The organism is Erwinia sp. PPS120, assembly GCF_047918655.1.
Classification (GTDB): Bacteria; Pseudomonadota; Gammaproteobacteria; order Enterobacterales; family Enterobacteriaceae; genus Erwinia; species Erwinia tasmaniensis_A.
This window is the reverse complement of sequence record NZ_JBLREF010000013.1, coordinates 1-55,750: the sequence shown is the minus strand read 5'-3', so window position 1 is coordinate 55,750 and position 55,750 is coordinate 1. Positions and strand designations below refer to the sequence as shown.

Genomic DNA, 55,750 nt, shown 5'->3' with positions numbered 1-55,750 from the left:
AACCAGGCTGAAAATACCGCGACGCATCAGCAGTCAGCGGATACTGATTTAGCCAACTGGTTCCAGGGCGTTATTCAGCGCAATCAGTCAACGCTTCAGGCTGCTGACCTTGATGCACTGAAAAACATTATTAAAGCGCGTACAGGCAAAAGCGATCAGGAAGTCGATCAGATCGTTGCCCAGACGCAGCAGAGTTATCAGCAGGCGTATCAGAAATATGAAGAATTAAAGAAACAGGCTGAACAGAAAGCGCGTGAAGCCGGTGATAAAGCAGCCTCTGCTACTGCTAAAGCCAGCTGGGTGACACTTATCATTCTGCTGATTGAAGCCGTAATCGCAGGCTTCCTGGGCAAGGCCGGTCGTAAAAGCCAGCCGCATCAGGTGAATCAGGTAAATGTACATTAATTAATATCGTTATCCGCATTACCCGAAGGGCCAGCCAGCGAGCTGGCCCTTTTTGCATTTGAAGCAGGCTGAGGGAATTATGGCGCGATAAGGTAGTAAGGATCGCCTACGGGTAGGGTCAGGCGCGGGAAGGTTGTAGGGGTCGCCTACGGGTGACGGGCATTCCGCAGCGCTGCGGCGCAGACGGAGGGCCAGGCGAGGGCAGCAGGGATGCTGCTCTCAGGGAGCGGCGGGCAGGACGCCCGCTCGCGACCGGGCCGTCCGGCCTGGAGTCGGAGCCAAAGGCACCACGCGGAGCGTGGCGTGAGGACGCCCGGCGAACGCTGGGATTGTCCACCGGCTTCGCAGGTATTGCAGCCCAAACAACTAACCGGCAAACGCTGGGATTGCCCGCCGAAACAGCGGGTATGCAACTTGCGCGTCCAGGAGTTAAGCCCGGTCAACGCCGGGATTGTCCACCGACACAGCGTCTACCGCTATGCCTGTGCCTGCGACAGGGTACGTCCCTGCTCGTTATTACGGCTCAACCAAAGTGACAAAGCTTTTAAAGAATCATCAGTAAACTCGTCGCAGCGGGCGGTTATCTCTTCCGGCGTCATCCAGAAAACTTCATCGACTTCCTCTTCCTGCATCGCAAAAGGCCCATGCGATACGCAGCTGAACAGTCCTCCCCAAACCCGGCAGTGCTGATCCTCAAAGTAAAACAGACCATGCTCGGCGAAAGGAACAGCGGCAATACCCAGCTCCTCTTCGGCTTCGCGTCTGGCCGACTCAAGCATCTCCTCCCCGCTCTGCACCACCCCACCGGCAGTTGCATCAAGCATACCCGGCATAAAATCTTTGCTCTCGGTACGACGCTGCACCAGAATTTTTCCCATCCCATCGTGTACCACAATATAGGTTGCGCGATGGCGCAAACACTGTGCCCGCATCTGCGCACGGCTGGACTGTGCAATAACCTCGTTATCTTCGTTAACGATATCTACCCATTCCGTGCCGCGATCTTGCTCGACCATCCGTAACCCTTATTCGTTCTGGCGCTTTGCGCTCGTTGATTCGTGCCCGCGCAGTTTGCCACGAGCGACCAAAAATTAATAATCCTTCGATGTCCTTAACCGGCGTTTTTTAATGATTGTGACAGCCAGATCACCGTGAAGCGCCAGACGATTAATCATCACAGCCACATCCGTATCCACAATTGACCATTCCCCAAACAGATTCTGCTGACCTGCTACCAGTAAACGTCCGACGCCTGAAAAAAGCCTGTTGGCCGACATTAACGTTACGTTAGGGTAATTCATTCCCGGCTCCGGAAAAGATCGCGTGTGCATTCTGTTTACCCATTTTTTTACTGGAAGGCAATCGTGATCGGTGGGAATACCACGCAGAAAAAAAGAGAAATTCAAACCTGTGACGCTCTCTGCTCAAAAAGGATGTGCTTTACTGCACCCTGTGTCAGATTCACCTAAGCTAATAGCAGGCTGTTAGATGATTAACACCACTCTAAAAGGACACTCAGCATGCACATTTTACTGACGGGCGGTACCGGCCTGATTGGCAGCCATCTTATCCCCCGCCTGTTACAGCGCGGCGACAGCGTCAGCGTGGTCACCCGTGATGTGGCCAGTGCACGCAGCAAGCTGGACGGGCGGGTAAACCTGTGGTCAGGGCTGGAGCAGCAGCGCGATCTTAACGCCGTTGACGCCGTTATCAATCTGGCGGGCGAACCCATCGCCGATAAGCGCTGGAGCGACACGCAGAAGCAGCGGCTGTGTGAAAGCCGCTGGCAGATAACCGAGCGCCTTACCGCCCTGATACATGCCAGCAGTACACCTCCCTCGGTATTTATCTCCGGTTCCGCCACCGGCTACTACGGTGATGCTGGCGATGTGGTACTGACCGAAGATGATCCCGGCCACGACGAATTTACACATCAGCTCTGCTCGCGCTGGGAGTCGCTGGCGCTGGCGGCAGAGAGTGACCAGACGCGCGTCTGCCTGCTACGTACCGGCGTGGTACTGGCGAAAGAGGGCGGCGCCCTGAGCAAAATGAAGCTGCCCTTTAAGCTGGGTATTGGCGGGCCGATCGGCACCGGTAAGCAGTATATGCCGTGGATCCACCTTGAGGATATGCTAAGCGCTATTCTCTGGCTGCTGGATAGCAGCAGCCTGCGCGGCCCGTTCAATATGGTTGCGCCCTACGCGGTACGCAACGAACAGTTTGCCGCTACCCTGGGAGAAGCAATGCACCGCCCGGCCTTTATGCGTACCCCGGCCAGCGCGATAAAGCTGATGATGGGGGAGTCATCGGTATTGGTACTCGGTGGTCAGCACGTGCTACCGAAGCGGCTGGAGGAGTCGGGATTTGATTTCCGCTGGTATCAGCTGGATGAGGCACTTAAGAATGTGGTCTGAACCACAGGGACCACGACCTGAACGGTAACACCGTATCAGCCGACATACGCACACATACTGGCCCCAGGCGTCAGGATGCCTGTTTTCGTCGCTATGCGATAACTGCGCCGCATTCCGTATCATCCCGGAGCGCGGCGCGGAGGATCCTGTTAACTTTCAGCTAAAACCCTTACCTCAGAGCCAAACCCGTCTACTTCAGCACCCCGGAGAGAAACTGCTGCAGGCGCGGGCTTTTGGGATTATTGAACAGCTCGTCCGGTGGCCCCTCCTCCTCTATTTTTCCCTGATGCAGAAAAATCACATGGCTTGAGACGTGACGGGCGAACTCCATTTCGTGGGTGACAACCACCATGGTTTTGCCCTCCTCCGCCAGCTTCTGCATAATCCGCAGCACCTCGCCCACCAGCTCCGGGTCGAGCGCCGAAGTCGGCTCATCGAACAGTAGCACCTCTGGCTCCATCGCCAGCGCACGCGCAATGGACACGCGCTGCTGCTGACCGCCCGACAGGTGGACCGGATATTTTGCCCGGGCGCGCTCGTCAATCCCCACCTTCTCCAGATAACGGATGGCGCGATCGTGCGCGTCGGCTTTGCTCAGCCCGAGAACCTGCATCGGCGCTTCCATCACGTTTTGCAGCACCGTCATGTGACTCCACAGGTTAAAGTGCTGAAACACCATGGTCAGACTAGTGCGCAGCGCCCGCAGCTGCTCCTTATTGGACACTTTAAGCTGACCGTCGGTATCGCGCACCAGGTTAATGGTCTGGTTATTAACAGAAAGCGTCCCTTCGCTGGGTTTCTCCAGAAAATTAATACAGCGCAGGAAGGTACTTTTTCCCGACCCCGATGAACCGATAATACTGATCACATCACCGGCGTCAGCCCGCAGTGATACGCCCTTCAGCACCTCATGCTCACCGTAGCGCTTATGCAGTTCAGTTACGTTTAATTTATTTTCAGCCATAATTTTGCTCAATGAGTCGATGAGGGTTTAACGTGCGCCAGCCAGCGTTTCTCCGCCATGCGGAACAGACTAATCAACACATACGAGATAATCAGGTAGAGGATGGCGGCAATGCCAAACGCCACGAACGGCTGATAGGTCGCTGAGTTAATATCCCGCGCCACCTTCAGCAGGTCCGGTACGGTAGCGGTAAAAGCCAGCGCCGTGGAGTGGAGCATCAGGATCACTTCATTACTGTAGGCCGGCAGCGCGGTGCGCAGTGCGGAGGGCAGAATAATGCAGCGATAAAGTTTAAAAGGAGAAAAACCGTAAGCGCGGGCCGCTTCAATTTCACCATAAGGGACAGCACGGATCGCACCGGCGAAAATCTCGGTGGTATAGGCACAGGTGTTCAGGGTGAGTGCCAGCAGCGTACAGTTCAGCCCGCTGCGGAAGAACGCGTTAAGCAATTCGTTGCCCTTCACCACTTCCAGCGTGTACATACCGGAATAGAAGATCAGCAGTTGAACATAGAGCGGCGTGCCACGAAAAATATAGGTAAACAACCAGACCGGAAAACGCACCGCCCTGATGGGGGAAACACGGGCAATGGCCAGCAGTACGGCCAGGCATCCGCCCAGCACAACGGAAATAATCAGCAGCCACAGCGTGATCGCCACGCCGGAAAAGCGATAACCGTCCGTCCACAACAGGGCTTTCCAGTATTCCTGAATAATATCGATCATAAGTCAGCCCTTTTTACACCCACCGAATACCGGCGTTCCAGCCACCACAACACACCGTTAGAGAGCGTGGTAAATATCAGATAGATAATGCCGGCGACGATGGCAAACCAAAACGGCTGCCAGGTGCTTTTTCCCGCCAGCTGCGTTGCCTTAACCACATCTTCCAGCCCCAGTAATGAAACCAGTGCCGTTGCTTTCAGGATTACCTGCCAGTTATTACCGATACCGGGCAGCGCATAACGCATCATCGCCGGAAACAAAATGCGGCGGAAAGTTTGTGAAGAGGAGAAGCCGAACGCCGTCGCTGCTTCCACCTGCCCTTTTGGCACCGCCATCCAGGCCCCGCGAAAGGTCTCGGTAAAGTAAGCGCCATAAATGAAACCGAGCGTGATAATACCGGCCACCATCGGGTCGATATCAAACTGGCTAAGCCCCAGCAGGTCGGTAAGCTGGTTAAGGGCAATTTGCAGGCCGTAAAAAATCAGCAGCATCAGAACCAGATCGGGCACACCGCGAATGAGAGTGGTGTAGCCTTCAAAGATTATCCGCAGTGGACGATTAGAGGAGAGTTTGGCACCCGCGCCAACCAAACCGAGGATGACTGAAAGCAGCACCGAGCTGAGAGCCAGCTCAAGCGTAACCAGCGCGCCCCTGAAAATGACATCAGAATATCCATACAGCATAAGCATGTCCTGTCTTAAAATTCACTACGCGTTTTACCGACAGCAGGCCGGTAAAACAGGGGCCGCCATTTTCGGCAAGCCCCCCTGACAGGTTTTCTTAACCGCCGTACACGTCAAAGTCGAAATATTTTTTAGCCAGCTTGTCGTAGGTGCCATCTTTGCGCATCGATTCAAAAGCTTTGTCGATGGCCGCTTTCAGATCGGTTTCATCTTTGCGCATGCCGATACCGGTCCCCACGCCAAAGATCTTCTCATCCTTCACCGCCGGACCGGCAAAAGCAAAGTTTTTACCCGCAGGCTGTTTCAGGAACCCTTCGCTGGCGGCAACCTCATCCTGGAAAGCCGCATCAATTCGACCCGCCGTCAGATCCTGATACACCTGGTCCTGGTTAGCATAAGGCGTGATGGTTACCCCTTTTGGACGCCACTCCTGGTTTGCATAGGTTTCCTGGGTGGTCCCCTGAAGCAATCCGATGGTTTTGCCCTTCAGCGAGTCCACGGTTGGCAACAGTCTGGAGCCTTTTGGCGCAATCAGACGGGCATTGGCCGCAAACAATTTTTCAGAGAAGGCGATCTCCTGCTGACGTTTTTCGGTAATCGAGAGTGAAGAGATAATGGCATCAATCTTCTTCGCCTTAAGCGAGGGGATCAGCGCGTCAAAATCGCTCTCTACATACGTACATTTGGTCTCCATACGTTTGCAGATCTCGTTAGCGAGATCGATATCAAAACCGACCAGCTGCCCCTGGGCATTCTTTGATTCAAAAGGGGCATAGGTAGGATCGGTACCAATCCGCAGCGTCTTCGGTGCGGCAGCCAATGCGCTACCTGTGGAAGAGAGAGCCAGCAGCAGAGAAAGAGCCAGGACCTGCTTTTTCATAGATTACCCTCAGGATGAACTTTTATTATGGCGTTACGATCTGTACGCGCCGTTATGGCCAATTTTATTTGCAGGTTTCATGCCACTTTTACATGGGTGTGCCCCATGGATGCGCAACCCGGTCGCAACGCCCTGTAGCAGCGTAAGCGCCCGGATTCTGAGGAAATATATAGCAGATTTGTTGAGACGGAGCGGCGACAATGTTGCATTTTGGTGCATCAGATGCACGAAATGCGATTCAGCGCCCGCTATTGCACCACTATCGGGCAGCGACGCGGAAGTTATGCACCCTGCCAGCGCGTGAACAGATCCTTATCAAGTTCGATATCAAACTGATCGATTACCCGGTTTACCGTCTGATCGACAATATCCATAATCTGCTGTGGGCGGTGATAGAAGGCAGGAACGGGGGGCATGATGATTGCGCCTAACTCGGCTGCGCTGGTCATCATACGCAGGTGCCCAAGGTGCAGCGGCGTTTCCCGTACGCAAAGTACCAGCCGACGACGCTCCTTCAGCACCACATCTGCCGCGCGGGTCAGCAGCCCGTCGGTATAGCTGTGAACGATACCCGAAAGGGTTTTCATTGAGCACGGCAGGATAGCCATCCCTTCGGTCTTGAACGAACCGGAGGAGATGCTGGCAGCAATATCGCGCGCATCGTGAACCACATCGGCCATCGCCTGAACCTCGCGCAGCGAATAATCGCTCTCCAGCGCCAGGGTTTGTCGCGCCGCCTGACTCATTACCAGGTGCGTTTCCACCCCGCTGACCTGCTGCAATATTTGCAGCGTGCGAACGCCATAAATCACGCCGCTGGCGCCTGAAATGCCAATAATGAGTCGTTTCATGGTTAACCTGCTTTATTGATTGAAAGGCCAGCTTACGCCCGCCAAAAAAACAAATGGGCTGGAATCGCTTCCAGCCCATCAACTCTGTTGCACTGTCGCTAAGGGTATTAGCCTTCGTTGTGCATTTCCAGGTTTTCTACTTCATTCTGACGCGCCATCGCTTTGGCATCGTCATTGCGTAACGACTGGAGATACTCAAGATAACGCTGATCGACATCTTTGGTCACGTAGATACCGTTAAAGACCGAGCACTCAAACTGAACGATATCCGGGTTTTCTTCGCGCACGGCTTCAATCAGGTCATCCAGATCCTGGAACACCAGCGCATCCGCACCAATCAGCTGGCGGATCTCTTCCACTTCACGTCCGTGCGCAATCAGTTCCGTCGCGCTGGGCATATCAATGCCATAGACGTTAGGGAAACGCACTTCCGGAGCCGCTGAGGCAAGGTAGACTTTTTTCGCGCCTGCCTCACGGGCCATCTCGATAATCTGCTCAGAAGTGGTTCCACGTACGATGGAGTCATCAACCAGCAGGACGTTCTTGCCGCGAAACTCCGCGCGGTTAGCGTTCAGCTTACGGCGCACGGCGCTGCGGCGCTGGTGCTGGCCCGGCATGATAAAGGTGCGGCCAACATAGCGATTTTTAACAAACCCCTGACGATACGGCTTGTCGAGGATACGGGCGATCTCCAGCGCGATATCGCAGGAGGTTTCCGGAATGGGGATCACCACATCAATATCCAGATCTTCCCACTCACGGGCAATTTTCGCGCCCAGTTTGGTGCCCATACGCACCCGCGCACTGTAGACGGAAATTTTATCCAGGAACGAGTCCGGGCGGGCAAAATAGACGTACTCAAACAGGCAGGGATTGAATTTCGGGTTTTCCGCGCACTGGCGCGTGAAAAGCTGCCCCTTCTCGGTCACATAGACCGCTTCGCCCGGCGCAACATCGCGCAGGAATTCAAAGCCCAGAGTATCCAGCGCCACGCTTTCAGAGGCCACCATATATTCACAGCGACCGTCCTGCATGCCGCGCTTGCCGATAACCAGCGGGCGAATGCCGTTAGGATCGCGGAAAGCGACCAGGCCATGGCCAATAATCATTGCCACGCAGGCATAAGCGCCGCGAACGTGCTGATGCACGGCCGCAACCGCCGAAAATATATTCTCTGCTTCCAGCGGATAGTGCTGAAAACGATCCAGCTCCTGCGCAAAGATATTCAGCAGGATTTCAGAATCGGAGGTGGTATTCACATGACGACGACCACTTTCAAACAGCGCGCGGCGCAGTTCGTGGGCATTGGTCAGGTTACCATTATGCGCAAGTGTGATGCCGAAAGGCGAGTTGACGTAGAAGGGCTGCGCTTCAGAAGCACTTGAGCTTCCGGCAGTGGGATAGCGTACGTGGCCAATCCCCATATTCCCCTGCAAACGCTGCATATGGCGGGCTTCAAATACATCGCTAACCAGGCCATTTGCTTTACGCAGGCGGAAGCAATTGAGTGCATCGATGGTGACAATACCAGCGGCATCCTGCCCACGGTGCTGTAGCACCGTTAACGCGTCATAAATCGACTGGTTGACCGGCATAAAACCGGCGATTCCGACAATACCGCACATAGGGTCATTTCCTCATAAGCCGCAACCCCGGCTCAATTACCGGGGCAAAAAACTCGACGTGCTTTTCAGATAGTCAAAAAACCACCTGATGATGTAGCTGAACTGGGGGACCAGCTGGGACTGTTGCCAGTCCGGGCTTTTAGAAAAGCCGGTGAATGTATCAAGGAAGAACAGCATTGCCGATACGATCAGCACGCCGCGCAACGCCCCGAAACAGACGCCGAGTACCCGGTCAGTACCCGACAGCCCGGTTTTTTCAACCAGTGAACCAATAACGTAGTTGACGATGGCCCCGACTAACAGCGTGGCAACGAACAACACCGCAATAGCGATCCCATTTCTGACCAGTTCATCGTTGAATCCAGTGAGCCAGACGGCCAGGAAGGCGTAATAATGACTGGCGACAAAAAATGCGCATCCCCAGGTGACGAGGGATAAAGCTTCCCGAACGAACCCGCGGATCAGGCTGACCAGTGCCGAAAAACCGACAACCGCAATAATGACGTAATCTATCCAGACCATGAACTCTTCCAGCGACTGTGCCCCTGCCTCAGATCCCGCCTCTTGTTGCCTGTGAGAAACGTGCTTCACTATGCAGAAAAAGAGGACGTAACCGGAGTTCGGGGCGAATTCTAACAGAAAAAGAAAACGTTTGCGTACGGTTTTCCTTTGCCAGTTTAATTAAAATGTTGCGTAAAAATAATACGCACTTATGTCGTCTCTCATCCGCTCATGAGGATGCTGCACTCTGTTGAAGTAATCATTTGATTCATAATAAATAATGGGGCAACTGGAAGTGATAATGTAAGGGACTCAGGCGCGCGATTAACTGCTTTGTAAGGCTGAGGCTTTTATATTAACAGGTACAGACTAACAGTCCGCGGCGCTGAACAACCCTGCGCAATTCACAGGAGCCCTCAATGTTTCCTGTACCCTAATACCCACGTTGCTAACACTGTTCTTTCATCGCGAATACCAACGCGCTTAAGCTATTCCTTCATACCACGAGCATTTAAGCTGACCCGCAGCCCCCGGGATTATCCCTGATCCGGAGGTCTGCGAGGCGGGTTATCAGTGCGCGCTGTACGGCTTAACGACGCCGCCCAGACCCGAAATTCCCTGTAGCTCACCCACGGCGGCCTGCATTTTCGCTTTGGAGGCGTCGGGGCCGACATAAAGGCGGGTGATTTGCCCCTGGACCGGCGTTGACGGCTGAGTAAAGGCCCGATAGCCGGACAGACGCAGTTTCGCAACGATCTCATTCACCTTAGCCGCATTTTTCAGGGCGCCCAGCTGTACCACCCAGGCCTGGCCCGACGGCGCGGCTTCCGGCTGCGCTTTCTGGCGCGACTCCGCTACCCTGGTGGATTCATCCTCTGCGGCGGGCCGCGGCTTTTCAATCGGCTTAGGTGCGGGCTTTTCAGCCGGTTTCGGTTTTTCCACCGGTTTGGTTTTTTCGACAGGCTTCGGCTTTTCCACCGGTTTTGGCTGCGCTGCAGGTTCAGATGGCTGGACCGAAGGCGGCGCGACCACATCCGGCTCATTTACCGACTGCGGCGCCGTTGAACCGCTCTCAGCCTGTGAGCTGTTCTCACTGGTGCTGCCCATGGTCGCGGCACCTTCTGGCGGCTGGGCAGGCAGCGGCTGCGTCACCGACGGAACCATATCGGTTTCCTGCTGATCGCCCGGTTTTGGCACCAGCGGGATAGCCGCAAACTCTTCTTTATAGTGCTTCTTTTTACCGTCCAGCAGCCCTGGCAGCACGATCACCCCCAGCGCCACAATGATGATGGTTCCGACTAAACGGTTCTGAAACTTACTTGCCACTGCCGTTCTCCGCTTCTATCGTTTCCATTACCTGCGCAACGGTATGGAATGAGCCACATACCAGTACAATATCCTGCTTCGCTGCCTGCTTCAGTGCCTGGCGATAAGCGTCAGCCACGCTGAAAAACGCCTGCGCTCCTGGCAGATATGCCATCAGCTGTTCAGCCGTGGCACCACGCGGCCCATCAAGAGGCGCGCAGTACCAGTTATCAATCACCGGGCTGAGGCAGGCCAGCGTACCGGCAATGTCTTTGTCGTGCAGCATACCGACCACTGCGTGGATCCTGCCAACGTCAGGCAGCTCACCTAACCGTTCGGCGAGATAAGCCGCCGCATGAGGATTATGCGCTACGTCAAGGATCACCCGTGGCCCCTGCGCGACGGTCTGAAAGCGCCCCGGCAACACGGCCTTAGCCACCCATTCGCGCAGGGTAGCCTCATCCACTTTCAGCGGCGATGCACGCAGCGCAGCCAGCGCCGTCGCCGCATTGGGTAAAGGCACCTGCGGCAGCGGCAGCCCGCTCAGCGTTCCCTGTGCATCGCTGAACGACCAGCAGTGGGCCTGGGCGGTATATGACCAGTCATGACCCCGCCGGAATAAATGCGCCCCCAGTGAATCAGCCACTTCTGCGATAGTGTCCGGCATATCGGGCTCGCCCACGATGGCGGGTTTGCCGGCACGGAACACGCCCGCCTTTTCACGACCAATACTTTCCCGATCCGGCCCAAGCCAGTCGGTATGGTCGAGCGCGATGCTGGTGATCACGGCCACATCCGAATCGACAATATTGGTCGCATCAAGACGGCCACCCAGCCCGACCTCAAGGATCACCACGTCAAGTGCCGCACGTTTAAACAGCCACAGGGCGGAAAGCGTGCCGTACTCAAACCAGGTCAGCGAGGTTTCACCGCGCCCTGCCTCGATATCGACAAAGGATGCAATGTGCTCAGATTCGCCCAGCTCTTCGCCCTGAATGCGTACGCGCTCGGTATAGCGGACCAGATGGGGCGAACTGAAGACGCCGACGCGATAGCCGGCTGCTATCAGCAGCGTTTCCAGCATACGGCAGGTTGTGCCTTTGCCATTGGTTCCCGCGACGGTGAAAACAAAGGGGGCGGGGGTAAGCAGGTCGAGCGAGGTAGCCACGCGCTGAACGCGTGCCAGCCCGAGTTCGATAGCCTGAGAATGTAAATTCTCAAGATAATGAAGCCACGTGGCCAGGGGCGACGTGGCTTGAGGAAGATTATCCATGTGTCCCGTTCACAACGTTACGGTGCATTAGGGAAAGGGCTTGCGCCCTTTCGGAAATCAATCAGGCCTCGTGGCTCTGAGGTGCATCTTCTACCACCTCTTGCGGAGCATCTTCATGCGGCTCTGGCAGATTCATCATCTTGGCCAGAATCGTCGCCAGCTTAAAGCGCATCACCGGGCGGCGCACGATCATATCAATCGCGCCTTTTTCGATTAAGAACTCGCTGCGCTGGAAGCCAGGCGGCAGCTTCTCGCGAACGGTTTGTTCAATAACGCGCGGGCCGGCAAAACCGATCAGCGCTTTTGGTTCAGCAATATTCAGATCGCCCAGCATGGCGAAACTGGCAGAGACGCCACCCATGGTCGGGTCGGTCAGCACGGAGATATAAGGAAGCCCGCGCGCCTGCATTTTTGCCAGCGCGGCGCTGGTTTTCGCCATTTGCATCAGCGACATCAGCGCTTCCTGCATACGGGCACCGCCTGATGCGGAAAAGCAGATCATCGGGCAGTTGTCTTCCAACGCCTGCTCAACCGCACGTACGAAACGCGCGCCGACCACCGAGCCCATCGATCCCCCCATAAAGGAGAACTCAAAGGCAGCAGCGACCACCGGCATATCGTACAGCGTGCCTTTCATGACGATCAGAGCATCTTTTTCACCGGTATCTTTCTGAGCCGCTGAAAGACGATCTTTGTACTTTTTAGAATCCCTGAACTTGAGCAAATCTTTCGGCTCCAGCTCGCTGCCCAGCTCAACCATCGAGCCTTCATCCAACACGCTGTGCAGACGATCGCGACCATGCATACGCATGTGGTGATCGCATTTCGGGCAAACTTCAAGATTACGTTCCAGCTCGGCGCGGTAGAGAACCTGGCCGCAGCTGTCACACTTGGTCCAGACACCTTCCGGAATACTGGATTTGCGCGTTGGGGAGATTGTGCTCTTATTGAGAATTCGTTCAATCCAGCTCATTGATGACCTTTCTGTTTGAACCTGGCTAAACCAGTTTTCTTTTTCCACGCCGCCGCGGCAGCGCAGACCGTAAATGTCGCTCATTAAACCATAACCGCCCGACGCTGTGGATAAAAATCTGGCCGTCGGGCGCGAGTTTAATCCGTTACGACTGCGATTTAGGCGGCTTTGCTGCACGCCGGTGACGCAGAACCTCGATGACGCCTGGCAGAATAGAGACCAGGATTATCGCCACAATCAGATAATGAATATTCTTCTGCACCGCTGGCAGGTTACCAAAGAAGTAGCCCGCATAGGAAAACAGCAGCACCCAAAGCAGTCCGCCCGTCACATTAAACAGCGCGAAGTGGCGGTAGGACATTTTACCCATGCCGGCCACAAAGGGGGCAAAAGTACGAACAATTGGAACAAAGCGCGCAAGAATAATCGTTTTCCCGCCGTGGCGCTCGTAAAACTGATGCGTTTTATCCAGATAGCTGCGACGGAAGATTTTCGACGAAGGGTTACTGAACAGCCTGTCGCCAAATAAACGCCCGATGGTGTAGTTCACCGCGTCTCCCAGAATGGCGGCAATGCACAACAGCAGTGCCATCATATGCACATTCAGCGCACTGTCAGGTATTGCCGCCAGCGCGCCCGCCACGAACAACAGCGAGTCGCCCGGCAGGAATGGCGTAACCACCAGGCCGGTTTCACAAAACAGGATAAGGAACAGAATGGCGTAGATCCAGATGCCGTACTGCGCAACCATAGCCTGTAGATGAACATCAATGTGCAGAATAAAATCAATCAGGGTGTGAATCATTTCCATACTTGTTTCCCTAATACTTCGGACCAGGATTAATCCACGAGGAACAGCGGTCCCATCGGCGGACGAGGTAAATCATAGCGTTCGGGATAATCGACCGCCACCAGGTAGAGCCCTTCCGCCCTGCCGGTTGCGGCAGCCAGCTTGCGATCTTTTGCCGCCAGCAGTTCTGCCATCCAGCTTTCCGGCTGATTCCCACAGCCTACTTCCATCAGGCTGCCGACGATGTTGCGTACCATATGATGCACAAAGGCGTTCGCCTTGATATCTACCACCACGTAGGCTCCGTAGCGGCTGACGGTGAGGTGCATCAGGTTGCGCCAGGGCGTACGCGACTGGCACTGTACCGCGCGAAATGACGTGAAGTCATTCTCACCCAGCAGGCACTGGCCGGCACGCTGCATTTTTTCAACATCCAGAGGATGATAAAAGTGGGTCACGCCGCCGTGCAGGATCGCCGGGCGCAGACGCCGGTTATAGATAACATAGCGATAGCGGCGCGCCGTGGCGCTGAAGCGGGCGTGAAAATCATCCGGCACCGCTTTGACCCAGCGAACGGCAATGTCAGGCGGCAGGTTAGCATTCACGCCCAGCGTCCAGGCCGCATCCTTGCGCACCGACGTGGTTTCAAAATGTACCACCTGGCCGGTGCCGTGAACGCCCGCATCGGTGCGGCCCGCGCAGAAAACGCTGACCGGATGATTCGCCACCGCCGCCAGCGCTTTTTCCAGCTTTTCCTGGACGCTTCTCACTTCCTGCTGCCGCTGCCAGCCATAATAGCGGCTACCGTCATATTCAATGCCGAGCGCCACTTTATGTGACGGCTGCGGCAGTCCCGCGTCTGACATCAGTACAGATACTCCTGCACCAGCTTCTCGGCGGTTTTAATCGCCATCAGCGCACCACCAAAACGCACGTTGTCTGACACGGACCAGAACTGCACCATTTCAGGTATGCCGTAATCATTACGTACGCATCCCAGATTGAGCTGAGCACTCCCGGAGGCATCGCCGACCTGGGTGGGGTAATCGTCCTCGTCAGACAGCAGGATATCCTCCGCCTGCGCAAGCGCGTCTCGTGCTTCCTCAGCCGACATGGGCCGCAGATTTTCGATATGGACTACCTGTGCGTTGCCGTAAAAAACCGGCGCCTGAACCGTGGAAACGGTGATCGGCAGGCCTTCATCCTGAAGGACTTTCCGCACCTGATCGACCAGACGACGCTCCTGCACTACGCTGCCCTCGGCATCAGGCAGCAGCGGCAGCATGTTGAATGCCAGCTGGCGATCGAAAAACGTTTCCTCCGTCGGCAGGCCGTTGAGCAGGCGGGCGCTTTCTCCCGCCAGCGAATCTACGGCGGCTTTGCCGTGCGCCGAGGCGGCAATCAGGCTGGTGACCTGTAAACGACCAAGGCCAGCAACATCAAGCAGCGGTTTGATTGCGCACAGCAGCTGACTGGTGACGCTATCGGCAACGCTGATGATATTGCGGTTGCGGTAGTCGGCCAGCACCTGCGGGTTGACGTCCGGCACCACCAGCGGTACGTCCGGCTCAAGCGCGAACAGATCGCTGGAGTCAATCACCAGGCAGCCGCTGTTCGCCGCCTCATCCGCATAACGTGCCGAGGCCTCACGACCGGCGACGAAAAAGGCCAGCTGCACCTGCGACCAGTCAAATTCATTCGCATCCGTGACCAGCAGTGATTTGCCCTCGTAGCGCAGCGTTTCGCCCGCGCTGCGCTCGCTTGCCAGCGCATACAGCTCACCAACCGGGAACTGACGTTCAGCCAGTAATTCCAGTAAAGCTCTCCCTACTGCGCCTGTCGCGCCCAGTAGCGCGATATTCCAGCCGTCAGACATGTTGGTTTACTCCAGAAATGACATAAAAAATTAAGGGCGGTGCAGTACCGCCCGGAGAAGCATTCTATTCCGTCCGGCCAGCGTTCAGCCTGCGGAAAGCGGATGAAAAACCGCATTAAAACCCAGTTTTTTCAGCAAAAGCGCCGTCTCTTCCACATCGCAGCTTACCCGCAGTGAAGACCACTCACGACGCTCAGGATAATTTTTGCGTAGCCGGTCAAACTCTCCCGGTATAGCCGCCACCTTCCGCAGCGGCGCATCATCGCGGCGCACATCATACACCAGATGCACCACTCTTTTTAGCGTTGCCTGATCCAGCCTGCCGTTAAGGGTAATATGGGTAAATTCAGGCGCGGGCAGCAGCGTATCCAGCGCCACCTGCTGCGGCTGGCCGAGCCAGGCCGTCCAGGCTTCAAAGACCTGGGTGGTGCCGCGCGCTTTACCTTCCAGGGTGTATCCGGCTATATGCGCGGTGGCAATATCAACTTTTTCCAGCAGCGGCAGGGAAAGTTCGGGTTCGGGTTCCCACACGTCCAGCACCACGCTGAGATCGCTGCGCTGATGCAAAACCTTAAGCAGTGCGGCGTTATCCACCACCGGACCGCGGCAGGCGTTGATCAGGATACTGCCGGGCTTTAGCGCCAGCAGCAAGGCCTCGTCGGCCAGGTGCAGCGTTTTGTACTCACCCTGCTTATTGAGCGGCGTATGGAAGGTGATAATGTCTGCCTGGGCGACCAGCGCATCGAGCGGCAGGAAAGCCTCCGGGTCGCCACGATCGGCACGCGGCGGGTCGCATAGCAGGGTACGAATGCCCAGCGCCTCAAGACGTGCCTGGAGGCGGCGGCCAACGTTACCCACGCCGACGATACCCACCGTGCGGTCTGCCAGCTGAAAGCCGTCGCGTTCGGCCAACAGCAGCAGCGAAGAGAAGACATACTCGACCACGGCAATAGCGTTACAGCCAGGGGCAGCCGAAAAGGTAATCCCCTGCTCTTTCAGAAAAGCCTCATCAATGTGATCGGTGCCAGCGGTGGCGGTCCCCACAAATTTTACCGGCTTGCCGCTCAGCAGTTCGGCATTCACTTTCGTAACCGAACGCACCATCAGTCCATCCGCATCGTCAAGCTCTGCCTGAGGGACGGGGCGCCCCGGCACCGCCACGACATGGCCGGTGCGACTGAAGAGCTCCCGGGCATAAGGCATATTTTCATCAACGAGGATTTTCACAATCGGTTTCCTGCATAAGCCAGTGAGGGCAGTCATTCTGCCACAAACCCGCTAAAGGGATAAGCCTTCGGTGCGGCGGCCCTTTGCGGTAAAGGCCGTCAGATTATCAGTATCTGTCCTGTCTCTGTGAAGGTTACACTGTTCACCATGATAAAATGATCCGGGACTGCCTGTGAATTTCCTGTTCCCCCTGCTGGCCGTATTGATCTGGTCGGTTAACGCCATTGTCAGCAAAGTTTCTGCCGGTGCAATCGATCCCGCCGCCATCTCTTTTTACCGCTGGCTGCTGGCCCTGCTGGTGCTCACGCCGTTTGTATTACCCGGCGCCTGGCGCAATCGTCAGCAGATTAAGCCGCAGTGGTGGAAGCTGCTGGTTCTTGGACTGCTGGGCATGGTGCTGTATCAAAGCCTGGCCTATTACGCTGCGCACAGCGTTAGCGCACTGTTTATGGGGATACTGAACGCGCTAATCCCCCTGCTTACCGTGCTGATTGGAATTGTACTGCTGCGCCTGGCACCCACAATGGGGATCGTCATCGGTAGCCTGCTCTCGTTTGGCGGGCTGGTGTGGCTGGTCAGCGAGGGGCATCCTCACCGGCTGCTGGCGCAGGGGATGGGTAAAGGTGAGCTGATGATGTTCGCGGCCTCCTCCTCGTACGCCCTTTACGGCGTACTGACGAAGCGCTGGGCGATAGCCCTGCCGGGCTGGCAAAGCCTGTACGTACAGGTATTGTTCGGGGTGCTGATGCTGCTGCCCAATTTTCTGCTGGCGCAGGACGTCTCCTTAACTGTACATAATATCCCGCTGGTGCTGTTTGCCGGGATCCCGGCCTCAATTGTGGCACCTTTCCTGTGGATCCAGGGCATGGTGCGTATGGGTGCCAGTACGGCCTCTGTTTTTATGAATCTGGCCCCTATTTTTACCGCCATTATTGCCGTGCTTTTTCTGCACGAACAGTTACATAGCTATCACTATATTGGCGGCGGGATAACCCTGCTGGGGGTGATTCTGGCACAGCGGCTGCGCACACCGCTGATGTTCAGGAAGGCACGGGCAGATGGGAATAACCCGCCCCCGCCCTGACGGTGCGTGTCTGCTTGCCGCTGGCAGACACACCCCATACTTCGCGGTGCTGAAAATAATTGCCCTGTCAGCCCCTCACCTCTACCTATCGCAGGGCGGGATTGTTATCATGGTGAATCAACCTTTCCGGCGCGCCCCGGACACAGACCTTTAGTGAAGGATTTTTGCCATGCAACCTCTCAGTGGCCCCGGTGCGCCGATACCCGGCGATCGCTCGGCGATCGATGCCAGAACGGATGCCAGTCGCACTGGCCCGGGCGATCAGCCACTGTCCCCCGCCCAGCGCACTACGCTTGAAAGACTGATTGTAAAAATCATGTCGCTCAGCGCGCTGAAATCGCCTGAGCTGTGGGCGGGAATGCGCCATGAAGTCGGAGTAAAGAATGATGCAGGGCTGCTGGCGCGCCACTTTCCCGCGGCAGAACAGTTTCTTAATGCACGTCTGTCGCAGGTGCAAAACACTCACGCCACGCGCCAGCTGTTTCAACAGCTTACCGACCTGCTGCCCGCAGGTAACAATCGCCAGGCCGTCAGCGACTTTATTCGTCAGCAATTTGGTCATACCGTACTCAGCTCGCTGAATCCCGATCAGCTGCGCCAGGTGCTGACTATGTTGCAAAATGGGCAGATGGCCATTCCTCAGCCGCAGCAAAACCGCATTACCGATCGGTCGCTGCTGCCTGCGGAACACCATACGCTTAACCAACAGATTGCCCGACTGGCGGCGGCGACCGGCGAGCAGCCCGTTAAGCTGTGGGCATCGGTACTCAAAGTCGTCAATCTGCACAGCGGCGATCCGATCCCTTCGCGTCTCTTTCCGCTGCTGACCCAGTATTTGCAGGTTAGCCAAACGCTGAGTCAACACGCCGCGCCAACGCTGCCGGTGCTGCTGGCCTCGCTGAAAGTGCCCTCTGACCATGCAGAACAGCGGCTGCTGGAAGATGCCAGTCAGCAGCGCTTCCAGCTACCGCCTCAGGCAGTCTTAACGCCTTACCAGGCGCAGGATCTGATGAATCTGCTGTTTGCGCGTCGAGCCGAACGGCTGAGAGAACAGCCGCTGGCGGACAGTGAGATCCATCCCCAGCCGATTGCGGCACCGCTGTTTGGCTATGTGCCGCAGGTACTGCAACCGATCGTCAATCGTCCGGTATTCACGGCCTTCGCGGTACTGGTGCTGGTTGGCTTTCTGCTGTGGGTCCTTCTCTGAGTTAACCGCTGACCGTTAGCAGCCGCAGTCCCGCGCCCGGGACTGCGTGGGCCAGCGCCCTGCCTCCTCCCCCTGTACCAGCGGATGACCGTCGCGCAGCCAGAAATCCAGTCCGCCAATTAACTCTTTTACCCGCAAACCCGCTGACGCCAGCTTCCAGGCCCCTTTGGTTGAACCATTGCAACCAATCCCATCACAATAGGTCACATAGACTTTGTCACGATCCAGCGGTAGCAATGATTCATGCGTCATCGTCCGGTGCGGGAAACTTATCGCACCGCAGATATGCCCGGCCAGATATTGTTCGGTGGATCGTACATCAAGCACAATAATTTCCCGGATCCCATTGGCTAAATCCTGGGCGAGATCCCAGGCGTCGGTATAATGGGAAAGCTTTTCATGCAGCCAGCGTGCACCTTGAGAGGCAGAGGGCGGCGGGAATTGCAGAACGGCAGATCCAGACATAGTGACTTCCTTTATTGAAGGTATCAGGTAATGATACGGGGATATGGCCTTAATACTGATACCCATTTATTGTATCTGGGGACATTCTCGAAAGTCATGTTCCCCTCGTTAAGGCTGGCGTATCTGGTTGTTCCCTCTTCGCTTGTCGATCCGCTTTGCCGACTGCGCAGCCTGATGGACGGTCACAGCGCGCAATTGATGCAGGCCGTCACCGCCGAATTTATTTGTAGCGGTCATTTGCAGGCGCATCTGCGATTAATGCGCAGGCTTTACGCCAGCCGCCGCAATCTGCTGCTGGATGAGATCCAGTATAGACTGGGCGAAAAGCTGCAGATCATGAGCCGGGGTAACGGGTTACAGCTGGCCGTAACCCTGACAGGCGGGGAAGAAGAAAAATTAACGCAGCAGGCGCGCGCCGATGGGCTATTGCTACCGCGTCTGTCGCCTCTTTATGCCTCAGCGTCGCCGCCACAGGGCTGGCTACTCGGTTTCTCCGCCCTGACGCGGGCGGAGATTATTCATGCCGTCGATAAGCTGGCGCGGCTGCGCTACTGACGGCCGACGGACATAACTACGGCAATACCCAGCAGCGCGCAGGCAGCGCCAGCGAGATAAACCGAGCCGTAGCCCAGAGATGTTGCGAGGATCCCGGTTAACGGCCCGCTGGCACCGTAGGCGATATCCTGAAAGGCGGAGAAACCGCCCAGCGCCGTGCCGCGCACCTGGGGAGCGACGCGCCTCACCACTTCCACCCCCATCGCCGGGAATACCAGCGAACAGCCACAGCCGGTCAGCGCAGCGCCCGCCAGCGCCATCGTTCCGCTACTGGCGAATCCCAGGATCAGCAGCCCAATGGCTTCAATCAACAGCGAAAACAGCGCCACGCGCACGCCGCCGAAGCGATCCGGCAATCCGCCAAACAGGACGCGGACCAGAACAAAAGCCAGGCCAAACGCGGTAAGCGCCAGCCCGGCATTGCCCCAGTGCCGACTGGTGAAATAGAGCGAGGTAAAGGTGCCAATAACGGCAAACCCCGTTCCCTGGAGCGCCAGCGCGCAGCCCGGCGACAGAATTTGCCCTATCACTTTCCTCAGCGGCGGACGCTCGCCCCCGTGCGTGGGCACAGGTTTAACCCAGACGTTAAACAGCAGAGCGACCAGCGGCAGAAAAATCGTTGCAAGGCCCATCGCCATAAAGCCCCACTGGCTGTGAAGCCATAATCCCAGCGGCGCACCGGCCGCTAGCGCGCCGTAGATTGCCATACCGTTCCATGACATCACCTGCCCCGAACGCTTTGGCCCGACCAGACCCATGCCCCAGGTGAGATTCCCGGTCAGCAACTGGCTTTCGCCAAAGCCCAGCAGCAGCCTGCCCACCACCAGCAGCGCAAACTTTGCCATCACCGGCACCGGCAGTAGCGCCGCCAGGACGTAGGCGACGCCAACCAGCGCACAGGCCAGCATACCCTGTAGCGTCGATCGCTTTGCGCCACGCTGATCGGCCAGCCTGCCCGCGTAGCCGCGCGTCAGCAGCGTGGCGAAAAACTGAATGCCGACGGCTACGCCGACCATCACGTTATTCAGCCCGAGCTGCTGATGAACAAATAAGGGAATTACCGGCAGCGCCAGCCCGGCGGTAAGGTAAGTTAAGAATACAGCGAATGAAATGCTGCCCAGCGAAACCGTTGCGCTGGCAGGGGATGTGATAGTAACCGCAGACATAGTGTCACGTCTCTCCTTGTTGATAACGTAAGGGTGCGTCAACCACGCGCACCCGTGTTGCCAATGCCGAAGCAGTGGAACGGATGCGTTGGTTAACGTTAAACGCTTACGCAACATCGTGACGACGTTGAAGGCGTTAACTTAAATAAAAAGCGTCTGACTGGCAATAAAAAAAGGGAGAGCCTTTACGGACTCTCCCTTTTTCCAACCTCCGGTGATTACAGCTTGCGCATCACCAGCGTGGCGTTGGTGCCACCAAAGCCGAAGCTGTTAGACATCACGGTCTTCAGGCTCTGCTCGGTCGGTTTGGTCACGATATTCAGCCCCTCAGCAGCGGGATCCAGCTCGTCAATGTTGATGCTTGGCGCAATAAATCCGTGCTCCAGCATCAGCAGCGAGTAGATTGCTTCCTGAACGCCTGCCGCACCCAGTGAGTGACCGGTCATCGCTTTTGTCGCAGACATCGCAGGCATCGCATCGCTGAACACTTCACGGATTGCGCCCAGCTCTTTCACGTCACCCACTGGCGTGGACGTACCGTGCGTATTCAGATAGTCGATTGGGGTATCCACGCCCTGCATCGCCAGTCGCATACAGCGCATTGCGCCTTCGCCAGATGGCGCAACCATGTCCGCGCCATCGGAGGTTGCGCCGTAGCCAACCACTTCTGCATAGATATGAGCGCCACGTGCCAGCGCATGCTCCAGCTCTTCAACCACGACCATGCCGCCGCCGCCTGCAATAACAAAACCATCGCGGCTGGTGTCGTAAGTACGGGATGCCAGCTCAGGCGTTTCGTTGTAACGGGTTGAGAGCGCGCCCATCGCGTCGAATTCGCAGGACATTTCCCAGCACAGCTCTTCGCCGCCGCCGGCAAATACCACATCCTGTTTGCCGAGCTGGATCTGCTCAACGGCATTACCGATACAGTGCGCAGAGGTCGCACAGGCCGAGCTGATGGAGTAGTTGACGCCGTGAATTTTGAACGGGGTTGCCAGGCAGGCGGAAACGCCGGAGGCCATCGCCTTGGTAACCATATAAGGACCCACGCCGCGCAGGCCTTTAGCGCGCATGCCGTCAACGCTGGCTGCCTGGTTGTAAGGTGAACCGCCGCCGGAACCGGCAACCAGCCCCACCCGCGGGTTGTTCTGGTACTGTTCGTTGGTCAGGCCAGAGTCTTTGACCGCTTCCAGCATAGAGATATAAGCATAAATGGACGCGTCACTCATAAAACGCAGACTTTTGCGATCGATGAGGCTGGCGATTTCGTCTTTAGAGAGTTTGACGTTACCCCAGATGTGACTACGCATGCCGGAATCTTTTAGCTCCTGAGAGAAGGTAATGCCGGAGCGACCTTCACGCAGGGACGTCAGAACTTCCTCCTGGTTATTACCAATGCTGGAGACGATTCCCAGGCCTGTAATCACTGCACGTTTCATTCAATACCTCATAACTTCTATAGTAGGATTCGAGGAGCACTTTAGCTTACAGTTGTACGCCGAACAAGTCCGATCAGCATTTTACTTTTGTAAATTTGCGCGAGCTGGCTCACACCGTTACAATCGCGGCACTGCCTGATAACTGAGCTTTTGCCGTGAAAAATGCCCCCATCGAGCACGCCGAACTGAGCTGGAATGAAGAAGGTACACCTGTATCCCGAGCATTTGGCGATGTCTATTTTTCTAACGAAAGCGGCCTTGAAGAAACCCGTCACGTTTTCCTTGGCGGCAACCGCATACCCGACCGTTTTGAACACCATCCCAGAGCACTGTTTATTACCGCGGAAACGGGGTTTGGCACCGGACTGAACTTTTTAGCCCTCTGGCAGGCGTTCGATCAATTCAGGCAGCAACATCCGGACTCAAGATTACAGCGTTTACACTTTGTCAGCTGTGAGAAATATCCGCTTAATCTGGCCGATCTGACCAGTGCGCAGGCCCGCTGGCCGACGCTGGCGAAGTATGCCGCCGCGCTGCAGGCGCAGTGGCCCGTTGCCCTGCCCGGCTGCCACCGCCTGCTGCTGGACGAGGGCCGCGTTACGCTCGATCTGTGGTTTGGCGATATTAATCAGCTGATCCACACTTTTGATGACAGCCTGATGCAGCAGGTTGATGCCTGGTTTCTGGATGGTTTTGCGCCATCGAAAAACCCGGATATGTGGACGCCGGAGCTGTTCGCCTGCATGGCAAAGCTGGCGCGTCAGGGCTGTACGCTGGCGACCTTTACCGCCGCGGGTTTTGTCCGACGCGGGCTGGCCGATGCCGGTTTTGAAACTGGAAAGCGTAAGGGTTTTGGCCCCAAGCGCGAGATGATCTGCGGTGAGATGACGGCGCCCTCCCCCGTGGGTAAACAGCAGCCCTGGTACGCCCGCCCGGCGGCAGAAGGCGACGACATTGCGCTGATTGGCGGCGGCGTAGCCAGCGCCCTGCTCGCCCTGGCGCTGCTGCGACGCGGCAAAAACGTCACGCTATACAGCGCCGCTGCGCAGCCCGCCGCAGGTGCTTCCGGCAACCGTCAGGGCGCGCTCTACCCGCTGCTTAATCATCACGACCCGGCGCTGGCGACCTTTTTCCCCACCGCCTTCACCTTTGCCCGACGCCTTTATGACGCACTTGCGCTGACGTTCGATCACGACTGGTGCGGCGTCACGCAGCTGGCCTGGGATGAGAAGAGTGCGGAAAAAATCGCTAAAATGCTGACCCTGGCGCTGCCGGAAGAGATAGCCCGCAGAGTTGAGACTCAGGAGGCCGAAGCGCTATGCGGGGTTGAGACAGGATGCGGTGGCATAACCTATCCGCTGGGCGGCTGGCTTTCCCCCGCTCAGCTTACGGCGCAGCTGCTTGAACGGGCAAAACAGCGCGGACTCAGGCTACACTGGAATCACCGTCTGAGCGCGCTGACCGCGCATGATGGCCGCTGGACGCTCGATTTTTCCGACCTGCCGAGCCAGCAAGCTCCGACCGTCGTGCTGGCGACCGGATACGAACTCGCCGCTTTTCCGCAAAGTGATAGACTGCCCGCCTACCCGGTCGGCGGCCAGGTGAGCCATATCCCCACCACGCCCACGCTGGCGCAGCTAAAGCAGGTGCTGTGCTACGATGGTTATCTCACCCCGGCTAATCCGCAAAATCAGCATCACTGCATCGGTGCCAGCTACCATCGCGCCGACAGCTCAACGGCCTACCGCGAGGCCGATCAGCAGGAAAATCGCCAGCGGCTGATCCGCTGCCTCCCCCATCTGGCATGGCCTGAGGAAGTGGATGTGAGCGCAGGCCTGGCCCGAAGCAGCGTGCGCTGCGCCACCCGCGACCATATGCCGATGAGCGGCCCGCTGCCGGACTATGCGCGTACGCTCGCAGAGTACGCCACTCTGGCGCAGCATAAGGACCAGGCAGCAAATGCCCCGCTGCATAACGGCCTGTTCGTGCTGGGTGCGTTGGGATCGCGGGGATTATGCAGCGGCCCGCTCGCCGCCGAGGTGCTGGCCGCCGAACTATGCGGCGAACCGATCCCGCTGGATCGCGATACGCTGGCCGCGATGCATCCCAACCGTTACTGGGTCAGGAAGCTTCTGAAGGGAAAAGCGGTGAAATCGTTCGCCTAAAACGAATTCTGGTTCATTTTTCTCTTTCGCATCCTTCCCGGTGACGCATTCTGGTCTGGACACTCTCTCACGGCGCGACTTACTGAACCGCCCCGGTTTCCTGGGGAGTCTTTTGTCTGGAAACTCAGGCGGCCAGCACCTTATTCCCGATGGAAGCATAATATGCCTGTTCCGCTTTTGACCAGGTTTTCAGGATGCCGACACAGTTGCTGTTGCCGGTAATATGTTGACGGGGCGATATCCAGATCGTGGCATACCGGTCCGAGCCCATGTTTATCGCGCAGGGTATCCACCAGGGCCGCTATGTTTTCCACAGGCGGTCGAACTCTGCCTTCGCAAAATACGCTGAGCCGCCCCCACCCTTCGCATCGCGCTCATACTGACGCAGCCAGATACGCAGGGTCGCTGGTGGACAGCCAATTTTCGGGGCGATGGAGCTGAGGGCCGTCCACTGTGAGTCGTAACCGGACTGTCCTTTGATGACCATACGGACGGCTCGCTGACGAACTTCGGGGGAAAACGTATATTTTAGTCATCCTGTTTACCTCTCTCTCAAAGAGTTTGGTCTCCAGGGTTACCGGGGCGGTTCAGGCAAACTTTCGTCATCTGGCAGGGGGCATGAGGGTATCGCGTCCCGAAAGTCGTTTGCCGCAAATCCATACTTCCCGAATATTTTGGGTCAAATAAATATCTTCAAGAGGATTGCCTTCCACAATAAAGAAGGAGGCAGGTTTCCCGCAAGTTATCTCTGTCATCTCCGTAGCGAAAAGTTGCTTGTTAATTTGCAGAGCCGCTTTCAGGCATTCACGCGGGCTCATCCCTGCCAAATTCATTAACTGTAATTCGCGATGCTGTGCAAAACCTTGAAGTTTCATCCTGAAGCCGCTATCGGTGCCAAGCCCAATGGGTACATTCATTGCATGGACGCGTGCAACGTTTTCACAGGCAATTTCTAAACTCTTTTTTGACCTGTCGGGAGTGTGAGAGAATTTTTTATCACGCAGTCTCACAGCGATATCCTTCCCGGAAGCCAGGAAAAATTCGTTTCGCATATAAGGATTATCATCAAGCGAGAAAGCATATTCGGCCTCTTCACGCGAAAGAGTGGGAACGAGCGATGTCCCCATTTCAGCCATGTTTGCGATCAATTGGGGGGACATTAATTTGTCGCGTACTGAGTGGGCCAGCACATTGACGCCTAGTGATACCAGTGCTTCGGCATCCACATGAAAATGCACGTGTGCGAACGTCACGATCCCATGTTGATGGGCCTCTTTAATCACCGCTCGCATAACTTCAATCGGTATTTTTGGAAATCTCCCGCCGAAATCATCCACCCATACTTTCAAGGTCCTGCATCCAAGATCGGCCATTTCCTTAACCTGCCTTATGGCCTGTTCCGGCTCTATAGGGCGAAATCTGGGTTCGGGAGACGTCATTTCCGGTGGCCAGCCCTGTACAGCGCCGAAGCCAATACCTGCGCTGTATCCGAAAGCCTTATCCGCAGCCTCACCGCTCACGATTCGATTTCGCAGGCGCTCCTGCAGCCATCGCTGGTCCGTCCCTAGTGAGTGGACATGCCCCACGCCGCGCGTTGCCAGATGGCGTAATTGAGCGTCAACGCGTTCCAGCGTGTGAAATTCCTGCGCATCAATTACGCCATCCGAAATTGCCAGGTGGGCATGGGAGTCCGCCAAAAGAGGTATTGCCGTCACTTCGGTTGTTTTAGTTTTCTCACAGGGATTTGCAGGAAGAATATTATGGATTTTTCCAGAAGGCCCAATATTGATGATTGATGGACCAAGATCGCTTCCATCCAGGGCTATGAGATGATTAACTGTAATTTCGGTGGTGTTCATTAGCATCCTCTATTTTAATCAATTGGCTTGTTCGTTATATAAGAAAACGGGCAGATTCCTTAACACGCATAGTCAGTGAATAACACAGGCCCTGAACAACATCATATTCGTGTATTGTTTTGTACCCTAAGGATTTGCATTGACATGCATTGTGAGCAAAATTGACAGAGATGATCCCATACTTACCCTCAATTCAGACTTTACGTGCATTTGAGGCAGCGGCTCGACACCTCAGCTACAGCCGTGCTGCTCACGAACTTTCGCTGACGCATAGCGCAATCAGCCATCATATATCACGACTGGAAAAGGATCTTGGTGGACGTAAACTCTTTGTCAGGGAGGGTCAGGGTATGCTCCTCACTGATGTGGGCCAGGTCCTGGTCATGGAGGTGCGTCAAGGTCTGTGCCTGTTGACCAGAGCCATAGAGAATGTGTGCCGTCAGTCAGATAAGGTTGCTATCAAACGTAGACTGGCTGTAAGTGTGCTATCCAGCCTTGGTTCCCGGTGGCTGGTTCCCAGACTATACCGTTTTCAAAATCACCATCCCGAAGTGGACATTGCTATTCACACCACGTCGACGCTTGCGACTTTGGATCGCCGTGATGGAACAGATATTGCCATCCGATATGGGGCTGGCCAGTGGCAGGGGCTTAAATCAGTTCCTCTTGTGAAAAGCTTTATTTTTCCAGTTTGTAGTCCAGACTTCCTGTTACACACTCGGATCGAGCAGCCTGAAGACCTTATAAAGGCCCCCCTGTTGCGTAATCCACGTCAGAAATGGCAATCCTGGTTTCTTGCCGCAGGCCTGGACGTATCAGAGCCAGCGTATGGTTCTGTGTACGATGATGCCGGGCTTTTACTTCAGGCTGCGATCTCTGGCCAGGGAATAGCCCTGGCCAGAGATATTCTTGCCGCAGACGACATTGAAAGCGGACGACTTGTGCGGCTTTTCAATATCAACGTCGAGGAAGAAGCAGATTTTGGATGGTTTCTGGTATGGCGAGAGCCCCTTAAATGCAATCGTGCAGATTTCGAGGCATTTCGGACGTGGCTTGAGCACGAAATGTCATTAAGCGCTAAATCGCCGCAGGTTTAACAGACACTTCAAAGCCATTCTTGAGTTCCCCCCTGGGTCTTTACGCCTGGCCTCGTCAGCCGTATTCACAACGCCATCAGGCAGAGCGAAAACTGACGGGACAGATTGAAAGCTGCACTGGCAGGGATCGGAATACGTTTATAGCTATCGCAGGATCCCTCTCGACCTGCGAGACAGGCTATACCCTATAAATCAGGCAGACCTGCGCGCCTGTAGAAACAGATTATCCCACATGCCAATCACCAGCGCCTGATCGCGCGGCGAGAGCTCGCCGGCCTGGATGGCGTTTTGCAGGCTTTGCTGCACCTGAATTTGCAGGGCCTCCGGCGTATGTTCGCCCGACTGTTCGATCTCAGCCACCGCCAGGGTCAGGTGACCACGCAGATAGCCGCTGGCAAAAAGCTCGTCATCGCTGGCACTTTCCACCATATCGTCGATCAGGGCCAGGATCCGCGCTTCAAATTCGTCAATCATATTGTTCCTCTTGCTTGCTTTCCCCCATCATCACAGATCTTCCGGCCAGGGAAACTGTGACGCGGTTAGCGGGGGCGTTGAATAATAAGTGCAAAGTTCGGCAATAAAGCGCGCCGGGCGGGCGGGTATGCCCTGTTCAAAATACGTCATGACCTGTGCATGAACCCTGCGCTGAAAAGCGATGCGATCCGGCTCACAGTCTCCACTGAGATTGTCACAACTTACGTTGAAGGGAAACCCTGCTGCAACACAAAACAGCCACTCCAGCGCCTGAGGCTTAATTTCAACGGATTCAAACTGGCTCTGCGTCGTGGCATCGCGTCCATCCGGGCAGTACCAGTAGCCAAAATCAACCAGTTTGCGGCGTTCGGCCCCGGCAATACACCAGTGAGAAATCTCATGCAGGGCGCTGGCGTAGTAGCCGTGAGCAAAAACCACGCGGTGATAATTCACCTCGTCGTCAGCAGGAAGATAGATCGGTTCATCATCGCCTTTAATCAGGCGGGTCTGAAAGTCCTGATAAAAGCAGCGGTCAAAAATCTCAATCAGCTGTGAATAATCGTGTGTCGTTCTCATGATTCGTTTCTTCTGGAACAGATCCGCGCAGGATGGCTGCTGCGCGTCGGAGGGAGAATGTTACTGGCCTGCGCCATCCCTGACAGGCCCAAACGCCGTGATTATCTCAGGCAAATAGCTGGTGACACCAGGCTGCAATTGCCGCGCCGTGGCTGTCATACAGCAGTTTGGCACTCATTACCGCAGAGACGGTGACCACCATCGGACGGATCAGCGCCTGTCCGCGGCTGAGCACCATCCTCGCGCCCAGTCTGGCGCCACAAATCGCCCCCACCAGCATCACCAGCCCGGTGCCCCACACCACCTTGCCGCCGAACATAAAAAACAGCAGGCCGCCCAGGTTAGAGGTGAAGTTCAGGACTTTAGCATGCGCGGTGGATCGGGCCAGGTTATAGCCGCACAGCGTGACAAAGGCCAGCGCGTAAAAAGAGCCTGCGCCGGGGCCGAAAAAGCCATCATAGAAGCCGACACAGCCTCCTGCCACCAGCGCAAAAGGCAGCCCGTGCAGGCGGCGATGACGATCCTCTTCGCCCACTTTCGGCATCAGTAAAAAATAGAGCCCGATAGCTATCAGCAGCAGCGGCAGCACCTGACGCAGCAGTTCAGCATGAATATGCTGGATCAGGAGTGCGCCCAGTATTGAGCCGGTAAAGGCCATAGCAATATTAAGCTTCTGCTCGCGCAGGTCCACCGCCTTACGTCTGACAAAATAGAGGCTGGCTGAGAAAGAACCGCCAACGGACTGCACTTTGTTTGTCGCCAGCGCCTGCGCCGGAGAAAGCCCCAATGACAGCAGGGCCGGAACCGTCAGCAGCCCGCCGCCTCCGGCAATGGAGTCAATAAATGCGGCCAGCATAGCGATAAAAAACAGCCCTGCCACCAGTAGCGGGCTGACGACAAACCAGTCCATTTTTTGTCCTTAAAGAAGGTGTTTATCCAGCAGTGCCTGACAGGCCGCCGGAAGCGGCGGCGGCTCAAGTTTGACGGGTTTACCTCTGCCGGGCTTCGGCGGGGCAAACCAGCTTTGCAACTCTGCGCCGCAGCCGTCGCCCGGCGGTGGAGCAGGCTGATCCTGACATTGCAGGCTTCCCGCCGGACAGCGCAGACGCACGTGCATATGTGCCCGATGACCAAACCAGGGCCTTACCTTACGCAGCCAGTCGCGATCCGCGCCGGCATCGGCGCAGAGCTGCTGTTTAATCGCCGGATTAACAAAAATCCGCGTGACGTCGCTGTCCTTTGCCGCCAGCTTGATCAGGCTGTCGATTTGCGGCTGCCAGTGTCGGGCGACAACGGTTTTACCATCGGCAGAAACCAGGTCAAGCGGCTGTGGCTTAAGCAGCATTTGCTCACTCCAGCGGGTCTGTGGCAGCTGTAGCCAGATATCCACATCCAGCCCGGACTGATGGCTGGCGTGACCGCTGCTAAAGCGCCCGCCCGCCGCCATGCCCATATCCCCGATCATCACTTCGCCCAAATGCAGGTGATGAACCTGGTTGCTGAGCCGTTGAATAAACAGAATCAGATCGGGATGACCAAAGTAGCGGCGCTGATCCTGGCGCATCACCTGATAGCCGGTGGCATTAAGCGGTAGCATTTCCGCGCCTACGATACAGCCATTAGCAAAGGCACCAATGGACTGCGATACGCCGGGGACGGGCTGCCGAATGGATTGCCAGGGGGTGGCGGCGTAGCTGGCAGTGGCAATCAGCAGCGCACTCAGGGCTGACAGAATTTTTTTCACAGGGTCACCAACGTGGGATGTCCGTTTTCACGTCAGCGTTTTGAGCACGCTGGCGCAGCAGATGGTCCATCAGGACAATCGCCATCATCGCTTCGGCGATAGGCACTGCGCGAATACCCACGCAGGGGTCATGGCGACCTTTAGTGACCATCTCCACCTCTTCGCCAAAGCGATTGATGGTTTTACCCGGTACGGTAATGCTCGAAGTGGGCTTCATGGCAATCGTTGCAAGGATTTGCTGGCCGCTGCTGATACCGCCGAGAATGCCGCCCGAGTGGTTGCTCTGAAAGCCGTCCGCACGGATCTCATCCCGATGCTCACTCCCGCGCTTATTCACCACCGCAAAGCCGTCACCGATCTCCACGCCTTTCACCGCGTTGATGCTCATCAGCGCATGAGCCAGGTCAGCATCCAGGCGATCAAATACCGGTTCGCCAAGGCCTGGCGGGACATTTCCGGCTACTACGGCGACCTTAGCGCCAATGGAATCGCCCTCTTTTTTCAGCGCGCGCATCAGTTCGTCAAGCGCATCGAGCTTAGACGGATCGGGGCAAAAGAAGGGGTTCTGTTCAATCTGATCCCAGTCCCGCAGCTCACAAACCACGTCGCCCATCTGCGCCAGATAGCCACGCACCGCAATACCGTGTTTCATTTCCAGGTACTTTTTGGCAATGGCCCCGGCCGCCACGCGCATCGCCGTTTCGCGCGCTGAGGAGCGCCCGCCGCCGCGATAGTCACGCAGACCATATTTCTGTTCGTAGGTGTAATCCGCATGGTTAGGCCGGAAGACATCTTTGATGGCGCTGTAGTCCTGAGAGCGCTGATCGGTATTCTCAATCAGTAAGCCGATGCTGGTGCCGGTGGTGACGCCTTCAAACACGCCGGAAAGGATTTTGACCCGGTCAGGTTCGCGCCGCTGGGTGGTATAGCGTGAGGTGCCGGGACGGCGGCGATCAAGATCGTGCTGAAGGCACGCTTCGGTAAGGGGAATTCCCGGCGGTACGCCGTCAACAATACAGCCGAGCGCCACCCCATGGGATTCCCCAAAGGTGGTGACGCGGAAAACCTGCCCAATCGTGTTACCAGCCATCTTGACCTCTTAATTCTGTTTTAAAGGCTCACTTATAGCCGCCGGTAACCCTCAGGCGAGGGCCTCCTGCGGAGCGCCTTGTGTACGCTATATAGGATATTTAATCTTTAAACATGCTGAAATGGTGCGCAGCGTCGATAATCTGCTGCCGCGTCAGCATAAACACGCCGTCCCCGCCGTGGGTGAACTCCAGCCAGGTAAAAGGCACATCGGGATACTGTTCAACCATATGCACCATGCTGTTGCCCACTTCACAAATCAGCACGCCCTTTTCGCTCAGATAATCCGGCGCATTAGCCAGAATACGACGCGCCAGCTTCAAACCATCGCGGCCCGCAGCCAGCCCCAGTACAGGCTCATGGCGGTATTCATCAGGCAAATCGTCCATGTCTTCTTCATCCACATACGGCGGATTAGTGACAATCAGATCGTAAGGCGTTTTCGGCAGCTCCCGGAACAGGTCGGCACGGATAGGCGTCACGTTGTGCATCATCCCATGTGCGTCAATATTCTGCTCGGTCACCGCCAGCGCATCGGTAGAGATATCGACCGCATCCACCTCGGCCAGCGGGAAGGCATAGGCGCAGGCAATGGCCAGGCAGCCGCTGCCGGTACACATATCCAGAATATGCTGTGGTTCATCAGTGATGATCCCGTCGAAACGCGCACTGATCAGCTCACCAATCGGTGACCGTGGCACCAGTACGCGCTCATCGACGTAAAACTCATGGCCGCAGAACCAGGCTTTATTGGTCAGGTAGGCGACCGGAATACGCTCATTGATGCGGCGGATAACCCGCTCCACAATCAGGTTACGCTCGCTGGTCGTCAGCCGCGCCGCGCGCATATCTTCCGGAATGTCCAGCGGCAGATAAAGCGACGGTAAAACCAGCTGGACGGCTTCGTCCCACGGGTTATCGGTGCCGTGTCCATACCAGATCCCGGCGGCGGAAAAGCGGCTGACCGACCAGCGCAGCATGTCCTGAATGGTGTGCAGTTCCCTGACTGCCTCATCAACGAAAATTTTGTCCAACGTGCCCTCCCCAGGCCTGACGACTCTCTGGCCGCTAGTTTGCCATGAAGCGCAGCTAAATTCAGCGCAGCAGCGTGAAAAAGCTGACATTTGTTTTCAGACGGCAAAAGTCAGGTAGACTGGAGGTATTATTGCAGCGGATTCAGGATAAACCGCGTCCAACACAGCGGGATCACGACAGAAAATGAGTAAAAATAAACCTCTCAGCACTGAGGATCTGGACCTGTTTCGAGGGCTGATGGCCGGAACGCGGAAGCTGGCCCAGGATACGATCGTCCATAAGCCGGTGCGTAAAAAGCTAAGCGAGGTGCCACAGCGGCGCCTGCTGTCAGAGCAAATTGACGCCAGCCACTACTTTTCAGATGAGTTTCAGCCGCTGCTGGCCGAAGAAGGTCCGGTGCGCTACGTACGCAGCGACGTCAGCCACTACGAGCTGAAAAAGCTGCGTCGGGGTGATTACACGCCGGAGATTTTTCTGGATCTGCACGGCCTGACGCAGAAGCAGGCCAAGTCAGAGCTGGGTGCGCTGATCGCCGCCTGCCGCCGCGAGCACATCTTTTGCGCCAGCGTCATGCATGGACACGGTAAACACGTTCTTAAGCAGCAGACGCCGCTGTGGCTGGCGCAGCATCCAATGGTGACGGCCTTTCACCAGGCCCCGAAAATGTTCGGCGGCGATGCCGCGCTGCTGGTATTGATTGAGATCGAAGAGTGGCAGCCGCCCGAACTTCCCTGAGCGGCTGTGAGCTGACCTGACAGAAACTACATCGCTTTCGCCAGCCTGGACGGGCTAACCTGCCAGGCAAGCGTACCGCAGTCTTTATCTGCATTGTATTCAACACAGGCGATAGCAGAAGTCGCGAACATCGGTGGAGCTTCCTGGGGACAAAGCTCGGAGACGAGATAGCCCACCAGCGGCAGATGGGAGATAACCAGCGCGGAACGCACGCCCTCTTTTGCCAGTGCCTGGAGGTAGCAGGCGACCAGCGCCGGATCGCCGCCCGGAGTGAGCTCCGGCAACACATCCTGCCCGTCGGGCAGCGGCAACGCCTCGCGCACCGTTGCCAGCGTTTGTTGCGCGCGTAAATAGGGACTCACCAGCACACGCTCAATATCCACCGTCTGGTCATTTAGCCAGACAGCCATCTGGCGTGACTCATCGCAGCCGCAATGAGTGAGAGGTCTTACTGAATCACTGGCCGCATCGAGCGCCGCGTCGCCGTGACGCATAATGAAAACTTGCATAATGCACCGCTGTTGTTAAACAAAAACGCCGGAAAACACAGCTCTCCGACTCTTCATTCTGTGAATGAACGCTGTGTTGTACCCTAATGCCTTAATGCGAGTCAACCGATTGTTTACTAAATGAGCGCTTTGCAGAATAGGCCCATTATCCCCCTTCTGAAGGCAAAAATCTAACCCGCTGAATCTGCATGGCTATTTAAATCCTCCCTGGCGGGCCAGAATTTTGACCGGGTTAGCGCCATTTCACGCAGCCGTTGGCAGGGGGTAAAACGCTCCCCCTGGTCATGGGTCAGCCGCTCCAGGGTCCGCACCACCTCTTCCGCACCGAGCCTGTCCATATAGCGGAAAGGTCCCCCCAGGAAAGGCGGAAAACCGACGCCGAATATGGCGCCGATATCGCCATCGCGGGGGGACAGGATCACCTGCTCATCCAGCGTTCTCGCCGCTTCATTCAGCATCATCATCACACAGCGCTGGGCAATATTTTCACCGCTGAGGTGCGTCCGGGGGGTGAGATTAAGCAGCCTGTAGATGTTGGGATCGGCCCGTTTTTTTCTGCTCAACCGACGGCCGTCATACAGATAGAAGCCCCGACCGTTTTTACGGCCTTTACGATCGTCATTCAGGATCGCCGCTACCGCTGCGGGCGCGCTGAAACGCTCTCCCCATGCCTGGGTCAGAATGGGCAGAATATGCGTACCGATATCAATGCCAACCTCATCAAGGAGCTGGATGGGACCGACCGGAAAACCAAACTGCACCAGCGCGTTATCTATCGCCTCTATCGGCTCTCCTGAGAGCAGGCAGTGCAGCGCTTCATTTATGTAGGGCGCCAGAATGCGGTTAACGTAAAAACCGGCGCGATCCGCCACGACTATCGGCGTTTTACCCAGTTTTTTTGCCAGCGCCACGGTCGTGGCAACGGTTTCAGCATGGGTCCCTGCGTGGGGGATCACCTCAACCAGCGGCATTTTGTCAACCGGGCTGAAAAAGTGCAGGCCAACAACGTTTTCCGGTCGCTGCGCCCCGGCGGCGATATCGCCGATGGGAATGGAGGAGGTGTTCGAAGCGAATATCGTTTTCGGGCCGCAGTGCGCCTCCACCTCTGCCACCATCTGCTGCTTCAGAGGCAGCGCTTCGAATACCGCCTCCAGCACCACGTCGCGCCGGGAAAAACCGGAAAAGTCAGTGCTGCCCGTGATACGCGCCATCTGCTGCTGTCGTTCAGCCGGGCTGATACGCCGTTGGTTCACCTGCTTAGTCAGGCGATCCCAGCTGTATTTCATGGCGTGGTTAATACCCGCGCCGTTGATATCTTTGATACGCACCGGCAGACTGCCGCGCGAGGCCACGACGCAGGCTATTCCGCCCCCCATCAGCCCACCGCCCAGTACGCCGACGCTCCTGATCGGGTGCGGCTGCGCGTCCGCTCCTGGTTCTTTTTTCATTTCGCTGGTGGCGAAGAAAATACTGCGCAGCGCGGCGGACTCGGGCGTCATGGCCAGCTGCCCGAAGGCTTTGGCTTCCGCATCATAGCCGCTGCCGCTACCGTGCTGTAGTCCAGTGCGTACCACGGAGAGGATTTTGTCGGTGGCCGGATAGTTCCCCCGGGTTTTGGCCCGGGTCTGTCTGCGGGCGAAAGCAAAAAGTAAGGCCCGTCCGGCAGGCGCATTCAGCAGCCGCTGACGCAGCGGCTGCGCTTTTTTCAGCGTCCTCCCCTGCAACACCCGGTTTACTGCGGTATCCAGCAGGACAGACTGTGGCACCGCCTCATCTACCAGACCCATTTTTAGCGCCTGACGGGCACGCAGGGTTCGCCCGCTGAGGATAAGATCCAGCGCGGCAGAAGCGCCGACAAGCTGCGGCAGCCGCTGCGTGCCACCCGATCCGGGCAGCAGGCCCAGCTGAACCTCCGGCAGGCCAAGACGGGTTTTATCGTCCAGGGTACAGACGCGCTGATTGCAGGCCAGCGCCAGTTCCAGACCGCCCCCGAGGCAGGCGCCATGGATCGCAGCCACCACCGGCACCGGCAGCGCGGCAATCTCCGCCATCACTTTTTGCCCTTCACGCGCCAGCGTTTCCGCCTCCCCCGCCGTTTGACATCCGGCGATCATCGCAATATCGGCCCCAGCGATAAAAGAGTCCGGCTTACCTGAAATCAATACCAGCCCGGCCAGCTGCGGATTTTCGCGGGCACGTGCAATAACCTCGCGGATTTGGCTGGCAAACTCCGCCCTGAGCGTATTCACCTTTTCGCCGGGAACGTCAAGAGTGATCACCGCCACATTGTCGGGACGCATGAGTAGTGAAAACGCCGTTGAATTTTCCATCACTCTGCCTCCAGAACCATTGCGGCACCCAGGCCACCGGCTGCACAGGCGGTGACCAGGCCCAGGCCGCCTCCGCGTCGGCGCAGCTCATGGAGCGTCTGGGTGATCATACGGGCGCCCGTCGCGGCAAAAGGGTGACCATAGGCAATTGACCCGCCCAGCACGTTAAATTTTTCGTCATCCACCTCCCCCAGCGCCTGGGGGCGATTGAGGACATCGCGGGCAAAATGTGGGTCCGCAAACATTTTCAAATTGGCCAGCGTCTGCGCGGCAAAGGCTTCGTGCATATCGATCAGCGTCAGATCGCCAAGGGTGAGGCCGGCCCGCTCCAGCGCCAGCGGCGAGGCCCAGGCCGGACCCAGCAGCATATCGTGGCGCACATCGATGGCGGTAAAGGCATAGCTGCGCAGATAGCCAAGCGGTGTAATGCCCAGCGATTTTGCCCGCGATTCACTCATCAAGACCACCGCGGCAGCACCGTCGGTGAGCGGCGTGCTGTTGGCGGCGGTCACCGTGCCGTGGTGACGATCGAAAGCAGGCCGCAGCTTCGCGTAATCCGCAAGGCCTGAATTTAGCCGCACGTTATTATCCTGCGCAAACGGCATATGCCAGGGCGGTACACAGGCGGTCATGACCTCACCGCTCAGCCTGCCCTCCTGCCATGCCTGCGCCGCCCGCTGGTGTGAGCGATGCGCCAGCGCATCCTGCTGCTCGCGGGTAATTGCATGGCTTTTTGCCATCTGCTCGGCGGTGTCGCCCATCCGCAGTCCGGTAGAATATTCCGCCACGGCGGGTGGAACGGGCAGCAAATCGCGTGGCCGAAGCTGGCTGATGAGCTTCATTTTCTGCGAAAAGCTTCTGGCCTTGCTGAGATCCACCAGCACCCTGCCCAGCTTTTTACTCACGCCGATGGGCAGGACCGAAGAGGAATCTGCCCCGCCAGCGATACCCGCCTGGATATGCCCCACCATCAGGCTTTCCGCCACGTTGGCTACCGCCTGAAAGCTGGTGGCGCAGGCGCGGCTGACGCTCCAGGCGTCGGTATGGACGCTCATTCCGGTGCCGAGGACAATTTCCCGCGCAATGTTCGGTGCCTCCGGCATCTGCACCACCTGGCCAAACACCAGCAGCTCAATCACCTCTGGAGGAAAGTCGCTACGCGCCAGCAGTTCGCTAATTAGCATCTGGCCCAGCGCCACAGCGGGAATGCCGTGCAGCGCGGTCGCCTGCCGGGCAAAGGGAGTGCGTAATCCGTGAGTAATGGCGATGCGATCGCCACTGCGCGTCAGCAAAGGAAGCGCTTTGCTCATTCTTATCACCTGTTAAGGGTCACGGGCATCATTGCCAAAGAGGTCAGACCTCTAATGTTAACAAGAATTTTACAAGGTGCACGGAGAGAGGGATAAAAATGAGAGGAAACACACGCTTTGTGCCCCGGTGAGCAAGCGGCAGCTGCTCACCGGGGCAAAGAACTTAACGCAGGCCGAGCTGGAAGATCATGGTTTCAGCCTGACAGCAAAAGGTAAAGTCAGCGTCCAGGCGCACACCATCGGGCTGCTCGCTATAGCGGCTGGTGATAACACAGGGCTCGGATTCAATGTTGCGGGCTTTTTCTGTCAGCTGGGCCAGTACAGCAGCGGCCTGCTGGTGATCGCTATATAGCTGACTCCAGCCTGCCGTACAGTCGGTGTTATCCATGATAGTGCCAACGTCAACACAACAGCAGGCCGCCGTTTCATTGGCGCTGCATTTATTAATTGAATGCGTCATAGGATCTCCAGTTATCTGCCTGAGGGCAGCGCGTCATTAATTATCTGCGCCAAGTTTACGCCTCTCTTTCTGGCTTGTCTGAGAGCAGCCTGAATAAACGGGGTTTAGTGACGAAAATCACCGTTAAATTTGATCTAACGCAAACTGACGCGGCCTGAAGCGTTATCAGACGGTATTTGTAATAGAGATCTCTTTTTTATGATCACTTCTGCAATATTTATAAAACAATATTGCAACTTAGACACAGGTCGGACCTATACTGTGGCACTGGTCTGATTTGTGAGCCGTATATCAGCCCCTACAATTCGCGATCCCCTGTTACGCCATGTAACAGAGCTTAATAAAAAAACCGATAATGAGGTTGTGGTCATGAACCATAAATCCCTGTTAAATAAGTCTTCTCTTGCGGTGGCAGTCGCACTTATCTCGTCAAACGTTTCAGCAGCCGGCTTTCAGCTTAATGAGTTTTCCGCTATCGGTCTGGGCCGCGCCTATTCTGGTGAAGGCGCAATGGGGGATACCGCCGCCTCCGCCAGCCGTAACCCCGCCACGATGGCGCTGATGGATCGGCCTCTATTTTCGGTCGGTGCGGTATTTATTGACCCCGATGTTTCGGTGGACGGTAACAGCCCTACGGGCCGCAGCCTGAATGCCAATAATATTGCCCCCACCCAGTGGGTACCGAATATTCATTATGTTCAACCGATTAACGATAGCTGGTGGCTCGGCGCCTCCGCCACCTCTAATTATGGTCTGGCGACGGAATATAATAGTGATTACACGGCCGGGCCCTACGCCGGTAAAACTGATTTACAGACCGTTAATCTCAATTTAAGCACGGCTTATCGCCTGAATGAACATTTCAGCTTTGGCGTAGGCTTTGATGCCGTTTATGCCCGCGCTAAAATTGAGCGTTATGCGGGTGAGACCGGTTCAGCGCTCGGATTACCTGCGGATACGCAGATAACCCGCCTAAAAGGGAATGAGTGGGGCTATGGCTGGAACGCAGGCATTCTTTACGAAGTGGATAAGGATAACCGCTTTGGCTTTACTTATCGTTCTGAAGTGAAAGTTGATTTTGACGGCGACTACAAGAGCAGCGTGCCGGGCTACCTCAATCCCATTAATCAGGCGCTGAATCTCGGCCTGCCTTACGGTACCAACGGCAATACCATACCAGGCTCGCTGAGCCTGGATCTGCCGGAAATGTGGGAAGTCTCCGGCTATCATAAAGTCGCTCCGCAGTGGGCCGTCCACTATAGTCTGGCTTATACCAGCTGGAGCCAGTTCCAGCAGCTGAAAGCGACCGGCAACGGCGGACAAACGCTGTTCTATAAAGATGAAGGTTTCAAAGATGCTTACCGTATCGCGCTGGGCACCTCCTACTTCTATGATGAGAACTGGACATTTCGCACCGGTATTGCCTTTGATGACAGTCCGGTTCCTGCCGATAAGCGTTCCATCTCCATTCCCGATCAGGATCGTCTGTGGCTGAGCGCGGGGGCCTCCTACGCCTTCACGCAGGATGCTTCTGTCGATGTCGGCGTCTCCTACATGCATGGCCAGCACGTCACGGTTGAAGAGGGCCCTTACACCTTCAACTCAACCGGCAAAGCCTGGCTGTACGGCGCAAACTTTAACTATAAGTTCTGATTCACCTTTAACAGACGAAGCCAGCAGGGGAGAGAAAGCGCTTCTCCCCTGCTGCCTGTGTTCAGCACGCGTCGATTTAATGCGGAACGTTCACAGATGCACGGCTACCGCAATCCGTCAGTACGGGGCGACAAGGAACAGCCAGGCATTTCTCTGCCGTTCCCTTGCCGCGCGGGAGGGGTTAGTTAGCGTCGATATCGTTGAGATCGCCCTGAATCGCCGAGGCGTTCGGATTCTCCTGCGGGAGCAGCTTACCGTCGCTGGCAAGGAAATCGTGGCGCTGGAAATAGGCCGCGCGCACGAAGGCGTAAGGATCGTTGGAGTTATGCAGAATCGCATCGGAATCCAGCAGCTGAGCTCGGGTTTCCACCCCTTCCAGCGCCCACTTCCCTGCCGACATCCACCAGGTCAGCCAGCTAAGCGGCGCGTACAGATCATCCACCAGCCCACCGGCGTCTTCACGCGGAGTGAAACTGCCGTAGCCGGGAAGTTCAACGTAAGGCCCGTAGCCCACGCCATAGTTACCCAGGGTGCTGCCGAAACGGCGCGGCTCTTCCTTCGCCAGCTTGGGATTAGCCATCCCCGCGACGTCAATAAAGCCTCCCAGTCCCAGCACGGTATTCAGGAAGAAACGGTTGAAGTGGATCATCGCCTTATAGGGCTTACCCTCAACAAAGTAGTTCACCATTGTGGAAGGCTCACTGAGGTTGCCGAGGAAGTTGCTTAGCCCGGTACGTGCAGGGATCGGCACGTAATCACGCCATGCAACGGCTACGGGGCGCACCACGTAAGGGTCCAGAACGTTATAGTTAAAGTTAAACATTGACCGGTTAAACCCTTCCAGCGGATCGGATCGTCCCTGCGGCTCATCCGCCGTTTGGGAGCTGGCGCACCCTATCAGCAGTACGCTCGCCAGCGCGATACCCGTCACACGGTAGCTCATATCTCTCTTCCTGTAGTCTGAAGTCAAACGCCTGCGGTTACTTCTGCTGCCGGTCAATTGCAATCGACAGCTGCTGATGCCCGTCAAATGGCGTTACTGCGCTGGTACCGAACCAGTCTCCGGCCTGTGGGTTGGCGCTGCCATCGCGTGAGATACGCACCCGAACCAGAACCTGATGCTGCGCGGAAAGCAGGCGTTCCGGCATCATGGCATTGCTGTCGTCCAGCGTCAGCGTAAGTGGAAAATGGCTTAACGGCATTTTCTTTACCGCCACAGGGACGGAAGAAACGCCATCGGAAACGGAAATATACAACACTCCGCCTTCCGGTAACATTTTTTCTACCTCCGGCGCCAACGTGACGTTCAGCGCCAGGCGGCTTGTCTGCCTGCCCGCATCGGTACGAGCCTGCTCAATGCTGCGCCGTATTGTGTCCGAGCGTTTATCGTCGGCCGGTAACAATTGTAACATCTTTTGCCATTCGGCTATGGCCTGGTCGTAATCCTGTCGGGCAAAAGCATTAAATGCCAACAGACTGAGAATCTGCAGATTCGTCCCGTCCTGCTTAGCCATTTCACTCAGCATCTGCGCCGCCTGGCGAAGATTCTGCGGATCCTGCGACCGCGTCAGGACATCAGCATAGCTCAGTTTGGCCTCGGGGTTTTCCGGCGCAAGCTGCATCGCGTGCTGGAAAGCCTGCGTCGCCGTAGCCGCGTTATTCATCACCATGCCAATACGCCCCAGCATCAGCCAGTCATTCACGTTACTGGGATCGCTTTGCAGCGAGGTGCGGATCCCCAGCCCGAGCCGCGCCAGCTGATCCATACTCAGAGGTTCGGCTTTAGGATCCATCACCTGGGCGCGCAGCGCAGGCAGGTCGAGTTGCGCCTGCTGCCACGACATCACCTGCGCAAAACCGCCGGTTTTGAAATAAAAGCCCAGCGTCACGACAATTAATAACAGGATCCCAGGCAGCAGGACCCAGCGGCTCAGGGTGCGCGCGTGGATCTGCTCATCCTCAGGAATATCCAGCAGCAGCGTTTGCTGCAGCTCACGGATCATCTCCGCGCGTTCGCCCACCACGCCCTGGGCTTCATCCTCTTCCAGCTCCCGCAGGCGCTGGCGGTAAAAACGCGTGTTAAGCGCATCGCGCTCCGCCGCCAGTGGTGGATGCCTGCGTCCACCGGCAACCAGTACCAGGCCGCAGGCGGCGATCAGCAGCACCAGCAGGGTTAATAAGAATGCACTCATGATTGCTTCCCATTGTTCTTCAACAGCGCATCCAGTCGCTCCTGCCCGGCATCATCCAGTGGCGGGGCGATAAGCTGACGCTTCCTGCTACGCAGAATAATCACCAGCGCGCCAATAATCACAAACAGCCCCGGGCCTGCCCAGAGGATCAGCGTGGACGGCATCACCGGCGGGTCGTAAGTCACGAAGTTGCCGTAGCGGGCCACCATATACTGTTTAACCTGCGCCGGGCTCTGCCCGGCCTGCAGCAGCTCATAAACCTTCAGCCGCATGTCGCCAGCGATCATCGCATTTGAGTCCGCAATGCTGTTGTTCTGGCATTTCGGGCAGCGCAGCGATTCAGTTAAATGGCGATACTGCTGCTCCTGTGCCACCGATGAGAAATGGTAGGTATCTATATTTCCGGCCAGCGCGCTCAGGCTTATCAGGCTTATCACGATCAGAAAAAAACGTTTCATACACCTTCCCTGCTGTATTTGTCCCAAAGCGGCTTCACTTCCTTCGCCCAGACGTCGGCATTCATATCCCCCGCGTGGCGGTAGCGGATAATCCCTTTGCCATCAATCAAAAAGGTTTCAGGTGCGCCATAAACACCCAAATCCAGTCCAAGCATACCGTCACCGTCATACAGGCTGAGCGCGTAGGGATTACCCAGCGTATTTAACCAGTTAATCGCCTTGCCGCGATCGTCCTTATAGTTCAGACCTACCACCCGCACGCCCTGTGCGGCCAGCACGTTGAGATACTGATGCTCTGCACGGCAGGTGGGACACCATGTCGCCCAGACGTTAAGCAGCACGGGTTTGCCGTCGGTCAGCACCGTGCGATCGTAGGTTTTTCCCGGCTGGTTAAGCGATTCCAGCTTAAATACCGGTACCGGCTTACCCACCAGCGCGGACTCCAACCGTGTGGGATCGTCACCGTTTGCGTTACGCGTCAGCTGCCACATCAGCGCAGCGGCCACCAGCAGAAACAGCACCAGCGGCAGGTAAAGTATCTTCTTATTCATGTCGGCTTCCTTTCGTCCTTCCGGCGTGAGCGATAGCGCGGATCGAGCAGGCAGAAAATGCCGCCAACCGCCATAAATACCCCGCCGAACCAGATCCAGCGCACAAAAGGTTTGTAATAGATGCGCACCGCCCAGGAGCCGTCATCGAGCTCTTCACCCAGCGCAGCGTAGAGATCGCGGGTCAGTCCGCCGCTAATCGCCGCTTCGGTCATCATGGTGTGCGCCACGCTGTAATAGCGTTTCTCCGCCTGTAACGTCGCCTCGTGATGCCCCTGACGGGTTACATCGATAATGCCCGCGCCGCCGGTGTAGTTTGGACCCTGTATTTTCTGCACATCGCGGAAGGTGAAGTGATAAGCGTGAATATCCACGGTATCGCCAGGCCGCATCCGCACATCGCGCTCCACACTGTAGTTCTGGCTGAAGGCGATACCGATAACGGTGACCGCCACGCCAAGATGGCCGAGCACCATGCCCCAGTGGCTGCGGGAAAGATGACGCAGTCCGGCAAAAAAGCGGTGGCGGTGCGTCGCCCGTTCGTGCAGCTCCATCAGGGTCAGGAAAATAACCCACACCGCCATCAGCAGGCCGACGACGGCCATTGCCTCAATACGGTCCTGCATCAGCCACGGCAGCAGAATCGACAGCACCAGCGTACCCATGACGGCAATGCCCAGCCTTTTCCACAGTTTTTGCGGCTGGTCACGCCGCCAGCGCACCAGCGGCCCCACGCCAAGCAGCAGCGCCAGTGGGGCCATCAGCAGGGTAAACAGGCTGTTGAAGAAGGGTTCCCCTATCGAAATGCTGCCCAGTCCGAGCTGCTTATGCACCAGCGGCAGCAGCGTTCCCAGCAGCACCACCAGCATCGCGGCGATCAGCAGCACGTTATTACCGAGCAGGAAGGACTCGCGCGACCAGACTTCATTCTGCACCCGGCTGCGCACCTTGCTGCCCTTAACCGCGTAGAGCAACAGTGAACTGCCAATGACGATCACCAGGAAAGCGAGAATAAACATGCCGCGTGCCGGATCGGAGGCGAAGGAATGCACCGAAATCAGCACGCCGGATCGCACCAGGAAGGTGCCCAGCAGGCTAAGGGAAAAGGCGGTAATGGCCAGCAGCACCGTCCACGCCTTAAAGGTGCCACGCTTTTCGGTCACCGCCAGCGAGTGGATCAGCGCCGTCCCGGCCAGCCACGGCATAAAGGAGGCATTCTCCACCGGATCCCAGAACCACCAGCCGCCCCAGCCCAGTTCGTAATAGGCCCACGCCGACCCCAGGACGATACCCATAGTCAGAAATACCCAGGCGGCGGTGGTCCACGGACGCGACCAGCGCGCCCAGGCGGTGTCGAGCCTGCCCGCCATCAGCGAAGCTATAGCAAAGGCAAACGCCACCGAGAAGCCGACGTAGCCCATATAGAGCAGCGGCGGGTGAAAGATCAGGCCGATATCCTGCAACATCGGGTTGAGGTCGCTGCCGTCAATGGGGAAATCAGGCAGCGTGCGGGTAAAGGGGTTAGAAGTCAGGGTGATAAACAGCAGAAAGCCAAGGTTGATCATCCCCATCACCGCCAGAACGCGAGCGATAGCATCCTGCGGCATGGTCCGGCTGAACAGCGCAACTAACAGCGTCCAGGTACTGAGCAGCAGCAGCCACAGCAGCAGCGACCCCTCGTGTGCGCCCCAGGTAGCCGCTACCCGGTAGTAAACCGGCAGCAGCGTGTTGGAGTTGGCTGCCACGTAGGCCACGCTGAAATCATTTACGACAAAGGCATGAACCAAAATCATAAAGGCGGCGGCAATACAGGCGAACAGCGCATAGCTGAGCGGGCGCGCCAGCCCCATCAGACGAACGTCCTGCCGCGCGGCGCCCCACAGAGGATAAATGCTCAGCAGCAGCGAAAGGGCCAGCGCCAGACAGAGCAGGAAACTGCCGATTTCCGGCATCATGACTGACCTGCCGGTGTGCCTGTCTGCCAGGCCGTGACCGGGCTTATATGGTTCTTTTTCATTGCATCCTCAATTTCCGGCGGCGTGTATTTCTCATCGTGCTTCGCCAGCACCTCTTTGGCATTCACCAGATTGCCCTTCTCCAGCACTCCCTGCGCCACCACGCCCTGCCCTTCACGGAACAGGTCGGGCAGGATACCGAGATAGGTCACGCTAATCACGCCGTTACCGTCGTACAGTTTGAACGATACCTGCAGCGTATTCGCATCGCGCTTCACGCTGCCTGGCATCACCATTCCCCCGACGCGCAGACGCTGGCCCGGTTCGGGTTTGCTGTGATCCTCTCCTTTCCCATTCAGTATTTCACTGGGGGTATAAAAAAGGTCGATGTTGGAACGCAGCGCGTACATCACCAGCGAAGTGGCCAGTCCAAGGCCGACCAGGATCGCCACCACCACCATCAGGCGATTTTTACGACGGGTATTCACGGTTGATCTCCTGCCGCTTCACCGGCGGCTTTTTGGCTTTTTGCCGCACGGACGCGGCGTTCGCGCGACTGGCGCTTGCGAATATCGGCCAGCAGCCAGCGGCGCTGTAACAGGGTGTGCAGCACGAGGCCGCCCAGCGCGAGCAGAGTACAGGCAACGGCCAGCCAGACGTAGAAGGCATAGCCGCCCATGGCGAAGAACGCCGGCCAGGATGAAAAAGCGGGGGTCATCGTTTTTGCCCTCCTTTTGCCACCACCTCAGCCACCCACGGGCGATGACGCTCGGTAAAGAGCAGCAGATTACGTAAACGCATCAGCGTCAGGGAGATAAACAGCAGAAGATAACCGAGAATTGACCAGCGCAGCGGCGTACGCATGCTGGGGTCAATGGCCTGCTGGAGTATGCCGGAGGAGCCCTGGTGCAGAGTATTCCACCACTGTACTGAATAGTGAATGATCGGCAGATTAACCACGCCCACCAGGATCAGGATCCCCGCCGCCCGCCCGGCCATACGGCGGTCATCAAAAGCATTCGACAGGGCGATTACGCCCATATAGAGGAACAGCAGTACCAGTTCAGAGGTCAGCCGTGCATCCCAGATCCACCAGGTGCCCCACATTGGCTTGCCCCAGGCAGACCCGGTAACCAGCGCAATGAAGGTGAATACCGCGCCAACCGGCGCCATCGCCGCTGCCGCCAGGTCGGCCATTTTCCACTGCCATACCAGGCCGACAAACGCGGCGATGGCCATTGAGGCGTAGATGCCCATCGACCACATCGCGGCGGGCACGTGGATATACATGATGCGGTAGCTGTCGCCCTGCTGATAGTCGGCGGGCGCAAAGCCGAAGCCCCATATCCAGCCTAAACTGAGCGAAGCTATTCCCATCACGGCAAACCAGGGGATCAGACGGCCACATAACCCGTAGAGCCGGTCAGGCTTACCCTGTTGATGAAACCATTTCCACATTATTATTTTGCTCACATTCCAAGAAAAAGCGTTCTGGTGTTTTTTATAAAAATAGGGTTAATGCACGCTTACACGCAACGCGGCTGCGGTGGCAAAAGGCGCCAGCGTAATGCTGGCGACCAGCATGGCGCCTAAAATCGCCAGGAATCCGTCGATTGGCAGCCCCTGCCCCGCCGCGTCTATCGCTGCGCTGGCAAAAATCAGTACTGGCACCGCCAGCGGCAGCACCAGCAGACTCAACAGTACGCCGCCGCGCCGCAACCCGACCGTCAGCCCCACGCCTATTGCGCCCAGCAGGCTAAGCGTGGGCGTCCCCAACAGCAGCGTCAGCGCAAGGGCGCGCCAGCGGGCAACGTCGAGCGAAAGCAGCAGCGCGGCCAGCGGAGAGAGCAGCAGCAGCGGCAGTCCTGTCACTACCCAGTGAGCGGCTACTTTCCCTAATACCGTTATCGGCAGCGGGGCGGGCAGCAGCAGCAGCTGTTCCAGCGATCCATCTACAAAGTCATCGCGGAACAGACGCTCCAGCGCCAGCAGCGAAGAGAGTAGCGCAGCCACCCAGACGACACCGGGGGCAATGCGCGCCAGCAGCTGGGGTTCCGGTCCGATACCCAGCGGAAACAGGGTGATGACGATCAGGAAAAACCACAGCGGGTTAATGATTTCAGCGCCGCTGCGAAAGGCAATATGCAGCTCACGCTTTAATACGCGCCAGAACATCAGATTACCTCCGCAGAGGTCAGCGAGAGTTTGCGAACCGTGCGACGCGACGCGGGCAGGTGCTGATGGGTCGTCAGAATGACCAGGCCGCCAGCAGTCGCATGGCGCTCAAACAGCGCCGTCAGCTTATTTACCCCGGAGACATCAATCGCGGTCAGCGGCTCATCCAGGATCCACAGCGGCGAGGGACTCAACCATAGCCTGGCCAGCGCCACGCGGCGCTGCTGCCCTGCCGACATCAGCCCCACCGCCACCTCTTCGTACCCCGTCAGTTCGACCTCATCCAGCGCCGCCAGCAGGGCCTCTGGTGAATGGGCGGGGTGAAAAAAACGCAGGTTCTCAAAGGCGGTCAATACCGATTTCACGCCGGGCTGATGGCCGAGGTAGAGCAAATCCGCATGATAGCGCTCACGCTGGCGATGAACAGGATGTTGATGCCAGCGCACATCTCCTTGCTCAGCCCGGCTCAGGCCAGCGAGGATGCGCAGCAGCGAGGTTTTGCCCGCGCCATTAGCGCCTTCAATCTGCACGATGTCGCCCGATGAAACGGTAAAACTAAGATCGCTAAACAGCGTACGTTCGTCTCGAACGCAGGTGAGATTGTGGGCTTCCAGCATCAAATTACGTCGCACTCGTGAATGTTGAATGAAATAGTACCACAGGAAATCATGGCATCGCAGTCTCACCACGATCTCCCCCTGCCCATGGCATGCGCATTATGCCCGCAAAAAACAGGGAATATGATGAAAAATACCCCATCGTTAAAGCTTTGTTACCCTTATCCTTAAATACCGTTACATTCCGTCTGCCGGGAAACCCGCTACGCTTATCAGGCACATTATGTATCAGGGCCGACAGGAGCCGCAAAGTGAACGACAAAACCAATAAAAAGAGTGATGTTGAAGTTGACAGCAAAGAGAGTGAGAGCGGCGAAGAGATTGAGGTGAATGAGGAAGCCCTGCCCTCGCGCGCGGCGGCTGTGCATGAACATATTCGCCAGGAGGGCGAAAAAGAGCTGGAGCGCGATGGCTTAGCGCTGCTGTTTTCAGCCGTTGCAGCGGGCCTGTCGATGGGGGCCTCGCTGATGGCGAAAGGGATATTCCACCTACATTTTGAGGGGATCCCTGGCGCCTTTTTGCTGGAGAACCTTGGGTACACCTTTGGCTTTATTATCGTCATCATGGCGCGTCAGCAGCTGTTTACGGAGAACACCGTCACCGCCGTGCTGCCGATAATGCATAAGCCGACCGGCCGCAATTTTCTGCTGCTGTTGCGCTTATGGGGCATCGTGCTGGGCGGTAACCTGATTGGGACGGCGGTTGCGGCGCTGGCCTTTATGCATATGCCCATTTTCGATGAGGCCACGCGCACGGCGTTTATCGGCCTCAGTCAGAAGGTGATGGAAAACTCTCCGGGCGAGATGTTTGCTAAAGCGATCGCTTCAGGCTGGATTATTGCCACGATGGTCTGGATGTTCCCGTCGGCGGGCACGGCAAAGCTCTGGATTATTGTGCTGATGACGTGGCTGGTGGCGATAGGCGACTTAACGCATATTGTGGTCGGTTCCGTCGAAACGCTTTTTCTGGTGTTTAACGGCATTATCAGCTGGCAGGAATTTCTCTGGCCGTTCGCCCTGCCCACCCTGGCGGGAAATATCATCGGCGGCACCTTTATCTTTGCGCTGATAAGCCATGCGCAAATCCGCAGCGATATGAGCAATAAAACGTCATAGTGAATCAGGCACTATGAGCAACAGAATCCTGTTATGACTTAAAGGGTAGCCGCTGGGCGCAGCGCGCTACCCTTTATTGCAGGCGCTCAGTTAAAAAGCGCAAAGGTTTTAACGTAAAATGAACTCGCAAACAGCACGTATCCCAGCCATACCAGCAGGATCAACCCAATTGAAAATTTCAGCGACATAGCCTGTTCCTCTCTCTCACAGCAAGGGTGCCCCTTGTTTACGTGGATTTACAATAGAACGTTGCGAGTCAGGAAATATTGATCCAGCGCAAGTAAGCACGCGTAAGGAGAATTCAGATAATCTCGACTGAAACATATAAAGCAGCTGCTGATAAAAGCAGCACCTAAGCGGCCTGTTTTTGCCCCAGCTCAGATATTTGATATTCCTCAACATTAGCGTCAAATTTTATGATACTATCCTTGTCGCTCTGGGTCGTTAGCTCAGCTGGTAGAGCAGTTGACTCTTAATCAATTGGTCGCAGGTTCGAACCCTGCACGACCCACCAGGCGGCCATCGTATAATGGTATTACCTCAGCTTCCCAAGCTGATGACGCGGGTTCGATTCCCGCTGGCCGCTCCAACTGCTTGAAAAAAAGCGAGCAGTTGCGCTAAGATACTGCCCCTGGCGAAGAGTATGTCGCTATCTTGTGCTGCGTCTCCTTAGTTAAATGGATATAACGAGCCCCTCCTAAGGGCTAGTTGCAGGTTCGATTCCTGCAGGGGACACCATATGTTAGCCCATCTAAGTATCTTAAAGTCTAGTCAACTCTTCAATTTCAAACGCTTACCTTCTTTTCGTAGCCCACTAACGTACACCGTCATATTTCAAAATCCACGCTGTTTTGTTGGTACATATGTTGGTATTTTAAGTTCGATAATGCAGATACCATCAGAAGAGGGTTTTTAGTATGGCGCTCACTGAGTTAACAGTAAGAAATACAAAGCCTTCTGATAAACCTGTCAAATTGACAGACGGTAATGGTATGCATCTTTTGATCACCACAAGTGGTTCCAAATACTGGCGTTTCCAGTATCGCTTCGCTGGCAAACAGAAAATACTCGCACTGGGTGTCTATCCTGAGGTTTCATTGTCCGAAGCCAGACGACGAAGAGATGAAGCTCGTCAGCTCGTTGCAAACCATGTAGACCCAAGTGAGAAGCGAAAAGCGCAAAAGATTGAGAGCAAGGGCTTGCTAACATTTGAGCAAGTTGCACGACAATGGCATACCAGTAACAGAACCTGGTCAGAAAATCATAGAACAACTGTTTTGAACAGCCTTGTTTCCCATGTGTTCCCTGTCATCGGCAAACGTAATATCAGCGAGCTAAAAACTCGTGATTTGTTGGTTCCTTTGAAAAAAGCAGAAGCTTCAGGACACCATGAACTGGCTTCCCGCTTACAACAGCGCATTACGGCGGTAATGAGGTATGCCGTTCACAATGCTTTGATTGAACAGAATCCTGCAAACGACCTCGCTGGTGCTGTTGTTTCCACTAAAAGTGTTCATCGCCCTGCCCTTTCTCTGGAACGATTGCCAGAGCTTATGAATCGTTTGGAAGCATATAAAGGAAGAGGCATTACCCAAATTGCAGTGCAGTTAACACTCCTGACCTTTGTCCGTTCGAGTGAACTGCGATTTGCTCGCTGGTCAGAAGTCGATCTCAAAAATTCACTGTGGACTATCCCCGGAAAGCGACAACCTATGGAAGGGGTAAAATATTCTGCAAGAGGGGCAAAAATGAAAACGCCTCATTTGGTTCCTTTAAGTTCACAAGCCAAAGCATTTATGGAAGAGCTTCATACGATCAGTGGTAACAAAGAACTTATGTTCATTGGTTTTACCGGGGACGACAAACCTATTAGTGAAAACACAGTCAACAAAGCACTCAGGACGATGGGCTACGATACGAAAGCTGAAGTCTGCGGGCATGGTTTCAGGACTATGGCATGTAGTGCCTTAATCGAATCGGGATTATGGTCGAGAGATGCTGTGGAAAGACAAATGAGCCACCAGGAACGCAACAGTGTCCGGGCTGCTTACATACATAAAGCAGAGCATTTGGAAGAACGGAGACTCATGTTGCAATGGTGGGCTGACTATCTTGAGGCATGTAGAGAAAGGGTGTTAATACCCTATAACTTTAATAAAAAGCCATAAATCAATTTTCATGGCCCTACAGGATTCAAACCTTCCAGATAGCCTTTTGTTCTGTATATAATTTTTTTATTTTAATTTGATAGAGTCCTCCAAAGGTGCCACCATAAAAATAACAACACTTTTGTAAATGAAACTTATCATATCCTATTGATAAAAATAATGAATACTCCTTTATGCTATAATCAAAATGCAAAAAAGAGCACTATATAAAATCGCTTATGTTAATAAGAATAACAATGGGCTAACTTTTTTGTTACCAAACACAAACTCTAATATTCCCTTAGCAATAAATAAAAGCGAAAAACCCATCAGATACTTTGCTTCGTAGTAATAACTTTCCATTGAAAATCCAATTATAAAAACAATGAGCATAAAAAAACCAAAAGAAACTTTATTTGCAACATCACATATATATTCTAAAAATTTTATAAAAACACTCATAGCCACTCCCCCAATAATATTTATAATTTAGATAGCGCTAATAAATATGATTTTCAAATTTTTATCACATAAGAACAATAAATAAAATAATCCCATTAAAATCATATAGATACATACAACTTACTTTCTTATTGTTTATTTTTATTTTATGTTTTAAGATTCTGAAACACTTAATCCAACTTTGGAAGGCCAAATGAAAGCTCCATATGATGAACCTAATACAAAAGAACATACCAAAGAAAAATTATTTACTCAAAATGATGGAAGGCACCCAACAAATACAAAAGATGAAATCAAAAAAGACGAAAGTAATAACAGTAAAAACAAGGGGCTGAATAAATTTATTAAGAAAAAAATCAAACTTATGAAGTTAAAGTTTAAAAAGATTTCATTCCCAGCATGGTTTTGCTTTACCGTTCTACTACTTGTTTTAGCCACATATGAATATTTTACATTAGGGAAAAGGTTAAGTAACTTATCATTAGCGATTCTTGTTTGCTCAGTCTATGCATTACATTTAATCGTAAAACACACAAGAACGGTGAAGGAAATTAAAGAGAACAATTTTTTCATACGTTTTTTTCATGCAAAAAAACCACTATTAAAGCTCCAAAAGATCGCAATTTGGTTTGATGAAATAAAACCTTGGCAAAGATTAACCATCCTCATATCTATCTTAAGCATTGGTTTTTTATTTTTAAAATAAGAATTTTATTTCCTTTATATGAAAAAAATCATGAATGGATAAATTGATATTCTTGAAACATCCCTTTCAAGGATAATTAAATAATTTGCTAGTTTTCTGCCCCCAGGGAAAACATTAAAAAAATTTGACTATTGGATAAATCTGAAAGATTATAAAGATATGACTGATTGCTAAAATCAAGTAATTATAAGTATATCAAGGAGTTGTACCCAAATGATTGTATGCAAGTCTTCTGGAGAAAACACAGATTGCATCATTGAAAGAGGACTGAGATTTGACTTAACTCAAACTTTGCAGCAGCAATGGGGCAGCTATCGCGGTGATCTAATCAATACTCTCTTAACTCAAAACCCAGAAATAAGTAATGATTTTGCTTTAGCTCAAAAGATTATGACAGAAAATAGCTTAGGTGACTGGCATTGGGATTGGACAAAAAAAATGTTCAATTGTAATGGTCCCCAATATGAATGGTTTTATTTATTAAAAGAAGAAAAAATTCAAGGTGTTTGCATAATATATTTCCCTCAAAATAGCAAAATTGACAATCAAAATATTTTCTATATTGATTATCTTGCATCTGCATACTGGAATAGAAAGCGACCTAATTATAGCCCCCAATATACAGGAGTAGGAAAAGAACTTATAAATCAGGCCATTAATTATGCATGCAATTTTTTAGGTTACCGTCCAGGATTCTGTTTACATTCATTGCCAGATGCTGAGGGGTTTTATTCTCATTTAGGGATGACAGACTTTGGCATTGACTCTTCAAAAGAAGACCTAAGATACTTTGAAGCCTCTGAGAAGATTGCTTCTGCCTTAGGAGATATCGCAGATGCAGCCTAAAGAAGAATTTCTGATAACAAATAAATTTGACGAAAGTGACTTAGATATTTTAAAAGCATTTAAAAAAATAAAATCTGACAAAAATATCAAGGAGATAACATCTCGAAAACCCGATTGGGAAAGTGAAAATTCATTTATCTTAAGCATCGCAAAAAACTATAAAACAAATAACAAAAAACTCTTTAGAAAAAAGCACGACTCAAAAGATGATCTGACTAACATATGGCTATCAATTGTAGAAAATAAAGCCACAAACTATTTTATAGAAAAAGAAATAAAGCCTTTTACAGGCTTACATTATGATTCTTTATCTGACATAGCTAAACTAAGCAATAATGTTGAGTCTTTAAAGAAGATTGATGAAATTTTACGAAAAGAATACGGCATCATAATTTTATATGAAAAATCATTTAAAGGCTTAAAATTAGATGGATGTGCATTCAACCTCCCTAACAACAGCCCAGTCATTGCTATGAGCTTAAGATATTCACGTTATGACTATTTTTGGTTCACTTTGATGCACGAATTATCTCATGTTTCTTTGCATCATGATATGTTATCAACACCAATAATTGATGATTTAGAGAATGAATCTCAAGTCATGACGGAAATTGAAGCAAATAGAGCTGCATCAGAAAGCCTGATCCCAATTGAAGCAAATAGAAGTCTTTTTAGAACTAAGGATGAACCTCAAACTCTTTTAGCAGTTTGTAAAAAATTCTCAATTAATCCTATTGTAGCTGCGGGTGCAGTTAGAAAAAAACACAATAATTACAGAATTTTTTCTGATTTGGTCAATTCAATAAATGTTAGGATGGAGCTTGGTTTCGATGACTAAATATGTGCCGTTCTTAAAAGCAAAAGCAAATGAAATACTTGCTATTGGAGAGATCTATAAGTCAGATTCATTACTATTTACAAAAATCACTCCATTTTTTGATGTTCCAAGAGAATCTAAAGATCAAAGTGTTAAGACTGTTTTAAACAAAGTTGGTGTCTTTAAGAACAAATTAGACTCTAACTTTATATTAAAAGGAATGGAATTCTATATTGATAATTATGATCTTGATGATGAAATTGACATTCAAGGCATAGAACAATATGAATATCTTTTGTCCTTATTAACCGGTTATAAATACATTCCTGTTGTAGGGTTAAATAGATCCGATAGAAGAAATAATAGTGCATATAATCATCTATTGCATAGCCGAAACTCTTTAGCGTTAAGGCTTGTTTCTGAGGATATAGAAAGTTATAGAATTTCCAAAATGAGGCTTGAGAAGTTTTTTACTAAAATTCAATCGCTAAACATTAAAGAAATTCATTTAATAATTGATTTAAGGTTTATATCGCCCAACTCAGAAAAAATGCACATTGACAACTTAAAAATATTCTTGTCAAATGTAAATAAAGAATTTCATTTTGACAAAATCATCATCTCTGGTTCGTCTATCCCAGCAAATATTTCAGAGTTAATTGAAACCTATACAAGTAAATCATTTGTTAGAGCAGAATGGAAAATTTGGGAAAGTTTATTAAATGAAAAAGGTATAACGAATATTACTTATGCCGATTATGGAATTGTAAGTCCAGATTACTCAGATATAGAGTTAGATCCTAAACTATTTAGAAAAATATCTACACCTAAAGTTTTTTACACATATAAAAACAATTGCTTTTGTGTTAGAGGTGGATCATTTCAAAATGATCCGCTTGGTAATGGACAATATTTTCAAATAGCAACTATAATTCATGACCAAAAATTTTTTAGACATGTTAATTTCTCTTACGGTGAGAAATATGTATATGACAGGAGCAGTTATTCACTAGCCAAACCTGATAAAGCAGGAAGTCCTTCCTCATGGTTAAAGGCAATGTTAACAACACATATATCATTTGTGTTAAATAGCCTTCCTTAGGCTTTTTCGAGTTAAGATGGTGATCCTGATAACCTCTAATATTTTTTCTTTCGATAGGGAACAGCTTATTAAATTCGCAAGTTCGCTTCTTGTGTAAGAACTTCTGGTTTTAATTTTTATATCAGAGGCAATATTTATTAGTTCTTCTTTCCAAAGCATCATTAAAGATGCTTCTTTAGAAAAGTAGGGGTTATTATTGGTTTTTCTGACATATTTAAGTGAAATTGAGCCGTTGGACGTGTGCTCAACCAATAAGATACCCCAAAAGCTCGGACTGTTTTTTATAGCCCAAGAAAGATGATTTTTTGTTGTCACGAGAGTCACTTTACTAAAAGATTTGTTATAGAAATTTGCTTGTGTTTTAATTCTTTTAATTGAATCAGACTCACCTTTAATTTCATAACAATGCAGGTTATTATGTATTGCCACAACATCAGCAATCGCTCTGCCATTTTCTATATGTAACTCTTCAATAATGCTTAAAGGAGCTGGCCTTTTGGTAGTTAAAAAATCAATCAATCTAACTCTAATGTTGTTGTCATTTAGCATATATATTCCTCGGAATGAATTTTATAATAAAGTCACTTTTAGGTCAAGCAAGGGCTAACTGAGCGATGCTCAGTTGCCTTGCTTTTTCTGCCCTTCGGTTGAAAAAGAAAGATCAAAGCAAAAAACAACCAAACCCAACCCATTGACGCGATTGATTTTTATGGTACTTATTATAGATAGCATATGGATTTGCTATTAATCAAAAATATAAAAAGGAGTTGATATGAAAAAAAACAATATTATATTCGACGATGAGTTTCCTTCTACATTTACCAATGATCCTGTCGTTAAAAAATTACCCCCTAATCGTCTTCGCAAACACTCAGTAACAGTCAGATTAAACGAAGTCGAGCTGAGCAAAGTAAACCATTTCAGAGGACAGCTAAGTAGGAGCTGTTGGCTGAGATCCTCAGCTCTTCAGCAACTACCCCCTTCTGTTCCCGAAATCAACAAAGAAGCCTGGCAGGAGCTTACTGGTTCCATACAGAAACTGAATGATCTTACTTCGTTCCTGCTTCGCAGAGGCGAAGATGCTCAGCCACTATCGCACGAAGTAAGCGCTTTAAAATTGAAACTGTCGCATGTAAGAGATGCTCTGGTAATCCCCCCGAAAAACC

57 protein-coding genes, 3 tRNA genes, 3 pseudogenes and 1 other annotated feature (1 of these 64 cut by a window edge) are annotated in these 55,750 nt (G+C 54.0%); of the genes and pseudogenes, 20 read left to right on the top strand and 43 right to left on the bottom strand.

Annotated features, from left to right (window positions below):
* On the top strand, positions 1-405 hold the final stretch of the coding sequence (locus tag ACLRGG_RS08105; protein ID WP_416249239.1) for a TIGR04086 family membrane protein. It extends 597 nt beyond the left edge of the window; 405 of the gene's 1,002 nt are visible here — the last part of the coding sequence; the start codon falls outside the window, past its left edge; it ends in the stop codon at positions 403-405.
* Between the two features lie 476 nt (positions 406-881).
* Here ACLRGG_RS08105 and yfcD read toward each other — a convergent pair whose 3' ends face one another.
* Together yfcD and ACLRGG_RS08095 are read right to left on the bottom strand one after the other, a co-directional pair.
* Positions 882-1,421: an NUDIX hydrolase YfcD gene (gene yfcD / locus ACLRGG_RS08100; protein ID WP_067705729.1), complete on the bottom strand. Its 540-nt coding sequence runs from the start codon at positions 1,419-1,421 to the stop codon at positions 882-884.
* Positions 1,422-1,550: 129 nt separating this feature from the next.
* Positions 1,551-1,670, bottom strand: a pseudogene (locus ACLRGG_RS08095) (glutathione transferase); the annotation flags it as partial.
* A gap of 255 nt (positions 1,671-1,925) precedes the next feature.
* Here ACLRGG_RS08095 and ACLRGG_RS08090 point away from each other — a divergent pair.
* On the top strand, positions 1,926-2,819 hold the full coding sequence (locus ACLRGG_RS08090; protein ID WP_416249237.1) for a TIGR01777 family oxidoreductase: 894 nt from the start codon (positions 1,926-1,928) through the stop codon (positions 2,817-2,819).
* A gap of 190 nt (positions 2,820-3,009) precedes the next feature.
* On the opposite strand, the gene hisP is transcribed toward ACLRGG_RS08090, so the two are convergent.
* From hisP to pdxB, 14 genes are all read right to left on the bottom strand, one after another.
* The gene (gene hisP, locus ACLRGG_RS08085) at positions 3,010-3,783 is read right to left on the bottom strand and encodes a histidine ABC transporter ATP-binding protein HisP (RefSeq protein WP_067705734.1); all 774 of its coding nucleotides are present in this window, start codon (positions 3,781-3,783) and stop codon (positions 3,010-3,012) included.
* Positions 3,784-3,791: 8 nt separating this feature from the next.
* Positions 3,792-4,508 carry an ABC transporter permease gene (locus tag ACLRGG_RS08080; RefSeq protein ID WP_067705735.1) on the bottom strand — a complete coding sequence of 239 codons (717 nt, stop codon included), beginning with the start codon at positions 4,506-4,508 and terminating at the stop codon, positions 3,792-3,794.
* Entirely contained in the window at positions 4,505-5,191 is a 687-nt protein-coding gene (locus tag ACLRGG_RS08075; protein WP_067705736.1) for a histidine ABC transporter permease HisQ, read from the bottom strand. The genes ACLRGG_RS08080 and ACLRGG_RS08075 overlap by 4 nt, the downstream gene beginning before the upstream one ends.
* A 97-nt stretch (positions 5,192-5,288) precedes the next feature.
* Positions 5,289-6,071, bottom strand: a complete 783-nt coding sequence (gene argT / locus ACLRGG_RS08070; protein ID WP_416249236.1) for a lysine/arginine/ornithine ABC transporter substrate-binding protein ArgT — start codon at positions 6,069-6,071, stop codon at positions 5,289-5,291.
* A 281-nt stretch (positions 6,072-6,352) separates the two neighbouring features.
* Positions 6,353-6,922 (bottom strand): UbiX family flavin prenyltransferase, encoded by a 570-nt coding sequence (locus ACLRGG_RS08065; RefSeq protein ID WP_067705739.1) that lies wholly within the window; start codon positions 6,920-6,922, stop codon positions 6,353-6,355.
* A 107-nt stretch (positions 6,923-7,029) separates the two neighbouring features.
* Complete coding sequence (purF, locus tag ACLRGG_RS08060; RefSeq protein WP_067705740.1) at positions 7,030-8,547, bottom strand: amidophosphoribosyltransferase; 1,518 nt, start codon at positions 8,545-8,547, stop codon at positions 7,030-7,032.
* A 36-nt stretch (positions 8,548-8,583) separates the two neighbouring features.
* A complete protein-coding gene (gene cvpA / locus ACLRGG_RS08055) occupies positions 8,584-9,069 on the bottom strand; it encodes a colicin V production protein (RefSeq protein WP_067705742.1) in 486 nt (161 codons plus the stop codon).
* Positions 9,070-9,618: 549 nt separating this feature from the next.
* Positions 9,619-10,374 carry a cell division protein DedD gene (gene dedD, locus ACLRGG_RS08050; RefSeq protein ID WP_416249235.1) on the bottom strand — a complete coding sequence of 252 codons (756 nt, stop codon included), beginning with the start codon at positions 10,372-10,374 and terminating at the stop codon, positions 9,619-9,621.
* Positions 10,364-11,626 carry a bifunctional tetrahydrofolate synthase/dihydrofolate synthase gene (folC, locus tag ACLRGG_RS08045; protein ID WP_416249234.1) on the bottom strand — a complete coding sequence of 421 codons (1,263 nt, stop codon included), beginning with the start codon at positions 11,624-11,626 and terminating at the stop codon, positions 10,364-10,366. The genes dedD and folC overlap by 11 nt, the downstream gene beginning before the upstream one ends.
* A 61-nt stretch (positions 11,627-11,687) precedes the next feature.
* Positions 11,688-12,599, bottom strand: coding sequence for an acetyl-CoA carboxylase, carboxyltransferase subunit beta (accD, locus tag ACLRGG_RS08040; RefSeq protein WP_067705746.1), 912 nt, complete (start codon positions 12,597-12,599; stop codon positions 11,688-11,690).
* Between the two features lie 145 nt (positions 12,600-12,744).
* Entirely contained in the window at positions 12,745-13,410 is a 666-nt protein-coding gene (locus ACLRGG_RS08035; protein WP_067705747.1) for a DedA family protein, read from the bottom strand.
* A 29-nt stretch (positions 13,411-13,439) separates the two neighbouring features.
* Positions 13,440-14,255, bottom strand: a complete 816-nt coding sequence (gene truA, locus ACLRGG_RS08030) for a tRNA pseudouridine(38-40) synthase TruA (protein ID WP_067705749.1) — start codon at positions 14,253-14,255, stop codon at positions 13,440-13,442.
* Positions 14,255-15,265: an aspartate-semialdehyde dehydrogenase gene (locus ACLRGG_RS08025; RefSeq protein ID WP_416249233.1), complete on the bottom strand. Its 1,011-nt coding sequence runs from the start codon at positions 15,263-15,265 to the stop codon at positions 14,255-14,257. The genes truA and ACLRGG_RS08025 overlap by 1 nt, the downstream gene beginning before the upstream one ends.
* Before the next feature lie 84 nt (positions 15,266-15,349).
* Complete coding sequence (gene pdxB, locus ACLRGG_RS08020; protein ID WP_416249232.1) at positions 15,350-16,528, bottom strand: 4-phosphoerythronate dehydrogenase PdxB; 1,179 nt, start codon at positions 16,526-16,528, stop codon at positions 15,350-15,352.
* A 136-nt stretch (positions 16,529-16,664) separates the two neighbouring features.
* Between pdxB and ACLRGG_RS08015 the strand changes: the two genes are divergently transcribed.
* On the top strand, positions 16,665-17,576 hold the full coding sequence (locus ACLRGG_RS08015) for a DMT family transporter (protein WP_416249231.1): 912 nt from the start codon (positions 16,665-16,667) through the stop codon (positions 17,574-17,576).
* Positions 17,577-17,745: 169 nt separating this feature from the next.
* Entirely contained in the window at positions 17,746-18,783 is a 1,038-nt protein-coding gene (gene flk / locus ACLRGG_RS08010; protein WP_416249230.1) for a flagella biosynthesis regulator Flk, read from the top strand.
* Positions 18,784-18,798: 15 nt separating this feature from the next.
* Here the strand turns inward: flk and ACLRGG_RS08005 are convergent, their stop codons facing one another.
* Entirely contained in the window at positions 18,799-19,248 is a 450-nt protein-coding gene (locus ACLRGG_RS08005; RefSeq protein ID WP_416249229.1) for a rhodanese-like domain-containing protein, read from the bottom strand.
* 30 nt (positions 19,249-19,278) lie between these two features.
* On the opposite strand from ACLRGG_RS08005, the gene ACLRGG_RS08000 reads away from it, so the two are divergent.
* The gene (locus tag ACLRGG_RS08000) at positions 19,279-19,803 is read left to right on the top strand and encodes an aminotransferase class I/II-fold pyridoxal phosphate-dependent enzyme (RefSeq protein WP_416249228.1); all 525 of its coding nucleotides are present in this window, start codon (positions 19,279-19,281) and stop codon (positions 19,801-19,803) included.
* Here ACLRGG_RS08000 and ACLRGG_RS07995 read toward each other — a convergent pair.
* Both ACLRGG_RS07995 and fabB read right to left on the bottom strand, forming a co-directional pair.
* Complete coding sequence (locus ACLRGG_RS07995; RefSeq protein ID WP_416249227.1) at positions 19,797-20,969, bottom strand: MFS transporter; 1,173 nt, start codon at positions 20,967-20,969, stop codon at positions 19,797-19,799. The genes ACLRGG_RS08000 and ACLRGG_RS07995 overlap by 7 nt on opposite strands.
* A gap of 218 nt (positions 20,970-21,187) precedes the next feature.
* Positions 21,188-22,408, bottom strand: coding sequence for a beta-ketoacyl-ACP synthase I (fabB, locus tag ACLRGG_RS07990; protein WP_416249226.1), 1,221 nt, complete (start codon positions 22,406-22,408; stop codon positions 21,188-21,190).
* 155 nt (positions 22,409-22,563) lie between these two features.
* Between fabB and mnmC the strand changes: the two genes are divergently transcribed.
* Entirely contained in the window at positions 22,564-24,573 is a 2,010-nt protein-coding gene (mnmC, locus tag ACLRGG_RS07985; RefSeq protein WP_416249225.1) for a bifunctional tRNA (5-methylaminomethyl-2-thiouridine)(34)-methyltransferase MnmC2/FAD-dependent 5-carboxymethylaminomethyl-2-thiouridine(34) oxidoreductase MnmC1, read from the top strand.
* A 188-nt stretch (positions 24,574-24,761) separates the two neighbouring features.
* On the opposite strand, the pseudogene ACLRGG_RS07980 reads toward mnmC, so the two are convergent.
* Both ACLRGG_RS07980 and ACLRGG_RS07975 read right to left on the bottom strand, forming a co-directional pair.
* A pseudogene (locus ACLRGG_RS07980) lies at positions 24,762-25,060 on the bottom strand (hypothetical protein); the annotation flags it as partial.
* Positions 24,804-24,920, bottom strand: a sequence feature (AL1L pseudoknot). (Overlaps the previous pseudogene by 117 nt.)
* 115 nt (positions 25,061-25,175) lie before the next feature.
* Positions 25,176-26,432, bottom strand: a complete 1,257-nt coding sequence (locus ACLRGG_RS07975; RefSeq protein ID WP_416249224.1) for an amidohydrolase family protein — start codon at positions 26,430-26,432, stop codon at positions 25,176-25,178.
* 170 nt (positions 26,433-26,602) lie between these two features.
* On the opposite strand from ACLRGG_RS07975, the gene gcvA reads away from it, so the two are divergent.
* Together gcvA and ACLRGG_RS07965 are read left to right on the top strand one after the other, a co-directional pair.
* Complete coding sequence (gene gcvA / locus ACLRGG_RS07970; protein ID WP_416249223.1) at positions 26,603-27,529, top strand: transcriptional regulator GcvA; 927 nt, start codon at positions 26,603-26,605, stop codon at positions 27,527-27,529.
* A 29-nt stretch (positions 27,530-27,558) separates the two neighbouring features.
* Positions 27,559-27,704: pseudogene (locus ACLRGG_RS07965) on the top strand (IS3 family transposase); the annotation flags it as partial.
* Positions 27,705-27,721: 17 nt separating this feature from the next.
* Here the strand turns inward: ACLRGG_RS07965 and ACLRGG_RS07960 are convergent.
* The 6 genes from ACLRGG_RS07960 to prmB all read right to left on the bottom strand — a co-directional run bounded on the left by ACLRGG_RS07960 (position 27,722) and on the right by prmB (position 32,446).
* Positions 27,722-28,003, bottom strand: a complete 282-nt coding sequence (locus ACLRGG_RS07960) for a YfcL family protein (RefSeq protein WP_416249222.1) — start codon at positions 28,001-28,003, stop codon at positions 27,722-27,724.
* Positions 28,004-28,033: 30 nt separating this feature from the next.
* Complete coding sequence (locus ACLRGG_RS07955; RefSeq protein ID WP_067705771.1) at positions 28,034-28,579, bottom strand: elongation factor P hydroxylase; 546 nt, start codon at positions 28,577-28,579, stop codon at positions 28,034-28,036.
* A 106-nt stretch (positions 28,580-28,685) separates the two neighbouring features.
* A complete protein-coding gene (locus tag ACLRGG_RS07950; RefSeq protein ID WP_416249221.1) occupies positions 28,686-29,489 on the bottom strand; it encodes a sulfite exporter TauE/SafE family protein in 804 nt (267 codons plus the stop codon).
* A 9-nt stretch (positions 29,490-29,498) separates the two neighbouring features.
* Positions 29,499-30,323, bottom strand: coding sequence for a penicillin-insensitive murein endopeptidase (gene mepA, locus ACLRGG_RS07945; protein ID WP_416249220.1), 825 nt, complete (start codon positions 30,321-30,323; stop codon positions 29,499-29,501).
* 4 nt (positions 30,324-30,327) lie between these two features.
* Positions 30,328-31,413 carry a chorismate synthase gene (gene aroC, locus ACLRGG_RS07940; RefSeq protein ID WP_416249219.1) on the bottom strand — a complete coding sequence of 362 codons (1,086 nt, stop codon included), beginning with the start codon at positions 31,411-31,413 and terminating at the stop codon, positions 30,328-30,330.
* Positions 31,414-31,513: 100 nt separating this feature from the next.
* Positions 31,514-32,446, bottom strand: coding sequence for a 50S ribosomal protein L3 N(5)-glutamine methyltransferase (prmB, locus tag ACLRGG_RS07935; protein WP_416249218.1), 933 nt, complete (start codon positions 32,444-32,446; stop codon positions 31,514-31,516).
* Between the two features lie 184 nt (positions 32,447-32,630).
* Between prmB and smrB the strand changes: the two genes are divergently transcribed.
* Positions 32,631-33,182: an endonuclease SmrB gene (gene smrB, locus ACLRGG_RS07930; RefSeq protein ID WP_416249217.1), complete on the top strand. Its 552-nt coding sequence runs from the start codon at positions 32,631-32,633 to the stop codon at positions 33,180-33,182.
* A gap of 26 nt (positions 33,183-33,208) precedes the next feature.
* Here smrB and sixA read toward each other — a convergent pair whose 3' ends face one another.
* The 4 genes from sixA to ACLRGG_RS07910 all read right to left on the bottom strand — a co-directional run bounded on the left by sixA (position 33,209) and on the right by ACLRGG_RS07910 (position 37,791).
* Positions 33,209-33,691 (bottom strand): phosphohistidine phosphatase SixA, encoded by a 483-nt coding sequence (gene sixA / locus ACLRGG_RS07925; protein ID WP_416249216.1) that lies wholly within the window; start codon positions 33,689-33,691, stop codon positions 33,209-33,211.
* A gap of 170 nt (positions 33,692-33,861) precedes the next feature.
* Positions 33,862-36,021, bottom strand: coding sequence for a fatty acid oxidation complex subunit alpha FadJ (fadJ, locus tag ACLRGG_RS07920; RefSeq protein WP_416249301.1), 2,160 nt, complete (start codon positions 36,019-36,021; stop codon positions 33,862-33,864).
* Complete coding sequence (gene fadI / locus ACLRGG_RS07915; RefSeq protein WP_416249215.1) at positions 36,021-37,331, bottom strand: acetyl-CoA C-acyltransferase FadI; 1,311 nt, start codon at positions 37,329-37,331, stop codon at positions 36,021-36,023. Before fadI ends, fadJ begins: the two co-directional genes overlap by 1 nt.
* A 163-nt stretch (positions 37,332-37,494) precedes the next feature.
* Complete coding sequence (locus tag ACLRGG_RS07910; RefSeq protein WP_416249214.1) at positions 37,495-37,791, bottom strand: YfcZ/YiiS family protein; 297 nt, start codon at positions 37,789-37,791, stop codon at positions 37,495-37,497.
* A gap of 369 nt (positions 37,792-38,160) precedes the next feature.
* Between ACLRGG_RS07910 and fadL the strand changes: the two genes are divergently transcribed.
* Positions 38,161-39,444, top strand: a complete 1,284-nt coding sequence (gene fadL / locus ACLRGG_RS07905) for a long-chain fatty acid transporter FadL (RefSeq protein WP_416249213.1) — start codon at positions 38,161-38,163, stop codon at positions 39,442-39,444.
* Between the two features lie 181 nt (positions 39,445-39,625).
* On the opposite strand, the gene mlaA is transcribed toward fadL, so the two are convergent.
* From mlaA to ccmA, 10 genes are read right to left on the bottom strand one after another with little or no spacing between them, the layout of a single operon-like run.
* On the bottom strand, positions 39,626-40,387 hold the full coding sequence (gene mlaA / locus ACLRGG_RS07900; RefSeq protein WP_416249212.1) for a phospholipid-binding lipoprotein MlaA: 762 nt from the start codon (positions 40,385-40,387) through the stop codon (positions 39,626-39,628).
* A 37-nt stretch (positions 40,388-40,424) separates the two neighbouring features.
* The gene (gene ccmI, locus ACLRGG_RS07895) at positions 40,425-41,636 is read right to left on the bottom strand and encodes a c-type cytochrome biogenesis protein CcmI (protein ID WP_416249211.1); all 1,212 of its coding nucleotides are present in this window, start codon (positions 41,634-41,636) and stop codon (positions 40,425-40,427) included.
* Positions 41,633-42,094: a cytochrome c-type biogenesis protein gene (locus ACLRGG_RS07890; protein WP_416249210.1), complete on the bottom strand. Its 462-nt coding sequence runs from the start codon at positions 42,092-42,094 to the stop codon at positions 41,633-41,635. Before ACLRGG_RS07890 ends, ccmI begins: the two co-directional genes overlap by 4 nt.
* Positions 42,091-42,645: a DsbE family thiol:disulfide interchange protein gene (locus tag ACLRGG_RS07885; protein ID WP_416249209.1), complete on the bottom strand. Its 555-nt coding sequence runs from the start codon at positions 42,643-42,645 to the stop codon at positions 42,091-42,093. Before ACLRGG_RS07885 ends, ACLRGG_RS07890 begins: the two co-directional genes overlap by 4 nt.
* Entirely contained in the window at positions 42,642-44,597 is a 1,956-nt protein-coding gene (locus ACLRGG_RS07880; protein WP_416249208.1) for a heme lyase CcmF/NrfE family subunit, read from the bottom strand. Before ACLRGG_RS07880 ends, ACLRGG_RS07885 begins: the two co-directional genes overlap by 4 nt.
* Positions 44,594-45,085: a cytochrome c maturation protein CcmE gene (ccmE, locus tag ACLRGG_RS07875; protein ID WP_416249207.1), complete on the bottom strand. Its 492-nt coding sequence runs from the start codon at positions 45,083-45,085 to the stop codon at positions 44,594-44,596. The genes ACLRGG_RS07880 and ccmE overlap by 4 nt, the downstream gene beginning before the upstream one ends.
* Complete coding sequence (ccmD, locus tag ACLRGG_RS07870; protein ID WP_067705800.1) at positions 45,082-45,315, bottom strand: heme exporter protein CcmD; 234 nt, start codon at positions 45,313-45,315, stop codon at positions 45,082-45,084. Before ccmD ends, ccmE begins: the two co-directional genes overlap by 4 nt.
* Positions 45,312-46,055, bottom strand: coding sequence for a heme ABC transporter permease (locus ACLRGG_RS07865; protein WP_416249206.1), 744 nt, complete (start codon positions 46,053-46,055; stop codon positions 45,312-45,314). Before ACLRGG_RS07865 ends, ccmD begins: the two co-directional genes overlap by 4 nt.
* 57 nt (positions 46,056-46,112) lie before the next feature.
* On the bottom strand, positions 46,113-46,772 hold the full coding sequence (gene ccmB / locus ACLRGG_RS07860; protein WP_416249205.1) for a heme exporter protein CcmB: 660 nt from the start codon (positions 46,770-46,772) through the stop codon (positions 46,113-46,115).
* Positions 46,772-47,389, bottom strand: a complete 618-nt coding sequence (gene ccmA / locus ACLRGG_RS07855) for a cytochrome c biogenesis heme-transporting ATPase CcmA (protein ID WP_416249300.1) — start codon at positions 47,387-47,389, stop codon at positions 46,772-46,774. The genes ccmB and ccmA overlap by 1 nt, the downstream gene beginning before the upstream one ends.
* Before the next feature lie 251 nt (positions 47,390-47,640).
* Here ccmA and ACLRGG_RS07850 point away from each other — a divergent pair, with 251 nt between their 5' ends.
* The 5 genes from ACLRGG_RS07850 to ACLRGG_RS07830 all read left to right on the top strand — a co-directional run bounded on the left by ACLRGG_RS07850 (position 47,641) and on the right by ACLRGG_RS07830 (position 50,672).
* Positions 47,641-48,504, top strand: coding sequence for a formate/nitrite transporter family protein (locus ACLRGG_RS07850; protein WP_416249204.1), 864 nt, complete (start codon positions 47,641-47,643; stop codon positions 48,502-48,504).
* 438 nt (positions 48,505-48,942) lie between these two features.
* A tRNA-Lys gene (locus tag ACLRGG_RS07845) sits at positions 48,943-49,018 on the top strand.
* A 1-nt stretch (position 49,019) separates the two neighbouring features.
* Positions 49,020-49,093: transfer RNA gene (locus ACLRGG_RS07840), tRNA-Gly, on the top strand.
* Between the two features lie 74 nt (positions 49,094-49,167).
* Positions 49,168-49,242 (top strand) — tRNA-Arg (locus ACLRGG_RS07835).
* 179 nt (positions 49,243-49,421) lie between these two features.
* A complete protein-coding gene (locus ACLRGG_RS07830; RefSeq protein ID WP_416249203.1) occupies positions 49,422-50,672 on the top strand; it encodes a tyrosine-type recombinase/integrase in 1,251 nt (416 codons plus the stop codon).
* Positions 50,673-50,888: 216 nt separating this feature from the next.
* Here the strand turns inward: ACLRGG_RS07830 and ACLRGG_RS07825 are convergent, their stop codons facing one another.
* The gene (locus ACLRGG_RS07825; protein WP_416249202.1) at positions 50,889-51,113 is read right to left on the bottom strand and encodes a hypothetical protein; all 225 of its coding nucleotides are present in this window, start codon (positions 51,111-51,113) and stop codon (positions 50,889-50,891) included.
* A gap of 193 nt (positions 51,114-51,306) precedes the next feature.
* Between ACLRGG_RS07825 and ACLRGG_RS07820 the strand changes: the two genes are divergently transcribed.
* From ACLRGG_RS07820 to ACLRGG_RS07805, 4 genes are all read left to right on the top strand, one after another.
* Positions 51,307-51,819, top strand: a complete 513-nt coding sequence (locus tag ACLRGG_RS07820; RefSeq protein ID WP_416249201.1) for a hypothetical protein — start codon at positions 51,307-51,309, stop codon at positions 51,817-51,819.
* A gap of 213 nt (positions 51,820-52,032) precedes the next feature.
* Positions 52,033-52,665 carry a hypothetical protein gene (locus ACLRGG_RS07815; RefSeq protein WP_416249200.1) on the top strand — a complete coding sequence of 211 codons (633 nt, stop codon included), beginning with the start codon at positions 52,033-52,035 and terminating at the stop codon, positions 52,663-52,665.
* Positions 52,655-53,503: an ImmA/IrrE family metallo-endopeptidase gene (locus ACLRGG_RS07810; protein ID WP_416249199.1), complete on the top strand. Its 849-nt coding sequence runs from the start codon at positions 52,655-52,657 to the stop codon at positions 53,501-53,503. The genes ACLRGG_RS07815 and ACLRGG_RS07810 overlap by 11 nt, the downstream gene beginning before the upstream one ends.
* Positions 53,496-54,584 carry a beta family protein gene (locus ACLRGG_RS07805; RefSeq protein WP_416249198.1) on the top strand — a complete coding sequence of 363 codons (1,089 nt, stop codon included), beginning with the start codon at positions 53,496-53,498 and terminating at the stop codon, positions 54,582-54,584. Before ACLRGG_RS07810 ends, ACLRGG_RS07805 begins: the two co-directional genes overlap by 8 nt.
* Here ACLRGG_RS07805 and ACLRGG_RS07800 read toward each other — a convergent pair.
* The gene (locus ACLRGG_RS07800) at positions 54,567-55,133 is read right to left on the bottom strand and encodes a sce7726 family protein (protein ID WP_416249197.1); all 567 of its coding nucleotides are present in this window, start codon (positions 55,131-55,133) and stop codon (positions 54,567-54,569) included. The two genes, ACLRGG_RS07805 and ACLRGG_RS07800, sit on opposite strands and share 18 nt — an antisense overlap.
* A gap of 223 nt (positions 55,134-55,356) precedes the next feature.
* Here ACLRGG_RS07800 and ACLRGG_RS07795 point away from each other — a divergent pair.
* On the top strand, positions 55,357-55,750 hold a 394-nt coding region (locus ACLRGG_RS07795), incomplete at its 3' end, for a hypothetical protein (protein ID WP_416249196.1).

Bases quoted from the DNA above. Each gene is read 5' to 3' on its own strand.
- yfcD (WP_067705729.1), bottom strand. From the start codon at position 1,421: ATGGTCGAGCAAGATCGCGGCACGGAATGGGTAGATATCGTTAACGAA.
- ACLRGG_RS08090 (WP_416249237.1), top strand. From the start codon at position 1,926: ATGCACATTTTACTGACGGGCGGTACCGGCCTGATTGGCAGCCATCTT.
- hisP (WP_067705734.1), bottom strand. From the start codon at position 3,783: ATGGCTGAAAATAAATTAAACGTAACTGAACTGCATAAGCGCTACGGT.
- ACLRGG_RS08080 (WP_067705735.1), bottom strand. From the start codon at position 4,508: ATGATCGATATTATTCAGGAATACTGGAAAGCCCTGTTGTGGACGGAC.
- ACLRGG_RS08075 (WP_067705736.1), bottom strand. From the start codon at position 5,191: ATGCTGTATGGATATTCTGATGTCATTTTCAGGGGCGCGCTGGTTACG.
- argT (WP_416249236.1), bottom strand. From the start codon at position 6,071: ATGAAAAAGCAGGTCCTGGCTCTTTCTCTGCTGCTGGCTCTCTCTTCC.
- ACLRGG_RS08065 (WP_067705739.1), bottom strand. From the start codon at position 6,922: ATGAAACGACTCATTATTGGCATTTCAGGCGCCAGCGGCGTGATTTAT.
- purF (WP_067705740.1), bottom strand. From the start codon at position 8,547: ATGTGCGGTATTGTCGGAATCGCCGGTTTTATGCCGGTCAACCAGTCG.
- cvpA (WP_067705742.1), bottom strand. From the start codon at position 9,069: ATGGTCTGGATAGATTACGTCATTATTGCGGTTGTCGGTTTTTCGGCA.
- folC (WP_416249234.1), bottom strand. From the start codon at position 11,626: ATGGATAATCTTCCTCAAGCCACGTCGCCCCTGGCCACGTGGCTTCAT.
- accD (WP_067705746.1), bottom strand. From the start codon at position 12,599: ATGAGCTGGATTGAACGAATTCTCAATAAGAGCACAATCTCCCCAACG.
- ACLRGG_RS08035 (WP_067705747.1), bottom strand. From the start codon at position 13,410: ATGGAAATGATTCACACCCTGATTGATTTTATTCTGCACATTGATGTT.
- truA (WP_067705749.1), bottom strand. From the start codon at position 14,255: ATGTCAGACGCGGGACTGCCGCAGCCGTCACATAAAGTGGCGCTCGGC.
- ACLRGG_RS08025 (WP_416249233.1), bottom strand. From the start codon at position 15,265: ATGTCTGACGGCTGGAATATCGCGCTACTGGGCGCGACAGGCGCAGTA.
- pdxB (WP_416249232.1), bottom strand. From the start codon at position 16,528: ATGACTGCCCTCACTGGCTTATGCAGGAAACCGATTGTGAAAATCCTC.
- flk (WP_416249230.1), top strand. From the start codon at position 17,746: ATGCAACCTCTCAGTGGCCCCGGTGCGCCGATACCCGGCGATCGCTCG.
- ACLRGG_RS08005 (WP_416249229.1), bottom strand. From the start codon at position 19,248: ATGTCTGGATCTGCCGTTCTGCAATTCCCGCCGCCCTCTGCCTCTCAA.
- ACLRGG_RS08000 (WP_416249228.1), top strand. From the start codon at position 19,279: ATGATACGGGGATATGGCCTTAATACTGATACCCATTTATTGTATCTG.
- ACLRGG_RS07995 (WP_416249227.1), bottom strand. From the start codon at position 20,969: ATGTCTGCGGTTACTATCACATCCCCTGCCAGCGCAACGGTTTCGCTG.
- fabB (WP_416249226.1), bottom strand. From the start codon at position 22,408: ATGAAACGTGCAGTGATTACAGGCCTGGGAATCGTCTCCAGCATTGGT.
- ACLRGG_RS07975 (WP_416249224.1), bottom strand. From the start codon at position 26,432: ATGAACACCACCGAAATTACAGTTAATCATCTCATAGCCCTGGATGGA.
- gcvA (WP_416249223.1), top strand. From the start codon at position 26,603: ATGATCCCATACTTACCCTCAATTCAGACTTTACGTGCATTTGAGGCA.
- ACLRGG_RS07960 (WP_416249222.1), bottom strand. From the start codon at position 28,003: ATGATTGACGAATTTGAAGCGCGGATCCTGGCCCTGATCGACGATATG.
- ACLRGG_RS07955 (WP_067705771.1), bottom strand. From the start codon at position 28,579: ATGAGAACGACACACGATTATTCACAGCTGATTGAGATTTTTGACCGC.
- ACLRGG_RS07950 (WP_416249221.1), bottom strand. From the start codon at position 29,489: ATGGACTGGTTTGTCGTCAGCCCGCTACTGGTGGCAGGGCTGTTTTTT.
- aroC (WP_416249219.1), bottom strand. From the start codon at position 31,413: ATGGCTGGTAACACGATTGGGCAGGTTTTCCGCGTCACCACCTTTGGG.
- smrB (WP_416249217.1), top strand. From the start codon at position 32,631: ATGAGTAAAAATAAACCTCTCAGCACTGAGGATCTGGACCTGTTTCGA.
- sixA (WP_416249216.1), bottom strand. From the start codon at position 33,691: ATGCAAGTTTTCATTATGCGTCACGGCGACGCGGCGCTCGATGCGGCC.
- fadJ (WP_416249301.1), bottom strand. From the start codon at position 36,021: ATGGAAAATTCAACGGCGTTTTCACTACTCATGCGTCCCGACAATGTG.
- fadI (WP_416249215.1), bottom strand. From the start codon at position 37,331: ATGAGCAAAGCGCTTCCTTTGCTGACGCGCAGTGGCGATCGCATCGCC.
- ACLRGG_RS07910 (WP_416249214.1), bottom strand. From the start codon at position 37,791: ATGACGCATTCAATTAATAAATGCAGCGCCAATGAAACGGCGGCCTGC.
- fadL (WP_416249213.1), top strand. From the start codon at position 38,161: ATGAACCATAAATCCCTGTTAAATAAGTCTTCTCTTGCGGTGGCAGTC.
- mlaA (WP_416249212.1), bottom strand. From the start codon at position 40,387: ATGAGCTACCGTGTGACGGGTATCGCGCTGGCGAGCGTACTGCTGATA.
- ccmI (WP_416249211.1), bottom strand. From the start codon at position 41,636: ATGAGTGCATTCTTATTAACCCTGCTGGTGCTGCTGATCGCCGCCTGC.
- ACLRGG_RS07890 (WP_416249210.1), bottom strand. From the start codon at position 42,094: ATGAAACGTTTTTTTCTGATCGTGATAAGCCTGATAAGCCTGAGCGCG.
- ACLRGG_RS07885 (WP_416249209.1), bottom strand. From the start codon at position 42,645: ATGAATAAGAAGATACTTTACCTGCCGCTGGTGCTGTTTCTGCTGGTG.
- ACLRGG_RS07880 (WP_416249208.1), bottom strand. From the start codon at position 44,597: ATGATGCCGGAAATCGGCAGTTTCCTGCTCTGTCTGGCGCTGGCCCTT.
- ccmD (WP_067705800.1), bottom strand. From the start codon at position 45,315: ATGACCCCCGCTTTTTCATCCTGGCCGGCGTTCTTCGCCATGGGCGGC.
- ACLRGG_RS07865 (WP_416249206.1), bottom strand. From the start codon at position 46,055: ATGTGGAAATGGTTTCATCAACAGGGTAAGCCTGACCGGCTCTACGGG.
- ccmB (WP_416249205.1), bottom strand. From the start codon at position 46,772: ATGTTCTGGCGCGTATTAAAGCGTGAGCTGCATATTGCCTTTCGCAGC.
- ccmA (WP_416249300.1), bottom strand. From the start codon at position 47,389: ATGCTGGAAGCCCACAATCTCACCTGCGTTCGAGACGAACGTACGCTG.
- ACLRGG_RS07830 (WP_416249203.1), top strand. From the start codon at position 49,422: ATGGCGCTCACTGAGTTAACAGTAAGAAATACAAAGCCTTCTGATAAA.
- ACLRGG_RS07825 (WP_416249202.1), bottom strand. From the start codon at position 51,113: ATGAGTGTTTTTATAAAATTTTTAGAATATATATGTGATGTTGCAAAT.
- ACLRGG_RS07820 (WP_416249201.1), top strand. From the start codon at position 51,307: ATGAAAGCTCCATATGATGAACCTAATACAAAAGAACATACCAAAGAA.
- ACLRGG_RS07815 (WP_416249200.1), top strand. From the start codon at position 52,033: ATGATTGTATGCAAGTCTTCTGGAGAAAACACAGATTGCATCATTGAA.
- ACLRGG_RS07810 (WP_416249199.1), top strand. From the start codon at position 52,655: ATGCAGCCTAAAGAAGAATTTCTGATAACAAATAAATTTGACGAAAGT.
- ACLRGG_RS07805 (WP_416249198.1), top strand. From the start codon at position 53,496: ATGACTAAATATGTGCCGTTCTTAAAAGCAAAAGCAAATGAAATACTT.
- ACLRGG_RS07800 (WP_416249197.1), bottom strand. From the start codon at position 55,133: ATGCTAAATGACAACAACATTAGAGTTAGATTGATTGATTTTTTAACT.